Here is a 57,671-nt window from a genome sequence, read left to right as displayed (position 1 = left end):
CCGAACCGAAGCTCCCGGAGACCGACATCACCGGACAGCGCATCGGCGCCCCCGTGGCCCGGCCGTCCGCGCTGCTGTGCATCGGGCAGAACTACGCGGCCCACGCCGCCGAGTCCGGCTCCGAACCGCCGGAGCAGCCGATCCTCTTCTACAAGTCACCGAACACGGTGGTCGGTCCCTACGACGACGTCCTCATCCCGCGCGGCTCCAAGAAGACCGACTGGGAGGTGGAGCTCGCCGTCGTGATCGGCCGCCGCGCCTCCTACCTGGACTCCCCCGCCGACGCCGCGGCCCACATCGCGGGCTACGCGGTCAGCAACGACGTCTCCGAGCGCGCCTTCCAGTTGGAGGAGTCGGGCGGCCAGTGGTCCAAGGGCAAGAGCTGCGCCACCTTCAACCCGCTGGGCCCGGTGCTGGTGACGGCCGACGAGGTGGGCGATCCGCAGCAGCTGCGACTGCGCAGCTTCGTCAACGGCGAACCCCGGCAGGACTCCTCCACCGCGGACATGATCTTCAGCGTGGCGCACCTGGTGCACCACCTCTCGCAGTACCTCGTGCTGGAGCCCGGAGACATCGTCAACACCGGTACGCCGCAGGGCGTGGCCCTGTCCGGACGCTTCCCGTACCTGGCCGAGGGCGACGTGATGGAGGTCGAGATCTCGGGCCTGGGCCGGCAGCGCAGCGTCTGCCGGCCCGCGTAGCCGGAGCCTGAGGGGCCTCAGTCCTCCGGGAGTTCGACCGGGGCGATCTCGTCGAAGACGTCGCCGGGGCCGGGGTTGGTGCCGTCGGTCGCACCGCCGAACTGGGTCATCACACCCCAGACGGCGTTCAGTGCGGTCTGCACGGCCCCCTCGGCCCAGCCGGCCGTCCAGGAGATGTCGTCACCGGCGAGGAACAGTCCCCGCTTGTCGGCGGGCAGCCGGTCCTGCATGAAGTGGGTGAACAGCCGCCGCTGGTAGCGGTAGTGGCCGGGCAGGTTGGCCTTGAACGCGCCCATGAACCAGGGCTCGTTCTCCCAGGAGACGGTCACCGGGTTGCCGGTGATGTGCTTGCGGATGTCCACGTTCGGATAGATCTCGCCGAGCGACTTCAGCATGACGTCCATGCGCTCGGTGGCGGAGAGCGGCAGCCACTTCAGACTGTCGTCGCACCAGGTGTAGGAGAGGCAGATGCTGGCCGGCTTGTCCGGGCCGTCGTCGAGGAGATACGTGCCGCGCGTCATCCGGTCGGTGAGCGTCATCGACATGGTGTCGTGCCCGGTGACCTCGTCCTTGTCCAGCCAGAACGGCCGGTCGACAGGGACGAACAGCTTGGACGACTCCATGTAGTGGGTGCGCTCCATCGCCGTCCAGTGGTCGATCGGGAAGAGCGCGTCGTCGCAGGCGATCTTGGAGAGCAGCAGCCAGGACTGTCCCGTGAAGACGGCCGCCCGGAAGGTGCGGATGTCGCCCGTGGCGTCGGTGACCGTGATCCGGTTGCCGGCGGTGCGGTTGAGCCGCGTCACCGCGGGGCGCGGCTCGCCGTCGTGCAGCGAGGCCAGCGAGGTTCCGAGCGGCCAGTGGACGATCTTCTGCGGCTCGCGTTCCCACAGGCGCAGCGGGAGCTGCTGACTGCCGCCGACGATGGAGCGGTGATGGTCGTCCGCCTCGGTGTAGACGACGCGGAGGATCTCCAGGATGGAGTTGGGGAAGTCGGTGTCCCAGCCGCCGGTACCGAACCCGACCTGGCCGAAGATCTCGCGGTGGCGGAAGGACTTGAAGGCGTCGGAGTCGCAGAGGAATCCGTAGAAGGTCTGGTTGTCGAGCTTCTCGACGAGCCGGGCCCAGATCTCCCGGATCCGCGGTACGTCGCGCTCGCGCATCGCCCGGTTCATGTCCGAGAAGTCCGCGCCCTCCTCCAGGCAGGCGTTCCAGGCGTCCATCACATCGCGGTAGACCTGCGGGAGGTCGTCGATGGTCCTGGCGTAGTGCGACTCGCCCTTCAGGTCGACGACGGTCGACGGGGTGACCGGGGAGAGCGGGTTGGGGAACGGCTTCGTCTCCAGTCCCACCAGGTCGATGTAGTGCTGGAGGGCCGTCGAGGACGGCGGGAAGCGCATCGCGCCCATCTCGGCGGTGAGGGGTCCGCCGTCCGTCGTGCAGCCGTCGAACTCGACGGTGCGCAGCCGGCCGCCGATGCGGTCCGCCTCGTAGACGACGGGCTTGAGCCCCATCTTCATCAGCTCGTAGGCGGTGACGATGCCGGAGAGCCCGCCGCCGATGACGGCCACCTCGCTGCCGTGCTCGGTCGCCGGTATCTGTCCGAGTCCGGCGGGGTGCGCGAGGAAGTCGTCGTACGCGTAGGGGAAGTCCGGCCCGAACATGGTGATCGGCGGGGCGGCGTCGGTGTGCGGGACGGCCGGGGGCACCGTGGACGTCATGGGGTACGGACTCCTTGCGGGAAACGGGCGGGGTGAGGGCGGGGCGGCGGTCTCAGACGAGGGAGCCGTACAGAGCGGGGCGGCGGTCGCGCAGATACGGGTTGCCCGCCCGGGACGCGGTCAGCAGTCCGGGGTCGACGTCGCCGATGACGAGTTCCTCGCCGCGTCCGGCGCGGGTGCGGACCGTGCCGTCGGGTCCGGCGAGAGCGCTCAGCCCGACGAATTCGAAGGGGCCTTCGGTGCCGGTCCGGTTGGCGTAGGCGACGTACAGCTGGTTCTCGAAGGCGCGGACCGGGACGACGGACTCCGCGACGAACGGGAAGGGGTGCATGAGTGCGGTCGGCACCAGCAGCAGATCGGTTCCGGCCAGGGCGTGCGCCCGCACGTTCTCCGGGAACTCGACGTCGTAGCAGATCAGGAGGCCGACGCGGACGCCTTCGAGCTCGGCCTGGACGACCGGTCGCTCGCCGGGGGTGAACCACCGCTCCTCGAAGTCGCCGAAGAGGTGGGTCTTGCGGTAGTTGGCGAGCGCGGCCCCCTCGGGGCCGATGAGCTGCGCGGCGTTGTACAGGGTCTCGCCGTCACGCTCCGGGTAGCCGTAGTGGACGGCGATCCCGTGGCGTGCGGCGATCTCGGCGACGGCCCGGGCCGACGGCCCGTCGGCTGCTTCGGCCAGCCGGGGCACGTCGTCGCCGATCGCGTACCCGGTGAGGAACATCTCGGGGCAGACCAGCAGCCGGGCGCCGTCGGCGGCGGCCCGCCGCGCGGTGTCGTCGAGCAGGCCGAGGTTGCCTGCCACCGAGCCCGGGGTTCCGGAGCTCTGGAGCAGGGCGGTGCGCAACGGCGGCATGGCTGACCTCGGACGATGGGGTGGGCGGGGACGTATAGACGGTACGTTCCGCGATTCGCCCCGGACAAGGCGCGAGCGTTGCGCACCGACCGTCGATCCGTTGCGCGGGATCGACGGGGTGCGGCGATTCATTGCGCGAGGCCGCGTAAGGGCTGTCCCGCCCGTACGGCGTCCGAGGACGGACGAGCCGGCGGAACACCTGGCCGGCGCGCCACCACCGCCCGGCGAACCTGCCCCGCTGCTCGGACGGCCGCACCGCCGGGGTCTGCCGTTCGGATCAGGCCGGACCCCGCGGGCGCGTCATGATCGGAACGAGAGGCCCTCGGGGGGCGACGGGGCAGCCCTCAGCCCGGCGATCCCGACGAGTACCGCCGCAACAGCGGCGAGAGCACCAGCACGGACTTCGTCCGTTCGACGTACGGCTCCCCCGCGATCCGCTCCAGCACCTGCTCGAAGTGGCGCATGTCCGCCGCGAACACCTGGACGAGCGCGTCCGCGTCCCCCGTCACCGTGGACGCCGAGGCGACCTCCGGATACCGGGCGAGCCCCTGCTTGATGGACTCGGGTGAGGTGTTGCGGCTGCAGTAGATCTCGATGTACCCCTCGGTCTCCCAGCCGAGCGCCGCCGGATCCACCCGGACGGTGAACCCCGTGATCGCCCCCTCGGCGCGCAGCCGGTCCACCCGGCGTTTCACCGCGGGTGCGGACAGCCCGATGATCGAGCCGATATCGGCGTAGGAGCGGCGGGCATCTTCGGCGAGGGCGTGGACGATGCGTTCGTCGAGGTCGTTCAGTCGCACGTCGTACGGGTCACTTCTCTGCGATGGCGAGGGCCCTGGTCGGGGCGGGGCACGGCTGCTGCCGGGAGCGGCCGTGCCGCCCCCGGAAGTAGACCATGGGCCCGCCCCGCAGGGCGCGCTCAGCGCAGGTGGCGCCGGGTCGGACGAGGATCGGTGAGGTGTCAGAAGGGGAACTGCGAACGTCCGTGCTGCACGGAGATCCACTTCTGGGTGGTGAAGGCCTCCAGCATCGAGTCGCCGTTCAGCCGTCCCAGCCCGGAGTTCTTCTCGCCGCCGAAGGGCACGATGGGCTCGTCGTGGACCGTGCCGTCGTTGATGTGGATCATGCCGGTGCGGATGCGCTGCCCGACCCGCACGCCGCGCTCGATGTTGCCGGTGTGCACGGCCCCGCTCAGCCCGTACGGGGTGTCGTTGGCGATCCGGACCGCCTCGTCCTCGCCGTCGAACGGCACGAGGAGGGCGACCGGGCCGAAGATCTCCTGGTGCAGCACCGGGGATCCGGCCGGCAGCCCGGTGAGCACGGAGGGGCTGACCACGTTCCCGTCGGCCCGTCCGTGCAGCAGCGCCGTGGCGCCGTCCGCGACGGTCTGGTCGACGAGCGCGGCGACGGCCTCGGCCTGCGTCGAGTTGATCAGCGGGCCGATCTGGGTCGCCGGGTCGGCCGGGTCGCCGACCCGCAGCGAGGCGACCTTCGCGACGAACTTCTCGGTGAACTCCTGCTCCACCGCCCGGTCGACGAGGATCCGGTTGGCGGCCATGCAGACCTGCCCCTGGTGCACGTACCGGCTGAACACCGCCGCGTCGACGGCGTAGTCCACGTCGGCGTCGTCGAGCACGATCAGCGCGCTGTTGCCGCCGAGTTCGAGCACGGAGCGCTTGAGGTTCGCCGCGCACACCGTCGCGACGTGCCGGCCGACCTTGTCGGAGCCGGTGAAGGAGATGACCTGCGGTATGGGGTGCTCCAGCAGCGCGTCCCCGATCTCCGCGATGTCGGTGACGACGACGTTGAGCAGACCGGCCGGCAGTCCGGCGTCCTCGAACACCTTGGCCACCAGGGTGCCGCCGCAGACCGGGGTGTTCTGGTGCGGCTTGAGAACCACGGCGTTGCCCAGCGCCAGGGCCGGAGCCACGGACTTCAGGGACAGCAGGAAGGGGAAGTTGAAGGGGCTGATGACCCCGACCACACCGACCGGCACCCGGTAGACCCGGTTCTCCTTGCCCGGGGTCGGCGAGGGCAGGATCTGCCCGGTGGAACGCAGCGCGAGCTGGATCGCCTCGCGCAGGAACTCCTTGGCCAGGTGCAGTTCGAAGGCCGCCTTCAGCCGGGTGCCTCCCAGCTCGGCGACGATCGCGTCACCGATCTCCGCCTCGCGCTCCTCGACGACGCGCAGGGCCTTCTCCAGCACCGCGCGCCGGGCGTACGGGTTGGTGTCCGCCCACGCCTGCTGAGCGGTCTCGGCGGCGCGGTAGGCCTGGTCCACCTCGTCGGCCGTGGCGACCGTGATGGAGGCCAGCTGCTCCCCGTCGAACGGGTTGAAGTCGATGATGTCCCAGGCCCCCTTGCCCGGCCTCCACTCTCCGTCGATGTACTGATGGGCCAGGTCAGTGAAGAAGGACATGAGATCCCTTACCGCAGAGTGGCGGGCAGCTGAGTGGGATTCATATTACTTATTTTCCAACAGAGTTGGTATGGAGCCCGGCCCGCCCCAAGCACCGTTTCCGGCCATGCACCGGGCCCCGGATGCCCGGAAAACACCGGTGCCCCTCCCGGCGTGAACAGCCGGAAGGGGCACGGTCGATGCGAGCGGGCGGGCTCAGCCCCAGCTGGCGTGCAGCGGCTTGCCCTCCGCGTAGCCGGCGGCGCTCTGCACACCGACGACCGCCTTCTCGGCGAACTCCGCGAGGGAGCCGGCACCCGCGTAGGTGCAGGAGGAACGGACGCCCGCGATGATCGAGTCGACCAGGTCCTCGACGCCCGGGCGGGACGGGTCCAGGAACATCCGCGAGGTGGAGATGCCCTCCTCGAAGAGCGCCTTGCGGGCCCGGTCGTACGCCGACTCGTCGGACGTACGGTTCTTCACCGCGCGCGCCGACGCCATACCGAAGGACTCCTTGTAGAAGCGTCCGTCGGCGGACTGCTGGAGGTCACCGGGGGACTCGTGCGTCCCGGCGAACCAGGAACCGATCATCACGTTGGAGGCCCCGGCGGCGAGTGCCATGGCCACGTCGCGCGGGTGACGGACGCCGCCGTCGGCCCAGACGTGCTTGCCGTACTTCTTCGCCTCGGCTGCGCACTCCAGCACGGCGGAGAACTGCGGCCGGCCCACACCGGTCATCATCCGGGTGGTGCACATGGCGCCGGGTCCGACACCGACCTTGATGATGTCGGCGCCGGCCTCGATGAGGTCGCGCACGCCCTCGGCGGCGACGATGTTGCCGGCCACGATCGGCACCTGCGGGTCCAGCGCCCGGACGGCGCGCACCGCGTTGATCATGGACTCCTGGTGGCCGTGCGCGGTGTCGACGACGAGGGTGTCGGCGCCGGCGTCGAGGAGCTGCTTGGCCTTGCCCGCCACGTCGCCGTTGATCCCGACAGCGGCCGCGATCCGCAGCCGGCCCGCCCCGTCGGTGGCGGGCGTGTAGAGAGTGGCGCGCAGTGCGGCCTTACGGGTGAGGATGCCGACGAGCCGGCCGTCCGCGTCCACCGCGGGGGCGAGCTTGCGGTTGGCGCCGTCGAGCTTGTTGAAGGCGTCGCGAGGGTCGATGTCCGCGTCGAGCAGCACCAGGTCCTTCGACATGACCTCGGACAGCTGGGTGAAGCGGTCGACACCGGTCAGGTCGTGATCGGTGACCACGCCGACGGGGCGCCCCTCGCCGTCGACGACGACTCCGGCCCCGTGGGCGCGCTTGGGCAGCAGCGACAGCGCGTCGGCGACGGTCTGGCCGGGGGCCAGCACGATGGGGGTGTCAAGCACCAGGTGGCGCGTTTTCACCCAGCTGATGACCTCGGTGACGACCTCGATCGGAATGTCCTGCGGGATGACGACGAGCCCACCGCGACGGGCGATGGTTTCGGCCATCCGGCGGCCCGCGATTGCCGTCATGTTCGCGACGACGAGCGGGATGGTGGTGCCGGTGCCATCGGGCGAGGACAGGTCGACGCCCTGACGGGATCCGACCGCTGACCTGCCCGGAACCATGAAGACGTCGTCGTACGTGAGGTCGTACGGGACGGAGGGGGACTCTGTGTATCGACCGGTGCCGGGCTCAAGAAAACGCATAACACTCATTTTTTCATACGAAATGACGCAGGTCGCTTCCACGAAGACACAGCAAACGACTCCCGCCTTCGTATGTTCCTCCAAGGAACAGGATCGGGAGTCCCGGGCAAGTGGAACCTGCCTTGCCCACAGACCCTACCCGAGGGACCGGCGAGTCATTCGTGATCATCTTCCCTGGACCTGGTGACTGGGGGTCAGGTAGCTTCAAACGCGCAGGTCCCGCGGGTGACCCAACGCCCCGGAGTATCAGGCGGAGCGGTCACAACTCCCGCCACGCACACGAGCGGAGAGGATCACTACCCACCCGTGGAGAGCGAACTGCCGGACATCTACTGCCCGTTCCCCCAGCGAACGAATCCGCACGTCGCGCACGTGAGGGGGCACCTCGACAGCTGGACCCGCAACACGGGTCTGGTGCACCGGGATTCAGCCAGGGATCGCTTCGAGCAGGCAGACTTCGGGGCCTTCGTCGGCATGGTCTACCCGACCGCCGACAGCGGGAACCTGGAGCTCGTCGCCGACTGGTTCGTCTGGCTGTTTCTCGTCGACGACCAGCTGGACGACGGGCATCTGGGCCGCAGCCCGGACCGCGTACGGGACGTCGTCGCGCTGATGCAGTCCGTGGTCGAGGGCGCCGGCACCGGCACCCTGGCGAACGAGCGGCTGCCGGCCGCGGTCGTCGCCCTCACGGACCTGTGGGAACGCACCACACCGGCCGCCGCCGCGCACTGGCGGCGGCGCTTCGCCTGGCACCTGATCGCCTATCTCACGACGACCACCACCTGGGAGGCCGGGAACCGCGCGGACGGCGTGGTCCCGTCCGAGGCGACGTACATCAGGAAACGCCGCCACACGGGCGCGATACACGTGTGCATGGACCTGATAGAGATCGTGGCCGGCATCGAGGCGCCCGAATCCATCCACAACGACGCGCGCTTCATCACCGCCCTCGAAGCCTCGTGCAACGTCGTGTGCTGGGCCAACGACGTCTACTCGTACGAGAAGGAACAGGTGCTCGGCGAGATCCACAACCTCGTCCACCTCGTCCGCCACCACCGCGGTTTCGGCAAGCAGCAGGCGCTGGAACACGTCTGCGCGGAGATCGCCACGGAGACCGGGCGCTTCCTGGCCGCGGAGGCCGAGCTGCTGGCGGCCTATCCGCAGCTCGCCCCGATGCTGGAGCCGTACCTGGACGGGATGCGGAGCTGGATGCGCGGGAACCTCGACTGGTCCCGGCAGACTCCGCGCTACAACCCGGCCGACGTCAGCCAGTACAAGGAACCGGAGCAGTATCTGGAGGCGACGGTCCTGGGCGTCCGGCCGGACTGACCGGAACGCGGAGCGGACGGAAGGGGGCGGGCGGTGTGCTCACCGCCCGCCCCCTTCCGTCCGCCGTTCAGGCTCACTCCCCGTCCGGGTCGGCCCGCTCCAGTGCCGGCCGGCGCGGCGCGGCCGACTCGGTCAGCAGGTAGTCCGCCGCCGCGGTGTCCGTCACCAGGCTGGTGACGAGCCCGGACCGCAGCACCGCTCCGATCGCCGCCGCCTTGCGCTGGCCGCCTGCGATCGCCACCACCTCGGGGATCCGGCGCAGCCGGTCCGCCTCGACCGTGATGCAGCGCTCGCCGAGGTCGCGCCCCACCCGCCGGCCGTCCGCGTCGAAGAGGTGCGCCGACATCTCGGCGGCCACGCCCAGCGAGGCGTAGTGCTCGCGCTCCGAGTCCGAGAGCATGTCGTGGACCGTGGAGATCCCGGGCTCCCAGGAGCCGATGGAGACGGCCGCGACCGTCACCTTGTCGAAGTACTCGAAGGCGCGCGCGATGCCCGTCTGGTGGCGCAGCGCGGCGGCCGTCGCCGGGTCGGGCAGCAGCATCGGCGCGTAGATCGGGTGGGCCTCGCCGCCGGACACCTGGGCGGCCCGCCGGACCGCCTCGACCGAGCCGCGCTCAGCCGTTCCCGCGTCGTAGACCCCGGTGAGCTGCACGACCGTGCAGGGCGGGAGCCGGTCGAGCGCCGCCGCCATGTGGATCGTGGAGCGCCCCCAGGCGAGCCCGAGGACATCGCCCTCGTTCACCAGTTCGCCGAGCAGGTCGGCCGCCACCTCGCCCAGGTTCTCCGGGTCGGCTGCGTCGTCCTGCTCCTCCGCCGGGGATTCGACCACGACCGCGTGGCGCAGCCCGTAGCGGGCGCGGAGCGCGTCGGAGCGCTCGGCGTCCAGTTCCGCGGGGACCCGGATCTCGATGCGTACGAGGTCACGCTCCAGGGCAGTCTCCAGGACCCGGGCCACCTTGAAGCGGCTGACGCCGAACTCCTCGGCGATCTGGATCTTGGATTTGCCCTCGAGGTAGAAGCGGCGGGCCATGGCCGCCGCCTGCACCAGCTCCGCGGGCCCCATCCGCAGGGCGGACCGGCCCGCCGACATTGCAGACACCGCGTTCTCCTCACTGCTGTTCACGCTCTCGATACGCCGTTCATCCTGTCAGATGCGGCGATCCTTGATCGGTCCCGTCGGACCGCGTTCATCTGCGTTTGGCCCGGCCGTCGCGCAATCGGGGGCCGGAGCGGGTGCCCCCGCCGTGACCGGCGTCAGTGGCCGCACGCCCACCCCGCCGAGGCGATGGCGCCGTCGGCTTTGGCGCGCAGGGCCCGGACGGCTTCGGCCGGGTCCTTGGCGCCGTACACGGCGGAACCGGCGACGAAGACGTCCGCGCCCGCCTCCGCGCATCGCTCGATCGTGGACTCCGAGACGCCGCCGTCGACCTGGAGCCACAGTTCGAGTCCGTGCCGGGAAATCAGCTCACGGGTGCGGCGGATCTTCGGCAGCATGATGTCCAGGAAGGACTGGCCCCCGAAGCCCGGCTCCACGGTCATGATGAGCAGCATGTCGAGCTCGGGGAGCAGGTCCTCGTACGGCTCGATGGGCGTCGCGGGCTTCAGCGCCATGGAGGCGCGCGCACCCTTGGCCCGGATCTCCCGCGCGAGCCGGACCGGGGCCGCCGCGGCCTCCGCGTGGAAGGTGACGGAGCCCGCCCCCGCTTCGACGTACTGCGGAGCCCAGCGGTCGGCGTCCTCGATCATCAGATGGCAGTCCAGCGGCGTGCTGGTGGCCCTGCTGAGCGATTCCACGATCGGGACGCCGAGCGTCAGATTGGGCACGAAGTGATTGTCCATGACATCGACATGGAGCCAGTCGGCACCTTCGACGGCCTGCGCCTCCTCGGCGAGACGTGCGAAGTCGGCGGAGAGAATACTCGGGTTGATCTGGGCCATGGGGCCAAGCCTGCCATGTCCTGGGTCACTTCCCCGCTTCGGTGCGCTCCAAAGCCTCACGGGATCATTACAGTTCGCACATTCCGGCCCTTTTCGCCCCGGCCGGGTGGTCCGGGGCGATCAGGCGGTCCGCCGCAGCAGGGCCAGGTACATCGCGTCCGTGCCGTGCAGATGGGGCCAGAGCTGGACGTCCGGTCCGTCGCCCAGTGCGGGCACTCCGGGCATCAGCGGGCGGGCGTCCACCCACTCGGCCTCCACGGGTGCGCCGCCGCGTCCCTTGAGCACGTCCTCGACGACCACCCGGGTCTCCGCCAGATGCGGCGAGCACGTCGCGTATCCGACGACGCCACCGATCCGTACGGCCTTCAGCGCTTCGCGCAGCAGTCCGCGCTGCAGGGGCGCGAAGCTCTCCAGGTCCTCCTTGCGGCGGCGCCAGCGTGACTCCGGCCGACGGCGCAGCGCACCGAGGCCCGAGCACGGGACGTCCATCAGGATCCGGTCGAAGGTGTCGGGCTGCCACGGCGGACGGGTGCCGTCGGCGGTGATGACCTGGTACGGGCCGGGGTTGCCGGCCAGTGAGCGCTCGACGAGACGGGCCCGGTGGGGCTGCTTCTCTGCGGCCAGCAGCGCGGCGCCGCGTCCGGCGGCGAGTGCGGCCAGCAGGGCGGCCTTGCCGCCCGGCCCGGCGCAGCCGTCGAGCCACCGGGTGTCCCTGCCCTCCAGGGGGGCGTTGGCGAGGGCGGCGGCGACGAGCTGACTGCCCTCGTCCTGGACGCCTGCCGTGCCGTCCTGCACGGCGCTCAGGGCACCGGGTTCGCCGCCTTCCGCCATCCGCACGGCGTAGGGGGACCAGCGGCCCGGCAGGCCGTTCTCCTCACCGAGGGCGTCGAGCAGTTCGTCGGTGGTGGAGCGGCCGGGGCGGGCGACCAGAGTGACCTCGGGCCGCTCGTTGTCGGCTTCGAGGAGGTCCTCGATCCCCGCGCGACCGCCGCCGAGCGCGTCCCAGAGGGCCGAGACGACCCAGCGGGGATGAGAGTGCACGACCGCCAGGTGGTCCTCGGCGTCGTCCTCGTACGAGGGGGCGACCTTCGCCACCCAGCCGTCGAGGTCGTCCGCGGACACCTTGCGGAGCACGGCGTTGACGAATTTGGCGCGCCCCTCGCCGAGCACCACCCGCGCCAGCTCCACGCTCGCGGAGACCGCCGCGTGGGTGGGGATGCGGGTGCCGAGCAGCTGGTGCACACCCATGTTCAGCACGTCCAGCACCGGCGGGTCGACCTCGACCAGCGGCCGGTCGATGCAGGCGGCGACGATGGCGTCGTACGTGCCCTGGCGGCGCAGCGTCCCGTAGACCAGCTCGGTCGCCAGCGCGGCGTCCCGGTTGTCGAAGTCGCCCTTGGCCCGGGCCTTCTTCAGCAGCGGGGGAAGCACGAGGTTGGCGTACGCGTCGCGCTCGTCGACCGCCCTGAGGGCTTCGAAGGCGAGGAACCGGACCGGATCCTTCTGCGGGCGGCGGTGCGGCTTGGCGGGACGGCGACGCGGCTGGTCGTTCACGTGAAAGGTGCTCCGCTGATGGTGAGAGGGCGAACCCTCCCAGCCTACGTCCCCGGCCCGGTCCGCCCGTCCGCCGTCAGCTGCCGACCAGCTCCCCGGGGACGATGCGCACCCCGCGCGCCCAGTCGGCGGCGCGCATCGGCTTCTTGCCCTGCGGCTGGACCCAGAGCAGCTCGACTGCGTGCGACCCGGTGCCCACGTACACGTTGTTCTTGGCCACGGACAGCTCACCGGGTGCCAGATCGCCCCGGTCCACGACGGGCACGGCCTGGATCAGCTTGAGACGCTCCCCGCGGAAGAGGGTCCATGCGCCGGGCGCCGGGGTGCAACCGCGGACCACCCGGTCGACGCGCAGGGCGGGTGCCGACCACTGGATCCGGGCGTCCTCGACGGTGATCTTCGGTGCGAGGGTGACCCCCTCGGCGGGCTGCGGCACCGCGTGCAGGGTGCCGTCCTCGATGCCGTCCATCGTCGCGGCGAGCAGTCCGGCGCCGGCGAAGGCCAGCCGGGTCAGCAGGTCGCCGCTCGTGTCGGTGGGCCGCACCTCTTCGGTGAGGACGCCGTAGACCGGCCCGGAGTCGAGCCCCTCCTCGATGAGGAAGGTGGAGGCCCCCGTGACCTCGTCGCCCGCCATGACGGCGTGCTGGACGGGTGCGGCGCCGCGCCAGGAGGGCAGCAGGGAAAAGTGGAGGTTGACCCAGCCGCGGGCCGGGATGTCGAGCGCGGTCCTGGGCAGCAGCGCCCCGTAGGCGACGACGGGACAGCAGTCCGGCGCGATCTCCCTCAGCCGCGCCAGGAAGTCCTCGTCCCGTGGCCTGGCCGGCTTGAGCACCTCGATACCGGCCTCCTCCGCCCGCTCGGCGACGGGACTGGCCACCAGCCGGCGACCTCGCCCCGCGGGCGCGTCGGGCCTGGTCACGACGGCGGCCACCTCATGGCGACCGGAGGCGATCAGGGCGTCCAGTGCGGGTACGGCTACCTCGGGGGTGCCTGCGAAGACGAGCTTCATGGGTGGCTGACTGCCTCTCAGGCCGAAACGTTACGGTGACGAGCAACGCACCAGTCTATGGTCCCGGGAGCCGGGAGAGCGCTGGGGGGCGTACGCGCGGACGCGCGCCCCTTTCATATGCGTATACGCCCCCGGAGCGTGACCAGATCCCCCGGTGAGGCGTTGGTCAAGAGAGATTGACCGAAGCGAGCCGCCCTGGTGCGGCCCGATCCCTTTCAACGCCGGTTCGAGAGGCTTCTTCATGGCCGACCACGCAACCCACGACGCCCAAGCGCGGGCCAGCCTGCATCTTCTGGTGCGGGACATCGAGCGGGTCCGGCGGCAGGTGGACGCGCTGCGCACACTCACCGCCCAGCTGGGCAACGTCTACCGCCCGCGCCGCTCCGGCCCCTCCGCGGGCTTCGTCGTCTACGGCAGGGCCCCGGCCCCCACCGTCCGGCTGGCCCAGGAACTGCGGGACAGCGTCGAGACCCTGGTCACGGCGGCAGTGGACTTCGATCGTTCACTGGGCTTCTCCTGGGACGCGGTGGGCTCCGCGCTCGGAGTCACCAAGCAGGCGGTCCACCGCCGCTACGGCGCACGGCGCACCGCGCCCCAGCCGCTGCCGGCCGAGGGTACGGCCGAGGGCGTGACGCAGCGCCCGGTACCGGTGGCGCCCGGGTCCCCCGCTCCCACGCTGCCCACGGTCCCCGCCGCGCGCTCGATGCCGCCGCAGCCGTCGGCGGACCGCCCGCCGCTGCTGGAGGACCTGCGCCCGGGCGCCTTCCCGGGCCCGCGCAACGGCTGACCGCCGCGGGCCCTTGGTGCGGGGTTCCCGTCCTCAATCGCCGGACAGGCTTCTGTGCGGGTCCCCCGCGGGGGTGCGCGTCTGCCCGGAGGGCGGGGCCCCGTGCCCTTGCCCGGTCCCCGGGCGGAGGGTTCCGTCCTCAATCGCCGGACGGGCTTGAGAGGTGCGGGTGCTCCGCCGAGTGCGGGGCGCCACCGTCCGGTGGGTGGGGGTGGGGTCCCTCCGGGGCGTCTCCTCAGAAATGGCGTGTTCACCCGGAAACGCGCAGGACCCGGGTCGTACGCCATTTCCTGCGGGGACTCCCCTGCACGCCCCCACCCTGCATCAGTAGCGTGTGCACGCCGTCGAATCGACTGCCGCAGACGCAGAACGGCCGGGGCCGGGGCCGTGCAGGGGAGTCCCCGCAGGACGACGAACATCGACCCGGGTCGGCTGCGTACCGGCGGAACGTTCGTCGTTTGAGGAGACGCCCCGGAGGGGCCCCGGCCCCCCACCCACCCGGCAGGGCGCACCCCGCACCCCACGGGAACACCCGCACCACCGCGTCTGCACACCGTCGAATCGACCGCCGCAGACGCAGGACGGCCGGGGCCGGGGCCGTGCAGGGGAGTCCCCGCAGAACGACGAACACCGACCCGGGATCATCGCGTACCGGCGGAACGTTCGTCGTTTGAGGAGACGCCCCGGAGGGGCCCCGGCCCCCCACCCACCCGGCAGGGCGCACCCCGCACCGCGGAGCACCCGCACCCCACGGGAACACCCGCACCACCAAGCCCGTCCGGCGATTGAGGACGGAACCCCCCGCCAAGGGCAGGGGCAAGGCACAGGACCCGGCCCCGCAGGGCCCCCGCCCGTCCGGCGGTTAAGGGCGAGGGTCTGTACCCCGGACCGGGGCAAGGTTCGCACCGCACCCCGCGGGGGGACCGCGGCCCTCACCCGATGTCCGGCGGGTCCACCCGGATCCGTACCGCGCCCGACGCACCGCCGCCCCGGGACATCCGCGCAGCCTGTGCTTCCTTCAGCGCGGCCGCCAGCGCCGCCCCGCTGCCCGGCGGCACCCGGATCAGGGCCCGCTCCCAGGTCTCGCCCATGGGCGCGTCGGAGGGTCTGCGGGGTCGACCGGGCTCGGCGCCCGGGACCGGCACCGGGCCGAGCACCTGGGCGTCCGCAGGCAGCTGCGCCGCGGCCAGGAACGCCGCGAGTGCTTCCGGCGCCCCCGTCGCCGACGCCATCCGGGACACCGGCGGAAAGCCCAGCTCGGCCCGTTCCGCGAGTTCACGCCGGGCGTGTCCGACCGGGTCCCAGCGCACCAGGGCCTGCACGGGCCGCAGCGTCGGCTCGGCGACGATCACCACCGTGCCGCCCTCCGGCTGCCCCCGCACCAGCGCGGCGGCGGCGGTCCAGCGGCGCAGCGCCTCCTCGCCGGCCCGCAGGTCGGGGCGGCCGACCATCGCCCAGCCGTCCAGCAGCAGCGCCGCCGCGTAGCCGCCCTCGGCGACCGGCTCGGCGCCCGGGGTGCTGACCACCAGCGCGGGCTGGCCGGGCACCGAGTCCAGGATGTGATCGCGGCCGGAGGTGCGTACGGGCACGGCGGGAAAGGCCCGGCCGAGCTCCTCCGCCGTCCGGCGGGCGCCGACGATCTGCGCCCGCAGCCTGCGGGCTCCGCAGGCTGCGCAGTGCCAGGACGTCTCGGCCCGCCCGCACCAGGCGCAGTTCAGATCCTGCTGGTCGGGCGCCTCCAGCGGCCCGGCGCAGTGCCGGCACCGCGCCGGTTCCCGGCAGCGCTCGCAGGCCAGTCGGGGTGCGTAGCCCCGGCGCGGCACCTGCACCAGCACCGGGCCGGAGCGCAGCCCGTCGCGCACGGTCTGCCAGGCCAGGCTCGGCAGCCGGGCCGCCCGGGCGGCGCCGTCCCGCGCGAGTTCGCCGTCACCGACGGTGCGGACCAGGGGCGCCGCGCTCCTCAGCTGTTCCCGGTCCGCGCGCAACGGCAGCGCCCAGCCGCTCTCGACCAGTTGCGCGGCCTCCACGGTGCAGCTCGTCCCGCCGAGCAGGAAGGCGCACCGGCCGTGTGCGGCCCGCAGTTCCAGGACCTCGCGGACGTGCGGGAAGGGGGCGTTGTCATCGCTGTGGCTGGAGTCCCCGTCGTCCCAGATGGCGACCAGGCCGAGGTCGGTGACGGGGGCGAACATCGCGGCCCGGGTCCCGACGACCGCCCGGACGGATCCCCGGCTCACGGCGAGCCACTCCCGGTAGCGTTTCTCGGGCCCCGATCCGGCTGTCAGCGTCGCGTGGCGGCCCTCCCCGAGCAGTCCGGTCAGGGCCGCGTCGACGCGGCCCGCCGTCCGCCCGTCGGGGACGACGACCAGTGCGCCGCGTCCCGACGCGAGGGTCGCGGCGACGGCGGCGGCGATCTCCTGGGGCCAGTGCGGTCCCGGCAGCGCGGTCCACACCGCCCGGGGCGCTCCCCCGTCGGCCAGCGCGGACAGGAAGGCGGGGCCCTGTGCGTACCGCTGCCAGGTACCGGGCGAAGGGGGCGGGGGCGGCGGCAGCGGCTCGGGCGACGGCTTGCCCTCGGCCCGGGCGTTCCGCGGCGGCACGGCGAGCTGAAGCACGTCGGCGAGGCTGCCCGCGTAGCGGTCGGCGACGGACCGGGCGAGCGAGAGCAGCCCGGGCCCGAGGACGGGTTCGGGCGAGACGACGGAGGCGAGCGCGGCCAGCGCCCCGCTGTAGTCGGACTCGGCCAGCCGCTCGACCAGGAATCCGTCGATGAGCCCGCCGCCCTCGCGGCGCCCGCCCCGGACGTTGCGTCCTCCGGCCCCGAACCGCACCCGCACCCGCACGCCGGGCTGGGCCTCGGCGTCGAGCTCCTCGGGCACGGCGTAGTCGAAGTACTGGTCGAGGTGGAGCGCGCCCTTGTTGACCAGGACGCGGGCGACGGGAAGCTCCTTGGCGAGCGCGGCACCGCGCCAGGTCCGCGGTTTGGCGCGCGGCACCTTGGCCCGGCGCACGGTCTCCCGGATCAGCGCAAGCTGCTCCGGTGCCCCTGCGTCGGGCTCGTCGGACCGCTTGTCGTCGCTGCTCACAGCCAAATTCCTACCAGACGTCACTGACAGCCGGGGCCGCCGATCACCCCCGGCGCCACGCGCACCGGCCGGGCGGCCCTGACCGGACACGGACGCGCCGGAGCCCGGACACCGTGACGGCATCCGGGCTCCGGCGTACGTACGACGCCCCCGAAGAGGCGGCCGGCAGGCTTACAGGCCCGCGGCCTTGCGCAGCGCGTCCACGCGGTCGGTGCGCTCCCAGGTGAAGTCGGGGAGCTCGCGGCCGAAGTGGCCGTACGCGGCGGTCTGGGCGTAGATCGGGCGCAGCAGGTCGAGGTCGCGGATGATCGCGGCCGGGCGGAGGTCGAAGACCTCGCCGATGGCGTGCTCGATCTTCTCGGTCTCGATCGAGGCGGTGCCGAAGGTCTCGACGAAGAGGCCGACCGGCTCGGCCTTGCCGATCGCGTACGCGACCTGCACCTCGCACCGGGCGGCGAGGCCCGCCGCGACGACGTTCTTGGCGACCCAGCGCATCGCGTACGCGGCCGAGCGGTCCACCTTCGACGGGTCCTTGCCCGAGAAGGCACCGCCGCCGTGACGGGCCATGCCGCCGTAGGTGTCGATGATGATCTTGCGACCGGTCAGACCGGCGTCGCCCATCGGGCCGCCGATCTCGAAACGACCGGTGGGGTTGACCAGCAGGCGGTAGCCGTCGGTGTCGAGCTTGATGCCGTCCTCGATGAGCTGGTTCAGGACGTGCTCGACGACGAACTCGCGGATGTCGGGAGCGAGCAGCGAGTCGAGGTCGATGTCGCTCGCGTGCTGCGAGGAGACGACGACCGTGTCGAGACGGACGGCCTTGTCGCCGTCGTACTCGATGGTGACCTGCGTCTTGCCGTCGGGACGCAGGTACGGGATCGTCCCGTTCTTACGGACCTCGGACAGCCGGCGCGAGAGCCGGTGGGCGAGGTGGATCGGCAGCGGCATCAGCTCGGGCGTCTCGTCGCAGGCGTAGCCGAACATGAGGCCCTGGTCGCCGGCGCCCTGCTTGTCGAGCTCGTCCTCGTCGCCTTCGACCCGCTTCTCGTACGCGGTGTCGACGCCCTGTGCGATATCGGCCGACTGTGCGCCGATGGACACCGACACGCCGCAGGAGGCGCCGTCGAAGCCCTTCTTCGAGGAGTCGTAGCCGATCTCCAGGATCCGGTTGCGGACCAGTGTCGGGATGTCGGCGTAGGCCTTGGTCGTGACCTCACCCGCAACATGCACCAGACCGGTGGTGATCAAGGTCTCGACGGCGACGCGCGACGTCGGGTCCTCGCGCAGGAGTGCATCGAGAATGGTGTCGCTGATCTGGTCAGCGATCTTGTCGGGGTGACCCTCGGTAACGGACTCCGAGGTGAAGAGACGGCGGGACACATCGCTCCCTGGGGTTGCAGCGGCTGCTGGCTGATCATTTGGCGGTCGGCCCGGGAGCTGCGCCCGGTACGAACCTGGACCAGTTTATCGGTCGGCTCCGGCTGTCGGACAACGTGTCTCGCCCTTTGGTAGATCTGTGACATGCGGCACCGCCCCCCGGAGGAGCCCCGAAGGCCGCCCCGGAGCCGTTCACGCCCGTATTGCAAGGGATCGGGCCGCGGGCCCGCGACACGAGAAATTCACCCGAGACGCGCCGACACGAGGTCCCAGACCGTGTCGGCGAGCGCTTCCTTGGGCCCGTAGGGCACCGGGGTCTCGCTGCCGTCGGCCGCGAGCACCACCGCCTCGTTCTCCTCCGAGCCGAAGGTCTTGCGCTCCCCCACCTCGTTGACCACCAGCAGGTCACAGCCCTTGCGGCGCAGCTTCTCCCGGCCGTTGGCGAGGACGTCGTCGGTCTCGGCGGCGAATCCGACGACGATCTGCCCGGGCGTGGCGCGCTCGGCGGACACCTCGGCGAGGATGTCGGGATTGCGTACGAGGGCGATGGGCGCGGGCTCCTGGCCGTCCTTCTTCTTGATCTTCCCCTGGGCGTACTCGGTGGGGCGGAAGTCGGCGACCGCCGCCGCCATCACCACGACGTCGGCGTCCGCCGCCGCCTTCAGCACGGCCTCGCGCAGCTGCACCGCGGTGCCGACGCGGACGAGGTCGGCGCCGGACGGATCGGGCAGACCGGTGTTGGCTTCGACGAGCGTGACCCGGGCGCCCCGGGCGACGGCGGTGCGGGCGAGTGCGTACCCCTGCTTGCCGGAGGAGCGGTTGCCGAGGTAGCGGACGGGGTCGAGCGGCTCACGGGTGCCGCCCGCGCTGATCACCACGTGCCGTCCGACGAGGTCGGGGGCGACGGGGCCGCGGGCCAGCACGCGGCGGCAGACCTCGAAGATCTCCGCCGGATCGGGCAGCCGGCCCTTGCCGGTGTCGACACCGGTGAGACGCCCGACGGCGGGCTCGATGACGACGGCGCCCCGGCGGCGCAGGGTGGCGACGTTCTCCTGGGTGGCCGGGTGCTCCCACATCTCGGTGTGCATCGCGGGCGCGAAGACGACCGGACAGCGGGCGGTGAGCAGGGTGTTGGTGAGCAGGTCGTCGGCCAGGCCGTGGGCCGCCTTGGCGAGCATGTCGGCGGTCGCGGGGGCGACGACGACGAGGTCGGCGTGCTGTCCGATCCGCACGTGCGGGACCTCGTGGACGTCGTTCCAGACCTCGGTGGAGACCGGATGGCCCGAGAGCGCCGACCAGGTGGCGGCGCCGACGAAGTGGAGCGACGACTCGGTCGGGACGACCCGTACGTCATGTCCGGACTCGGTCAGCCTGCGCAGCAGCTCGCACGCCTTGTACGCGGCGATGCCGCCGCTGACCCCCAGAACGACCTTCGGCTTGTCCACTGCGTCTCCCCGCACTCGGATACGTACGCGCTCCGTACATCCACCATGCTGCCTCACGGCCGCGGGCGCGGGTCCGTCGCCCCGGGGCACACCACAGGCCCGGCGGTCACGACCGCCGGGCCTGTGGTGAAGGTGCGTTTCCTGCTTACTGCGCGGGGCCCTCGATGGCCTCGGAGGTGAGCAGGCCCGCGTTGATCTCGCGGAGCGCGATCGAGAGCGGCTTCTCGTGGACGTGGGTGTCGACGAGCGGACCGACGTACTCGAGGAGTCCCTCACCGAGCTGCGAGTAGTACGCGTTGATCTGGCGCGCGCGCTTGGCGGCGTAGATCACGAGGCTGTACTTCGAGTCGGTTGCTTCGAGGAGCTCATCAATCGGCGGGTTGATGATGCCCTCGGGCGTGGTGATGGAAGAGGACACTCTCTGCCTTCCGAAGGGGGTGAAGATCAAAGAAATCTTTGACGATCAGGGGCTTTGTGGCCGGTGCCCCCGCGTCGGTGCGTTCATTCGCCTCCGGCACGGTGGCCGGAAGCCTCCAGCATCAATTCTAGCAGCTCACGTGCCACGTCCTCGACGGAGGTGTTGACGAGCGTCGTATCGAACTCGGATTCGGCGGCCAGTTCGACCTTCGCGGCGCCGAGACGGCGTTCGATCACCTCGGGCGCCTCGGTGCCCCGGCCGGTGAGCCGGCGCACCAGCTCGTCCCAGCTCGGCGGCGCGAGGAAGACCAGCTGGGCGTCCGCCATGGACTGGCGGACCAGCCGGGCGCCCTGGAGGTCGATCTCCAGCAGCACCGGCTCACCGGCCTCCAGGCGCTCCTGCACGGCGCGCCGGGGCGTGCCGTAGCGGTTGCCGGCGAACTCGGCCCACTCCAGCAGTTCACCGTTGGCGATCAGCTTGTCGAACTCCTCGTTGTCCACGAAGAAGTAGTGGACGCCGTTGCGTTCGCCGGGGCGGGGCTTGCGGGTCGTCGCCGACACCGAGAGCCACACCTCGGGGTGGACCTTGCGCATATGCGCGACGACCGTGCTCTTGCCGACCCCCGAGGGGCCGGAGAGCACGGTCAGCCGCGGACGTACGTCCGGGGGTACGGGGGACGTCCCCCGGGATGTTGCAACCATGGAGCGATTATCCAGGTTCTCAGGAGTGCCTGAGAACGTCAGGCGGCGCTGCCGCCGAACTCACGCTCCAGGGATGCGATCTGGTTGGAGCCGAGACCCCGGACCCGGCGGCTCTCGGAGATGCCGAGCCGCTCCATGATCTGCTTGGCGCGGACCTTGCCCACGCCGGGCAGGGACTCCAGCAGGGCGGAGACCTTCATCTTGCCGATGACGTCGTTCTCCTGGCCCGACTTGATGACCTCATGGAGGGAGGCGCCGGAGTGCTTGAGTCGATTCTTGACCTCGGCCCGCTCCCGGCGAGCCGCGGCGGCCTTTTCGAGCGCGGCTGCGCGCTGTTCAGGGGTAAGGGGCGGAAGAGCCACGCCTACGTCACCTCGGATGTCGATCTGTCGGATACGGACCGGTGAGGCAGCGGGATCGCCCCTCACCTGGTGAGCCGCGAACAACCTGTGCTCGTTGGCTCTCGACGGAGACTAGCGGCCAAGGCCGCCGGAGTCAGCGAGAACGGACTAAAAGTCCTGGTCAGCCTTAGCCGACCGGGACATTCCCGGCATAACACCTGAGTTTTTTGGTCAGGATTCCGTCAACAGCCTGTTACGTGACAGTGTCAGCCGTCCGAGACGGCCGCACGGACCTCGTCCGCGAACCGTTCGGCGGCTTCGCGCAGCCCTGACGCGTCCGGACCGTGGCGCAGCACGCCCCGGCTGACGCTGGGCACGACGTTGCCGACCGCGTCGCCGAAGACGCCCGGAAGATCCGCGGGTGTGGCGCCCTGGGCGCCGATGCCGGGAGCGAGCAGCGGCCCGTTGATCGCGAGGTTCGCACCCGCGTCCCCGAGCGTCGCCCCGACCACCGCGCCGACCGAGCCCAGCGGGGTGACCCCCGCGTTCTCGGCCGCCATGTGGTCGAGCATCACCTGGGCCAGCGAACGGCCGTCGGCCGCGGTGGCGCGCTGCACCTCGGCGCCCTCCGGGTTGGAGGTGAGGGCCAGCACGAAGACGCCCGAGCCGGAGACCGCCGCGGCGTCGAGCGCGGGCCGCAGCGATCCGAAGCCGAGGTACGGCGAGACCGTGACCGCGTCCGAGAACAGCGGCGAGTCCTTGTCCAGGTAGGTCGCGGCATAGGCGCCCATGGTGGAGCCGATGTCGCCGCGCTTGGCGTCCATCAGGACCAGCGCGCCGGCCGCCCTGGCCTCCTCGACGGCCTTCTCCAGCACGGCGACGCCGCGCGAGCCGAACCTCTCGAAGAACGCGGACTGCGGTTTGAGCACGGCGACCCGGTCGGCCAGCGCCTCGACGACCGTACGGGTGAAGCGCTCCAGGCCCGCGACATCGTCGCCGAGCCCCCAGGAGCTCAGCAGGGACGCGTGCGGATCGATGCCCACGCAGAGCGGTCCACGGGTGTCCATGGCGTGGCGCAGACGTGCGCCGAAGGGCTCCTGGGTCATTTCGCGGCCTTCCTGGTTTCCGCGCCGACGGCGTCGGCGAGGGTGGCGTACGGGGAGGCGGCCAGGCGCGCGGCCAGGCCCTTGTGGATCGCGCGTGCGTAGAACGGGCCCTCGTAGATGAAGGCGCTGTAGCCCTGGACGAGCGTGGCACCGGCGAGGATGCGCTGCCAGGCGTCCTCGGCGTTCTCGATGCCGCCGACGCCCACCAGGGTGATCCGGTCGCCCACGCGCGCGTACAGGCGGCCCAGGACCTCCAGGGAGCGCTCCTTGAGGGGCGCTCCGGACAGTCCGCCGGTCTCCTTGACCAGGGAGGCCGGGGACTTCAGGCCCAGGCTCTCGCGGGCGATGGTGGTGTTGGTGGCGATGATGCCGTCCAGGCCCAGTTCGACGGCGAGGTCGGCGACGGCGTCGACGTCCTCGTCCGCGAGGTCGGGGGCGATCTTGACGAGCAGCGGGACCCGGCGGGCGGTGACGGTCCGGTCGGCCGCCTCGCGCACGGCGGTCAGCAGCGGGCGCAGCGACTCGGTGGCCTGGAGGTTGCGCAGTCCCGGCGTGTTGGGCGAGGAGACGTTGACGACCAGGTAGTCGGCGTGTGCGGCGAGGCGCTCGGTGGACTTCACGTAGTCGGCGGCGGCTTCGGCCTCGGGGACGACCTTCGTCTTGCCGATGTTGACGCCGACGGTCGTCCGGAAGACCGGGTTGCGGGCGGCCAGGCGCTCGGCCACGGCGGCCGAACCCTCGTTGTTGAAGCCCATGCGGTTGATCAGCGCGCGGTCCGCGACGAGGCGGAAGAGGCGCTTCTTGGGGTTTCCGGGCTGCGGTTCGCCGGTGACGGTGCCGATCTCGACGTGGTCGAAGCCGAGCATGGCCATGCCGTCGATCGCGATCGCGTTCTTGTCGAAGCCGGCGGCGAGGCCGAAGGGGCCGTGCATCCGCAGGCCGAGGGCCTCGGTGCGCAGCTCCTCGTAGCGCGGGGCGAGCGCGGCGGCGGCGAAGGTGCGCAGGACGGGGGTGCGGGCGGCGAGGCGGATCCAGCGGAAGGCCAGGTAGTGGGCCTGCTCGGGGTCCATCCGCTTGAAGACGAGCTGGAAGAAGAGCTTGTACATCGGGGTGTGTCCTCGGTGGTGTCTCGGCGCGTCGGTGTTCTGACGAAGGGGTGTTCTCGCGCGTCGCGGATCTTGCGCGTCGCCGTGCGCGAAGCTCGTGAGCCGCGGTCCTCGCGAAGAGGGGGACACCGTTTCCGGTGTCCCCCTCCTGGGCCGCTATGCGCGCGCTGCCGTCAGATGCTCCGCGTGTTCCTGGAGGGAACGTACGCCGACGTCTCCGTGGTTGAGGGCGTCGATGCCCTGGACGGCCGCGGCGAGCGCCTGGACCGTGGTCAGGCAGGGCACGGACCGGGCCACGGCCGCGGTGCGGATCTCGTAGCCGTCGAGCCGCCCGCCGGTTCCGTACGGGGTGTTGACGATGAGGTCGACCTCGCCGTCGTGGATGAGCTGGACGATCGTCTTCTCGCCGTTCGGGCCCTCGCCCTCGGACAGCTTGCGCACGACGGTGGCGTTGATGCCGTTGCGCTTGAGGACCTCGGCGGTGCCGGAGGTGGCCATCAGCTCGAAGCCGTGGGCGACCAGCTCGCGGGCCGGGAAGATCATCGTGCGCTTGTCGCGGTTGGCGACCGAGATGAAGGCGCGGCCCTTGGTGGGCAGCGGACCGTAGGCGCCCGCCTGCGACTTGGCGTACGCCGTGCCGAAGACGGAGTCGATGCCCATGACCTCGCCGGTGGAGCGCATCTCCGGGCCCAGGACCGTGTCGACGCCGCGCCCGTGGACGTCGCGGAAGCGCGACCACGGCATGACGGCCTCCTTGACGGAGATCGGCGCGTCGAGCGGCAGCGTGCCGCCGTCGCCGGTCTTCGGCAGCAGGCCCTCCGCGCGCAGCTCGGCGACGGTCGCGCCCAGCGAGATGCGGGCGGCGGCCTTCGCGAGCGGTACCGCGGTCGCCTTCGAGGTGAAGGGGACGGTGCGGGAGGCGCGCGGGTTGGCTTCGAGGACGTAGAGGATGTCGCCGGAGAGCGCGAACTGGATGTTGATCAGCCCGCGGACGCCGACGCCCTTGGCGATGCCCTCGGTGGAGGCGCGCAGCCGCTTGATGTCGTAGCCGCCGAGCGTGATCGGGGGCAGGGCGCAGGCGGAGTCGCCGGAGTGGATACCGGCCTCCTCGATGTGCTCCATGACGCCGCCGAGGTAGAGCTCGGTGCCGTCGTAGAGGGCGTCGACGTCGATCTCGATCGCGTCGTCGAGGAAGCGGTCGACCAGGACCGGCCGGGTGGGGCTGATCTCGGTGGACTCGGAGATGTACGAGGAGAGCCGGGTCTCGTCGTACACGATCTCCATGCCGCGGCCGCCGAGCACGTACGAGGGGCGGACGAGGACGGGGTAGCCGATCTCGTCGGCGATGGCCTTGGCCTCGGCGAACGTGGTGGCGGTGCCGTGCTTGGGGGCGGGCAGTCCGGCCTCGGCCAGGACGCGGCCGAAGGCGCCGCGGTCCTCGGCGGCGTGGATCGCCTCCGGGGAGGTGCCGACGACGGGCACGCCGTTGTCCTTGAGCGCCTGCGCCAGGCCCAGCGGGGTCTGGCCGCCGAGCTGGACGATGACACCCGCGATCGGGCCCGCGAGGGACTCGGCGTGCACGATCTCCAGCACGTCTTCCAGCGTCAGCGGCTCGAAGTACAGGCGGTCGGAGGTGTCGTAGTCCGTGGAGACGGTCTCCGGGTTGCAGTTGACCATCACGGTCTCGTAGCCCGCGTCGCTCAGCGCGAAGGAGGCGTGGACGCAGGAGTAGTCGAACTCGATGCCCTGACCGATGCGGTTCGGGCCGGAGCCGAGGATGATCACCGCGGGCTTGGTGCGGGACGCGACCTCGCTCTCCTCGTCGTAGGAGGAGTAGAAGTAGGGCGTCTTCGCGGCGAACTCGGCGGCGCAGGTGTCGACCGTCTTGTAGACCGGGCGGATGCCGAGCGCGTGCCGCACCTCGCGGACGACGTCCTCGCGCAGGCCGCGGATCTCGGCGATCTGGACGTCCGAGAAGCCGTGCCGCTTGGCGTCGGCCAGCAGCTCGGGGACGAGCTTGTCGGCGGCGGCCAGCTCGTCGGCGATCTCCTTGATCAGGAAGAGCTGGTCGACGAACCAGGGGTCGATCTTCGTCGCGTCGAAGACCTCTTCCTGGGTGGCGCCGGCCCGGATCGCCTGCATGACGGTGTTGATCCGGCCGTCGGTCGGGCGGACCGCCTCGGCCAGCAGCTCGGCCTTGTCGCCGGGTTCGCCGGTGAAGGCGAACTGCGAGCCCTTCTTCTCCAGGGAGCGCAGCGCCTTCTGCAGTGCCTCGGTGAAGTTCCGGCCGATCGCCATGGCCTCGCCCACCGACTTCATGGTGGTGGTGAGGGTGGAGTCGGCGGAGGGGAACTTCTCGAAGGCGAAGCGCGGGGCCTTGACCACGACGTAGTCGAGGGTCGGCTCGAAGGAGGCCGGCGTCTTCTCGGTGATGTCGTTCGGGATCTCGTCGAGCGTGTAGCCGACGGCCAGCTTGGCGGCGATCTTGGCGATCGGGAAGCCGGTGGCCTTGGAGGCCAGCGCCGAGGAGCGGGAGACGCGGGGGTTCATCTCGATCACGATGACCCGGCCGTCGGCCGGGTCGATGGCGAACTGGATGTTGCAGCCGCCGGTGTCGACGCCGACCTCGCGGATGATCGCGATGCCGATGTCGCGCAGCCGCTGGTACTCGCGGTCGGTGAGCGTCATCGCCGGGGCGACGGTGATCGAGTCACCCGTGTGGACGCCCATCGGGTCGAAGTTCTCGATGGAGCAGACGACCACGACGTTGTCGTTCTTGTCGCGCATCAGCTCCAGTTCGTACTCCTTCCAGCCGAGGATGGACTCCTCCAGGAGCACCTCGGTGGTCGGGGAGAGCGTGAGGCCCTGTCCGGCGATGCGGCGCAGCTCCTCCTCGTCGTGGGCGAAGCCGGAGCCGGCGCCGCCCATGGTGAAGGAGGGGCGGACGACGACGGGGTAGCCGCCGAGGGTGTCGACGCCCTTCATGATGTCGTCCATGGAGTGGCAGATGACGGAGCGGGCGGACTCGCCGTAGCCGATCTTCGCCTTGACGGCCTCGACGACACCCTTGAAGAGCTCGCGGTCCTCGCCCTTGTTGATGGCCTCGACGTTGGCGCCGATGAGCTCGACGCCGTACTTCTCCAGGACACCGTTCTCGTGCATGGAGATCGCGGTGTTGAGCGCGGTCTGGCCGCCCAGGGTGGGGAGCAGCGCGTCGGGGCGCTCCTTGGCGATGATCTTCTCGACGAACTCGGGGGTGATCGGCTCGACGTACGTGGCGTCGGCGATCTCCGGGTCGGTCATGATCGTCGCCGGGTTGGAGTTCACCAGGATGACGCGCAGGCCCTCGGCCTTGAGGACGCGGCAGGCCTGGGTGCCGGAGTAGTCGAACTCGGCGGCCTGGCCGATGACGATCGGACCGGAGCCGATGACCAGGACGGACTGGATATCGGAGCGCTTAGGCACGCTGGTCCTCCATCAGGGATACGAAGCGGTCGAAGAGGTACGCGGCGTCGTGCGGGCCGGCGGCTGCTTCGGGGTGGTACTGGACGCTGAAGGCCGGCCGGTCGAGGAGCTGGAGGCCCTCGACGACCTGGTCGTTCAGGCAGACGTGGGAGACCTCGGCGCGCCCGTAGGCGGTGTCCGAGACCTTGTCGAGCGGGGCGTCCACGGCGAAGCCGTGGTTGTGCGCGGTGACCTCGACCTTGCCGGTCGAGCGGTCCTGCACGGGCTGGTTGATGCCGCGGTGGCCGTACTTCAGCTTGTACGTGCCGAAGCCGAGCGCGCGGCCCAGGATCTGGTTGCCGAAGCAGATGCCGAAGAGCGGGGTCTTGCGCTCCAGGACGCCCTGCATGACGGAGACCGGGTGGTCGGCGGTGGACGGGTCGCCGGGGCCGTTGGAGAAGAAGACGCCGTCGGGCTGTACCGCGTACACCTCCTCCAGGGTGGCGGTGGCGGGCAGGACGTGCACCTCGATGCCGCGTTCGGCCATCCGGTGCGGGGTCATGCCCTTGATGCCGAGGTCGATCGCGGCGACGGTGAACTTCCTGGTGCCGATCGCGGGGACGACGTACGTCTCCTTGGTGGCGACCTCGGCGGACAGGTCGGCGCCGTTCATCTCGGGGGCCTGGCGCACCCGGGCGAGGAGCGTGCCCTCGTCGGCGATGGCGTTGCCGGAGAAGATGCCGACGCGCATCGCGCCGCGCTCGCGCAGGTGGCGGGTGAGGGCGCGGGTGTCGATGCCGCTGATGCCGACGACGCCCTGGCTCGCGAGCTCCTCGTCGAGCGAGCGCCGCGAGCGCCAGTTGGAGGGCACCCGGGCGGGGTCGCGCACGACGTAGCCGGAGACCCAGATCTGCTTCGACTCGGGGTCCTCGTCGTTCACACCGGTGTTGCCGACGTGCGGGGCGGTCATCACGACGACCTGGCGGTGGTACGAGGGGTCGGTCAGCGTCTCCTGGTAGCCGGTCATGCCGGTGGAGAACACCGCCTCGCCGAAGGTCTCCCCCACAGCCCCGTAGGCGCGGCCGCGGAAGGCGCGGCCGTCCTCCAGGACGAGTACGGCGGGAGCTTTGGCGGCTCCCCGGGTGGAGATCGTCATCGTGCGGTGCCTTCCGTAGTGCTGGTGAGTTGAGTGCGGTGAAGACCGTTGACGGCTTCGACCCAGGCGGCGTGCTCGGCCGAGTGGTCCGAGCGGAATCCGGAGTCGATCAGCTGGTCGCCGAGCGCCCAGGTGATGACGAGCAGGCCGCCCTCCGGCAGGACCTTGCCCGCGAGGGCCTTGTCGGTCCGGGCTTCGCGCAGGTCGGCGGCGGGGACGAAGAAGTCCGTCGCGCCGGGCCGGACGACGTCGAGGCCCTGCTCGGTGAGGGTGAGCTCGACGCGGCTGCGGGTCCCGAGGCCGTGGGCGACGATGCGGTCGAGCCACTGTCCGGCCGTCGTCGAGGCGTGGTACCGCCCGGTCAGGGTGAGCAGTTTCTCGCCGTCCGCGAAGCCGTCCGGGGTGGTCGCGAGGTCGGAGAGACCGGACTGGAGGCTGCCGCGCCACTTCCATCCCTGGCGCATGAGCCAGTAGACGAAGGCGATGAGGACGATCAGTCCGATCACCCAGCTGATGCGGGCGGACCAGTCGGTGACCTCCGCCGACTTCTGCTCGGCGGCCAGTCGGTACAGCTGGTGGGTGGGGCTGAGTGTTGTCACGCGAGTTTCCCGTCGACGACCGTGGCACGGCCCCGCAGGAAGGTGTGGGTCACTCGGCCCGGCAGCTCGCGCCCCTCGTAGGGGGTGTTGCGGCTGCGGGAGGCGAATCCCGCGGGGTCCACGACTCCACGGTATGCCGGATCGACCAGGGTGAGGTTGGCGGGCTCGCCCTCCGAGACGGGCCGGCCGTGTCCGTCGAGGCGGCCGATGGCGGCGGGGCGGAACGACATGCGGTCGGCGACGCCGGCCCAGTCGATCAGACCGGTGTCCACCATCGTCTGCTGGACGACGGAGAGGGCGGTCTCCAGGCCCACCATTCCCATGGCGGCCGCGGCCCACTCGCAGTCCTTGTCCTCGTGCGGGTGCGGGGCGTGGTCGGTGGCGACGCAGTCGATGGTGCCGTCGGCGAGGGCCTCGCGCAGGGCCAGGACGTCGGCCTCGGTGCGCAGCGGAGGGTTCACCTTGTAGACCGGGTTGTAGGACCGGACGAGCTCGTCGGTGAGCAGCAGGTGGTGCGGGGTGACCTCGGCGGTGACGTTCCAGCCCTTGGACTTGGCCCAGCGGACGATCTCGACGGAGCCGGCGGTCGACAGGTGGCAGATGTGCACCCGGGAGTCGACGTGGGCGGCGAGCAGGACGTCGCGGGCGATGATCGACTCCTCGGCGACGGCGGGCCAGCCGCCGAGGCCGAGCTCGGCCGAGACGATGCCCTCGTTCATCTGGGCGCCCTCGGTGAGGCGGGGCTCCTGGGCGTGCTGGGCGACGACGCCGTCGAACGCCTTCACGTACTCCAGGGCGCGGCGCATGATCACCGCGTCGTCGACGCACTTGCCGTCGTCGGAGAAGACCTTCACTCCGGCGGCCGAATCGTGCATGGCGCCGAGCTCGGCGAGCTGCTTGCCCTCCAGGCCGACGGTGACGGCGCCGATGGGCTGCACGTCGCAGTAGCCGGACTCCTTGCCGAGCCGCCAGACCTGCTCGACGACACCGGCGGTGTCGGCGACCGGGAAGGTGTTGGCCATGGCGTGCACGGCGGTGAAGCCGCCGACCGCCGCGGCCTTGGTGCCGGTCAGGACGGTCTCGGAGTCCTCGCGGCCGGGCTCGCGCAGGTGGGTGTGGAGGTCGACGAGGCCGGGCAGCAGGATCTGGCCCGCCGCCTCGATCACGGTGGCGTCGCCGGCTTCGAGCCCGGTGCCGACCGCGGCGATGGTCTCGCCGTCGATGAGGACGTCCTGGGGGTCGCCGCCGAGGACCTTCGCGCCGCGGATAAGGATCTTGCTCATGGTTACTTGTTCTCCTCGGTACGGGCGGGGGCGGCGGGCTCGGAGCCGCCGAGCAGCAGGTAGAGCACGGCCATGCGGATCGAGACGCCGTTGGCGACCTGTTCGACGACCGTGCACCGGTCGGAGTCGGCCACCTCGGCGGTGATCTCCATGCCGCGGACCATCGGGCCGGGGTGCATGACGATGGCGTGCTCGGGCATCTTCGCCATCCGCTCGCCGTCCAGGCCGTAGCGGCGGGAGTACTCGCGCTCGGTCGGGAAGTAGGCGGCGTTCATCCGCTCACGCTGCACACGAAGCATCATCACAGCGTCCGACTCCGGCAGCACCTCGTCGAGGCTGTAGCTGATGTCGCAGGGCCACTGCTCCACGCCGACGGGCACCAGGGTGGGCGGGGCCACCAGGGTGACGTGGGCGCCGAGGGTGGTCAGCAGGTGGACGTTGGAGCGGGCGACGCGGCTGTGCAGGATGTCGCCGACGATCGTGATCCGGCGGCCGTCGAGGTCCTTGCCGAGTCCGGCATCGGCCCCGACCAGTCTGCGGCGCATCGTGAAGGCGTCCAGGAGTGCCTGGGTGGGGTGCTCGTGGGTGCCGTCGCCGGCGTTCACGACCGCGCCGTCGATCCAGCCGGAGGTGGCGAGGCGGTACGGGGCGCCGGAGGCGCCGTGCCGGATGACGACGGCGTCGGCGCCCATCGCCTCCAGGGTCAGGGCCGTGTCCTTGAGCGACTCGCCCTTGGAGACGGAGGAGCCCTTGGCGGAGAAGTTGATGACGTCGGCGGACAGGCGCTTGGCGGCTGCCTCGAAGGAGATGCGGGTACGCGTCGAGTCCTCGAAGAAGAGGTTGACGACGGTACGGCCGCGCAGGGTCGGGAGCTTCTTGATCGGCCGGTCCGCGACCCTGGCCATCTCCTCGGCGGTGTCGAGGATCAGGACGGCGTCGTCGCGGGTGAGGTCGGCGGCCGAGATGAGGTGGCGCTTCATCTGGGTGTTCTCCGGGTGGCTGGAGGATTCAGGCATGCGGGCGTGCGGAAGCCGCCGTACGGCAGCGGGCCGTACGGAGAGGGCAGCTACTGCTCGACCGCCGGGGCGGCCTGCTCGACCCCGAGCAGCACGGCGTCGCGGCCGTCCTCCTCGGCGAGCTGGACCTTGACCGTCTCCCGCAGCGACGTGGGGAGGTTCTTGCCGACGTAGTCGGCACGGATCGGCAGTTCGCGGTGGCCGCGGTCGACGAGGACCGCGAGCTGCACCGCGCGGGGCCGGCCGATGTCGCCGAGCGCGTCGAGAGCGGCGCGGATCGTGCGGCCGGAGAAGAGCACGTCGTCGACGAGGACGACCAGACGGCCCTCGATGCCTTCGCCGGGGATCTCGGTGCGGGCCAGGGCGCGCGCCGGGCGCATCCGCAGGTCGTCGCGGTACATGGTGATGTCGAGCGATCCGACCGGCATTTTCCGGCCGGTGATCTCTTCGAGCTTGTCGGCGAGCCGGCGGGCGAGGAAGACGCCCCGGGTCGGGATGCCGAGGAGCACCACGTCGTCGGCGCCCTTGGCGCGTTCGACGATCTCGTGGGCGATGCGGGTCAGTACTCGGGCGATGTCGGGAGCCTCGAGAACGGGGCGTGCCGCATTGCCGGTGGCGTCGTGCTGTGCGTCCATAAGAAACGGACCTCCTTCTCCGCCTCACTGGACGGATCTTAAAGGACGTCGAAATTGCGTCATTCACGTTACCAGGGCCTGAGCAGGGCCCTTGCCCCACCCCCGGGAGGTGCCGGTCCGGACCATTCAGCTTGACGCACCCAAGTAACGCTGCGTAACCTCACAGTGAGTTACCAGCCACGCGGCGGAGCCGCACAATGTTCCAGCGTCCGGGGAGCCTTATGTCCAGCGAATACGCAAAACAGCTCGGGGCCAAGCTCCGCGCCATCCGCACCCAGCAGGGCCTCTCCCTCCACGGCGTGGAGGAGAAGTCGCAGGGCCGCTGGAAGGCCGTCGTGGTCGGCTCGTACGAGCGCGGCGACCGCGCCGTCACCGTCCAGCGCCTTGCCGAGCTGGCGGACTTCTACGGCGTTCCGGTGCAGGAGCTCCTGCCCGGCACGACGCCCGGCGGAGCCGCCGAGCCGCCGCCGAAGCTCGTGCTCCAGCTCGAGCGCCTCGCCCACGTCCCGCCGGAGAAGGCCGGACCCCTGCAGCGCTACGCGGCGACGATCCAGAGCCAGCGCGGCGACTACAACGGCAAGGTGCTCTCGATCCGCCAGGACGACCTGCGCACCCTGGCCGTGATCTACGACCAGTCGCCGTCCGTGCTCACGGAGCAGCTGATCAGCTGGGGCGTCCTCGACGCGGACGCGCGCCGCGCGGTCGCTCACGACGAGGGCTGACCACCCCAGAAGAAACGTACCGCCGGGTCGGCGGGGCCCTTTCCGGGCGCCCCGCCGGACCCGGCGTTTCCGTTTTCCGGGCCGTCCGCACGGGCGGCCCCCGGACATGCCGAAGGGCCCACGGTCTCGCGACCGTGGGCCCTTCGTCGGCAGAACGACGCCGGGGGGCTACTGCTCCCGGCGAAGGTTCGGCTTGAGGTCCTTGAAACGGGCCAGCAGGCCGTTCACGAAGGACGGGGAGTCATCGGTGGAGAACTCCTTGGCGATCTGCACCGCCTCGTCGATCACCACCGCGTCGGGTGTCGCGTCCACCCAGATCAGCTCGTACGCACCGAGCCGCAGGATGTTCCGGTCGACGACCGGCATGCGGTCGATCTCCCAGTCCACGGCGTAGGTGACGATGAGGTCGTCGATGCGGTCCGCGTACTGCGCGTACCCCTCGACGAGCTCCATCGTGTACTCGGTGACCGGCGGCTGGCGGGTGTCGGACCGCGAGTGCCGGACCCAGTCCGCGAGGACCGTCTGCACGGACTCACCGCGCTGGTCGGCCTCGAAGAGGATCTGGAAGGCTCGCTTGCGGGCCGTGTTCCGGGCAGCCACGGTTAGCTGTTCACCCGGCCGAGGTAATCGCCCGAGCGGGTGTCGACCTTGATCTTCTCACCCGTGGTGATGAAGAGCGGGACGCCGATCTCGTAGCCGGTCTCCAGCGTGGCGGGCTTGGTGCCACCGGTGGACCGGTCGCCCTGGACGCCCGGGTCCGTGTGCTGGATGACGAGCTCGACGGCGGCCGGCAGCTCGACGTAGAGCACCTCGCCCTCGTGCTGGGCGACGGAGGCGGTGAAGCCCTCGATCAGGAAGTTGGCGGCGTCGCCGACAGCCTTGCGGTCGACCATCAGCTGGTCGTAGGTGTCCATGTCCATGAAGACGAAGTACTCGCCGTCCATGTACGAGAACTGCATGTCGCGCCGGTCAATGGTGGCCGTTTCGACCTTCACGCCGGCGTTGAACGTCTTGTCGACGACCTTGCCGGACAGCACGTTCTTGAGCTTGGTGCGCACGAAGGCCGGGCCCTTGCCGGGCTTGACGTGCTGGAACTCGACGACGGACCAGAGCTGGCCTCCGTCGAGCTTGAGCACCAGGCCGTTCTTGAGGTCGTTCGTGGAAGCCACGGTTGCGGAATCTCCTGGACTGAAGCTGGTGGAACGGCCAAGGATCCGCGCTAGAGCGCGAGCAGCTCCTTGGTCGTAATGGTGAGTAGCTCGGGTCCGCCGTCCGCCTCGGGGCGCACGACGAGCGTGTCATCGATCCGGACTCCGCCCCGGCCCGGGAGGTGGACCCCCGGTTCGACGGTGACCGGCACACAAGCGTCCAGTTTACCCATGGCTGCAGGTGCCAGCTGCGGGTCCTCGTCGATTTCGAGCCCCACCCCGTGCCCGGTCCAGGGTGCGAGGCCCTCACCGTGGCCCGCGGAGTCCAGTACATGGCGGGCCGCACGGTCCACATCGCGGTAGGCGGCGCCGGGCACGAGAGCCTCGCGTCCGGCCCGCTGAGCGGCGAAAACCAGGTCGTAGAGCTCGATCTGCCAGTCGGCCGGCGCCGTGCCGATGACGAAGGTGCGGCCGATCTCGCACCGGTATCCGCGGTAGTTGGCCCCGAGGCAGACGGAGAGAAAATCTCCTTCTTCCACCCGTCGGTCCGAGGGCCGGTGGCGGCCCCTGCCGGAGTTGGGACCGGTGGCGACGGAGGTGGCGAAGGCCGGGCCGTCGGCGCCGTGGTCGACCAGCCGGCGTTCCAGTTCGAGGGCGAGATGCCGCTCCGTGCGGCCGACCAGGATCGATTCGAGGAGTTCGCCCAGCGCCTGGTCCGTGATCTCGGCGGCGATCCGCAGACAGCCGATCTCCTCCTCGTCCTTCACGATGCGCAGCTGCTCGACGTTGGCGCCGAGGTCGGCCAGCCGGAGCTTCGGGGCGACCGAGGCCATGGCCCGGTGACGGGCGACGGTCAGGTCGTGCTCCTCCACGGCCAGGGACTCCGCCCCGCCCGCGGTGGCCAGGTCCGCGGCGGCGACCACGGGATCACCGCCGGTCACCGGCAGGAGGTCGACGCGCAGCTGATCGTCGGTGCGCCCGTCGGCCGGATCACCGGTCGGAGGACGCGGGCAGAGCAGGACGTCCTCGTCGGGGCCGAGCAGCAGCACGGCACCCGGGGGCGCTCCGCCCGCCAGGTAGCGGACATTGGCGGGGCGGGAGACCAGGGCGGCCGCGGATCCGACTGCGGCGCACCGGTCGCGGAGCAGCCCGCGGCGGACGGCGTACACCTCTGACATGCATCGAGCGTACGAGCGTGAGCGCGGGCCCGCGCGGTCAGCGCACCCGACCGGGGGGCGCAGCGGCCTCAGCGGGCGGACGGCCCCGCCGGGCTCCGGCTCACCAGGCCGGAGGGCTGGCGAGCGAGCGGGCGAGTATGTCGTCCAGGACGCGGGCGGTGGTCTCCACGTCGTACGTGGAGTTGTCGATGATCGGCAGCCCGGAGCCGTACCAGCCGGCCATCCGGCCGTGGATCCGGGCGACCTCCTCGTCGGAGAGGCGGCGGTTGCCGCTGCGGGCGGCGTTGCGCTCCAGGACGATCTCCAGGCCCGGCAGCAGGACGACGGGGAGCAGCCCGGGGCCGACGTGGCGCTTCCAGCCGCCGAGGCCGACGACGGGCCGGTCCGGGAAGACCGCGTCGTCGAGGATGCAGGAGATGCCGTTGGCCAGGAAATTGCGGGCGGCGAAGCCGCAGGTGCGGCGGGCCAGGCGGTACTGGGCCTCCGACTGGTCGTTCCACCCCGCCTGCGGGTCGGCGAAACCGGAGCAGACCCATTCGCGGACGTCGTCGAGGCTGACGTGGGCGGTGGGGACCCGGCGGCGGGCGGCCCAGAGCTTCGCCACGGTGGTCTTCCCGGCGCCTGCCGGGCCGATCAGCAGGACGGCGAGGGTCGCGGTGCCGGTACCGGGCCCGGTGGGCGGTGCGGGCAGCGGTACGGGCCCGCCGGGCGGCAGCTGGATGTGCCCGGTGGTCTCCCTGGAGACCGGGACGGGGGCCTGGCGCGGCGCGGGCCCGGTCCAGCCCTGCCCCTGCGGAGCCGGCGGCACCGGGGGCGGCGGACCCGGGTGACCGGCCGGGGGCTGGGCGGGCGGGCCCTGATGGCCGGGGTGCTGGGCCTGGTGCGACCAGCCGACGGGTCCGTTTCCGGGTCCCTGGGGCGGCGGCAGCGGGGCCCCCACTGCGTGCTGCATCCGGTGGCACTCCGTCTCGTACAGGCAACTGGCGCTGGTGGAACGGCAACCGTACCTTCCCCGGCCGCCACGGAGGGAACGGCCGGGGAGGGTCCACAGTGCCCCGTCGGCCAAGTCGGCCTTCCGGTGCGGGTGTGCGTCAGTCCGTCAGTTCGTCCGCGAGCGCCCTCAGGGCGAGCCGGTACGAGCCGATACCGAATCCGGCCACGGTCCCGGTGGCGACCGGTGCGACCACGGAGTGGTGACGGAATTCCTCCCGCGCGTACGGGTTCGAGATGTGCACCTCGATCAGCGGAGCGGTGCGCTGGGCGGCCGCGTCGCGCATCCCGTACGAATAGTGCGTGAAGGCACCCGGGTTGAGAACGACCGGAATTGAACCGTCCGCGGCTTCGTGGAGCCAGCGGATCAGCTCCCCCTCGTCGTTGGTCTCCCGGACGTCGACGTCGAAGCCGAGCTCCTTGCCGAGGGTGCGGCAGGTTTCGACGAGTCCGGCGTACGAGGTGGCCCCGTAGACGTCGGGCTCGCGGGAGCCCAGCCGGCCGAGGTTGGGTCCGTTGAGGACGAACACCCGGCGGGTCACGCCGACACCTCGCCGTAGGCGGCGAGCAGCACGGCCGGGTCGGGGCCCTCCAGGACGGCGGGCTTGCCGAGGCCGTCCAGGACGATGAAGCGCAGCAGGTTGCCGCGGGACTTCTTGTCGACCTTCATGTTCTCCAGCAGCTTGGGCCACTGGTCGCCGCGGTAGGTGAGCGGCAGTCCGACGGACTCCAGGACGGCGCGGTGCCGGTCGGCGGTGGCGTCGTCCAGGCGTCCGGCGAGACGGCCCAGCTCGGCGGCGAAGACCATGCCGACCGAGACGGCCGCTCCGTGGCGCCACTTGTAGCGTTCGTTCTTCTCGATCGCGTGGGCCAGCGTGTGTCCGTAGTTGAGGATCTCGCGGAGCCCGGACTCCTTGAGGTCGCTGGAGACGACCTCGGCCTTGACCCGGATGGCCCGCTCGATGAGCTCGGAGGTGTGCGGCCCGGCCGGGGTGCGCGCGCCCTGCGGGTCCGCCTCGACGAGGTCGAGGATCACCGGGTCGGCGATGAAGCCGGCCTTGATGATCTCCGCCATGCCGGAGACGTAGTCGTTGACCGGCAGCGAGTCCAGCGCGGCCAGGTCGCAGAGCACCCCGGCCGGCGGGTGGAACGCGCCGACCAGGTTCTTACCCTCGGCGGTGTTGATGCCGGTCTTGCCGCCGACGGCCGCGTCGACCATGCCGAGCACGGTCGTGGGTACGGCGATCCAGCGCACCCCGCGCAGCCAGGAGGCGGCGACGAAGCCGGCGACGTCCGTGGTGGCACCGCCGCCGATGCCGACGATGACGTCGGTGCGGGTGAAGCCGGTCTGGCCGAGCGCCTTCCAGCAGTAAGCGGCGACCTCGACGGTCTTGGCCTCCTCGGCGTTGGGCAGCTGGATCGCGATGGCCTCGTAGCCGTGGTCCGCGAGGTCCTGGCGGACCGTCTCGCCCGTCTCGGCGAGCGCCTCGGGGTGCAGGACCGCGACGCGCTGGGCCCGGTCGCCGATGAGCGTGGGCAGCTCGCCGAGGAGTTGCCGGCCGATCAGCACCTCGTACGGGTCGGTGCCCGCACTGCCGGCGATCTGGATACGGGTGGGTTCCTGCTCGGTCATCGTTCGCTTCTCCACGCCGGACGGTGCGTCCGGCAGCTCCAGTGCGTCGAGGACCGCCTGGGCGACCTCTTCCGGTGTGCGCTCGTCGGTCGCGACGACCGCGCGGGCCACCTCCGTGTACAGGTGGCGGCGGGCCTCCATGAGTTCGCGCCACTGCCGGCGCGGATTCACGGCGAGCAGGGGGCGCGCGGTGTTCAGCCCGACCCGCTTGACCGCCTCGTCGACGTCCATCGAGAGGTAGACGACGGCGTGGTCCGCGAGCAGGGCGCGCGTCGCCTCGTCGAGGACGGCGCCGCCGCCGAGCGAGAGGACTCCCCCGTGCTCGGCGACCGCGGTCCGCACGGCGTCCCGCTCCAGGGCGCGGAAGTGCTCCTCGCCCTCGTCGTAGAAGATCTCCGCGATGGGCTTGCCCGCCGTGGCGACGACATCGGCGTCGGTGTCCCGGTAGCCGGTGCCCAGCCGGGCGGCGAGCAGCTCGCCGACGGTGGACTTGCCGACGCCCATCGGCCCGACCAGGACGATCAGGGGACCGCTCGTCGGACCGCTCATCGGATCTGGAGGTGGTCGAGGTACGACTGGACGTTGCGGTGGGTCTCCGTGACGCTGTCGCCGCCGAACTTCTCCGCGACCGCGTCGGCGAGCACCAGCGCGACCATCGCCTCGGCGACGATGCCGGCGGCCGGAACGGCACAGACATCGGAGCGCTGGTGGTGCGCCTTGGCCGGTTCGCCGGTCACGACGTCGACGGTGGCCAGCGCGCGCGGCACCGTCGCGATCGGTTTCATCGCGGCGCGGACACGCAACAGCTCACCGGTGGTGAGGCCCCCCTCGGTGCCGCCGGAGCGGCCGGAAGCGCGCTTGATGCCGTCGTCGGTCACCAGGATCTCGTCGTGCGCCTGCGATCCGGGCACCCGGGCGAGATCGAAGCCGTCGCCGACCTCGACGCCCTTGATGGCCTGGATGCCCATGAGCGCGGAGGCGAGGCGGGCGTCGAGGCGCCGGTCCCAGTGCACGTGCGAACCGAGGCCGACCGGCACTCCGTACGCCAGCACCTCGACCACGCCGCCGAGCGTGTCGCCGTCCTTGTGGGCCTGGTCGATCTCGGCGACCATCTGCTTGCTCGCGGTGGCGTCGAGGCAGCGCACCGGGTCGGCGTCGAGCTTCTCGACGTCGGCCGGGACCGGGTAGACCCCGTACGGGGCCTTGGCCGCCGCCAGTTCCACGACGTGGCTGACGATCTCGATGCCGGCCGTCTCCTTGAGGTAGGACCGGGCGACGGCGCCGAGGGCGACGCGGGCCGCGGTCTCCCGGGCGCTGGCGCGCTCCAGGATCGGCCGGGCCTCGTCGAAGCCGTACTTCTGCATACCGGCGAGGTCGGCGTGGCCGGGCCGGGGCCGGGTCAGCGGGGCGTTACGGGCCTGGGCGGCCAGCACCTCGGGGTCGACCGGGTCGGCCGACATGACCTGCTCCCACTTGGGCCACTCGGTATTGCCCACCATCACGGCGACCGGCGAGCCCATGGTCAGGCCGTGCCGGACCCCGCCGAGGAAGGTGACCTCGTCCTTCTCGAACTTCATCCGGGCGCCGCGCCCGTAACCGAGCCGTCGCCTGGCGAGCGCGTCCGCCACCATCTCCGTGGTGACGGGGATACCGGCGGGAAGACCCTCCAGCGTCGCCACCAGTGCGGGGCCGTGCGACTCTCCGGCGGTCAGCCAGCGCAACCTGCTCAACGGTGCTCCTCATGCTCGCGCCTGTAACTGCAACGGCGCGACCGGGTGCGCGGCCCTGGCCCGCCGCCCTCGATCCTCCCACGACCGGACCCCCCGGCCCGCCGCCGGTCCAGCAGACGGACGCGACGGGCGGGGCGGATGTGCGGTCAGCGGGCGGCCAGCGCCTGCTCGCCGGCCCGGCGCATGGCCGTCAGCGGCGCGGGCGCGCGGCCCGTCATCTGCTCGACCTGGAGGACTGCCTGGTGCACCAGGAGATCAAGACCTCCGATGACTGCTCCCTCGCGACTCTCCCAGGCGGACGCGAGTCCGGTGGGCCAGGGCTCGTACAGCACATCGAAGAGGGTGCCGGGACGCGCCGGGACGGCGTCCGTCAGCCCGTCCGTGGCACCGGCCGGCGTCGTCGCGATGACCAGCGGGGCATGCAGCGCCCGCTCGGCCTCGGCCCAGTCGGCGATCCGCACGTCGACGCCCAGGCGTTCACCCCAGCCCCGCATCTCGTCCCCGCGCTCGCGGCTCCGTACATAGGCGGTGACCGGCCCCGTACAGACCTGCGAGAGCGCGGCCAGGGCGGACGAGGCGGTGGCCCCGGCGCCGAGGACGGCGGCGGACTCGGCCTTCTCCACACCGCGCTCACGCAGGGCGGCGATCATGCCGGGGATATCCGTGTTGTCGCCGGTACGGCGGCCGTCCTCGGTGAGGACGACCGTGTTCACGGCCTCGACGGAGGCCGCCGTCTCGCTGACGGAATCCAGCAGCGGGATGACCGCCCGCTTCAGCGGCATCGTGAGGGAGAGCCCGGCCCAGGAGGAATCCAGGTTCTCGAAGAAGCCGGGGAGCGCCGCCTCGTCCACGTCGAACCGGTCGTACGACCAGTCGTCGAGGCCGAGTTCGGCGTACGCGGCCCGGTGCAGGACCGGGGAGAGCGAGTGGGCGATGGGCGAGCCGAGGACGGCTGCCCGGTGGCGCGGGTCAGCCGATGCCATGGATCTCGTTGAACTTCGCTGTGAGTTTCGCATGCTCCGCGGCCGTCTTGGTGAAATCGGTCTTCTTGCCGTCGAGCGAGATGAAGAACATCCACCCGCTGGCCGTGGGACTGAGCGTCGCACGCAGCGCTTCGTCCCCGGGGTTGCTGATGGGCCCGGGCGGAAGACCGGCGTGATAGTAGGTGTTGTAGGGATCCGGGTTGGTCCGGATCTCGTCCAGATTGATCTTGATCTTGCTCTGCTTGGTGAGGTAGTTGAACGCGGAGTCGAATTCGAGCTTGCGATTCGTGGCCGTGTTGTCCGGCTTCAGGCGGTTGTAGACGACTTCGGCCATCTTCCGGAAGTCGTCGTGCGTCAGGCCCTCCGCCTGCACGAGGCTGGCGACGGTGAGCACCTGCCACGGGCCGTCCAGGTTGTACTTCTTGGCCGTTCCTTCGAGGTCGAGCTTCTCGTACTCCTCGTTGGACCGCGCGACCATCTTCTCGAGGATCGCCTCCGGCTTGGTCTCCTTCGTCACCGGATACGCGGCCGGGTAGAGGAATCCTTCCAGCGGGTCCTTGATGTCCTTGTTCTTGGCCGCCCAGCCGGGCAGGCCCAGATCGGACTTCTTGGACTTGGCCACACCCTCGGTCGTGCCCGTCTTGAGATCCAGCTTCTTGTCGACCATCGCGTAGACGGCCGCGTTGCGGGAACCCTCGGGAATCACCAGAAGGTTCTGGCTCTTCGGGTCGACCATCATCTTCACGGCCTCGGACGCCGACATCTCCTCATGGAGGAGGTAGACACCGGCCTGGATCGACTTGCCCTTGGGGTTCTCGTTCTGGGCGGAGACGAACGCGTCGACGCTCTTGACGACGCCCGCCTTCTTCAGGATGTTGCCGATGTCGTACCCGTACGCGCCCTTGGGGATCTCGATCTCGACCGAGCCCGATCCGCTACCCGCGTAGTCGGGGGCCGAACCGAACTTGTCCTTGTAGAAGGAGTAGCCGAAGTAGCCCACTCCGCCGAGACCGCCGGCCAGGACGAGGGAGACGACCAGACAGGCGCAGCCGCTGCGGCCCTTCTTCTTCTTGCCCTTGCCGCGCCGCTCGCCTCCGCCGTCACCGCGGCGGGACTCGCGCGGGTCGTCGTCGTAGTCGTCGTCCTTGGCTTCGCCTTCGTCGTCCGCGCCCGTGAAGAAGGGGTGCGTCTCCTCCGGCTGGACCTCGGGGTCCCAGTCCGGGTTCTGCGCCGGGGCCGGTGCGGGTTCGGCCTCGCGGCGGCCCGGGGGCTGCGGCGGCGGGTAGGCCTCGGGGGTGCCGTAGTAGTCGTTCGTCTCGCCGTAGCCGTACGAGGCAGGGGGCTGGCCGTCGTACGGCATCGAGGCGGGCTGCTGACCGGTGTCCCAGCCGCCGTTGTAGGGAGGCTGCTGGGCGTACGGGTCGTGCTGCGTGCCGTACGGGGGCTGCTGCTGGTACTGCGGCTGCTGGGCGTACGGGTCCTGCGGGTGCTGCTGGTATGGGTCCTGCGGCTGCTGTTGCTGCTGGTAAGGGTCCTGCGGCTGCTGCATGTACGGGTCCTGCGGCTGCTGCTGGGCGTACGGGTCCTGCTGCTGGCCGCCGTACTGGCTCTGGCCGTGGGCAGGCTGCTGCCCGCCGCCCCATCCCTGGTCCCCGTACAGGGGATCCTCGGGATGCCATGGTTCGGAGCCGGGGCCCCGGCCATACTCAGTCATCGATCCCCTTGAGCCGCGAGACGACGTTCCGTCTCTTTGCTGTGCGGTGTTTGTTCGAACCCCGCCGCATCGCGCGGAACGTTACCGTATCGCGATCAGACAACCACTTCGACGCCCTCGCCGGGTGGCTTGCCCGAAGCCCGTTCGGACTCCAGAGCGTTCTGGAGGATCACCACAGCGGCAGCCTGATCGATGACGGATCGGCCTTTTCTGGACTTCACGCCCGAGGCGCGCAGCCCCTGACTCGCCGTCACTGTGGTCATCCTCTCGTCCACCAATCGCACCGGAATGGGTGCAACCGCACGGGCGAGTACGTCGGTGAAGGCACGGACCTTGGCCGCGGCCGGCCCCTCACCGCCGCCCAGGGACCGCGGCAGACCGACGATGACCTCGATCGGCTCGTACTCCGCGACGATCTGCCCGAGCCGCCGGTGGGCGGCCGGGACGTCGCGTCCCGGCACGGTCTCCACCGGGGTGGCGAGGATCCCGTCGGGGTCGCACGAGGCGACCCCGATCCGGGCGTCCCCGACGTCGATCGCCAGGCGGCGACCGCGACGCATCGTCATGTCCGGCGTCACGCCGTCTCGGTGACGAGGCGTTCGACAGCGGCGACGGCGTCACCGATGGCGTCCGGGTTCTGACCACCGCCCTGGGCGACGTCCGGCTTGCCGCCGCCACCGCCACCGAGGGTCTTGGCGGCGGTGCGGACCAGGTCGCCGGCCTTGAGACCGCGCTCACGGGCGGCCTCGTTGGTGGCGATGACGGTCAGCGGGCGGCCGTTGGCCGTGGTGAACAGGGCCACGACGGCCGGCCGGCCGCCCTGGATGCGCCCGCGGACGTCGAGGACGAGCTTGCGCAGGTCGTCGGCGGAGGTGCCGTCCGGCACCTGGCCGGTGACCAGGGCGACGCCCCGGACGTCCTTGGCGGAGTCGACGAGCCCTGCGGCGGCCGCCAGGACCTTCTCCGCGCGGAACTTCTCGATCTCCTTCTCGGCGTCCTTCAGCTTGCCGAGCATGGAGGCGATCTTCTCCGGCAGCTCCTCGGAGCGGCCCTTGACCAGCTCCTGGAGCTGGGCGACGACCGTGTGCTCCTTGGCGAGGAAGTTGTACGCGTCGACGCCGACGAGGGCCTCGATGCGGCGCACTCCGGAACCGATGGACGATTCGCCGAGCAGCTTCACCAGACCCAGCTGGGCGGTGTTGCCGACGTGCGTGCCGCCGCACAGCTCCTTGGAGAAGTCGCCGATGGTGACGACGCGGACCCGCTCGCCGTACTTCTCGCCGAACTCGGCGATGGCGCCCTGCTTCTTGGCCTCGTCGATCGACATGACCTCGGCCTGCACGTCGAGCTCCCGCGAGAGGACCTCGTTGATCTTCTGCTCGACGTCGACGAGGACCGTGCCGGGTACGGCGGCGGGCGAACCGAAGTCGAAGCGGAAGCGGCCCGGGGAGTTCTCCGAACCGGCCTGGGCGGCCGTCGGGCCGAGCGCGTCGCGCAGCGCCTGGTGCGTGAGGTGGGTGGCGCTGTGGGCGCGGGCGATCGCGCGGCGGCGGGTGTTGTCGATGGTCGCGAGCGCGGAGGCGCCGACCGTCACCTCGCCGACCTGGACCGAGCCCTTGTGGACGGAGACGCCGGGGACCGGCTGCTGGACGTCGCGCACCTGGATCACGGCACCGTTGTGGAGGCGGATCCGGCCCTGGTCGGCGAGCTGGCCGCCGCCCTCGGCGTAGAACGGGGTGCGGTCCAGGACGACCTCGACCTCGTCGCCCTCGGAGGCCGCGGGCGAGGAGACGCCGTCCACGAGGAGGCCGACGACGGTCGACTCGCCCTCCGTGGAGGTGTAGCCGGTGAACTCGGTGACGCCGGAGTGGTCGGCGACCTCGCGGTAGGCGGACAGGTCGGCGTGACCGGTCTTCTTGGCCCTGGCGTCGGCCTTGGCCTTGTCCCGCTGCTCCTGCATGAGGCGGCGGAAGCCGTCCTCGTCCACGGACAGCCCCTGTTCGGCGGCCATCTCCAGGGTGAGGTCGATCGGGAAGCCCCAGGTGTCGTGGAGCAGGAACGCCTTGTCACCGGCGATGACCCGGCCACCGGCGGCCTTGGTCTCGGTGACCGCGGTCTCCAGGATGTTGGTGCCGCCCTTGAGGGCCTTGAGGAAGGCGGCTTCCTCGGCGAGCGCGACGGTCTCGATGCGCTTGCGGTCGGTGATCAGCTCGGGGTACTGCAGCCCCATCGTGTTGATCACGACGTCGACCAGCTCGCTGACGACCGAGCCGGTGGCGCCCATCAGCCGCATGTTGCGGATGGCCCGGCGCATGATGCGGCGCAGCACGTAGCCGCGGCCCTCGTTGCCGGGGGTGACACCGTCGCCGATGAGCATGACGGAGGTACGGATGTGGTCGGCGACCACGCGGAGCGAGACGTCGGTGCCCTGGGCGGCGCCGTAGCGCACGCCGGTGAGCTCGGTGGCCCTGTCCATGACCACGCGCAGGGTGTCGGTCTCGTACATGTTCTGCACGCCCTGCAGGATCATCGCGAGGCGTTCCAGGCCGAGGCCGGTGTCGATGTTCTTGGACGGCAGGTCCCCGAGGATCGGGAAGTCGTCCTTGCCGTCGCCGGCACCGCGCTCGTACTGCATGAAGACCAGGTTCCAGATCTCCACGTAGCGCTCGTCGTTGACGGCGGGACCGCCCTCGACGCCGAACTCGGGGCCGCGGTCGTAGTTGATCTCGGAACAGGGGCCGCAGGGACCGGGGACGCCCATGGACCAGAAGTTGTCCTTCTTGCCCAGCCGCTGGATGCGCTCGGCCGGAACGCCGATCTTGTCGCGCCAGATCTGCTCGGCCTCGTCGTCGTCGAGGTAGACCGTGATCCACAGGCGCTCGGGGTCGAGGCCGAAGCCGCCGTCCGCCACGGAGCTGGTCAGCAGCTCCCAGGCGTACTCGATGGCGCCTTCCTTGAAGTAGTCGCCGAACGAGAAGTTCCCGCACATCTGGAAGAAGGTGCCGTGGCGGGTGGTCTTGCCGACCTCTTCGATGTCCGGCGTGCGGACGCACTTCTGGACGCTGGTGACGCGCGGGGCGGGGGGCTTGACCTCGCCGAGGAAGTACGGCTTGAAGGGCACCATGCCCGCCGGGACCAGCAGCAGAGTCGGGTCGTCCGCGATGAGCGACGCCGAAGGGACAACGGTGTGACCGCGCTCCTCGTAGAAGCTCAGCCAGCGGCGGCGAATTTCAGCCGACTCCATCAGTGGTCCTCATTCCGGTTGTACGAGTTGTAGGTGCGTGAGGTGGGGGGAAGCGTGCGGCGCTTCCCGGGCTCGGCCGCCTCGACGGCGAAGTGGCGCTGCACGGGGAGATCGGGGTCGACGGGCGCTTCGAGTCCGAGCGCCTCGCCCAGTTCGGCCTCGCGTCTGGCCATGCCCTCGCGGACGTCCAGGGCGAAGTCCTTGAGCTTGTGACCTGCCACGAGCGCCTTGTCGGCGGCCTGCGCCGCGAGGCTCTCGGGGGTCAGCTGCCTGATCTTGCGGTTGACCTTGGCGGTGGCCCAGACGCCGGCGGCTGCGCCGGCGGTGAACCAGAACGTACGGCGGAACATCGCTGCGTCAGTCCTTCGATCCGCGGGAGTTTCTGCCGTTGCGCTTCTTGGCACGCGCGGACGGCACGGTCCGGCCGACGATCACCGAGCGCCGGGAACGCGCTTCCGGTTCGGGAGCGGCCTTGCGGCCGATGGCCTGCCGGACGCCGTAACCGAACGCGGCGACCTTGACCAGCGGGCCGCCGAAGGTGGAGGCGACGGTGGTGGAGAGCGCCGAGGCGTTGGAGGTGACTTCCTGGACGTCCGTGGCGATCGCGTCGACCTTGTCGAGCTGGGTCTGCGCGGAGCGTACGGTCGCGGAGGCGTCGGCGAGCAGCGGGACGGCCTGTTCGGTCACGTCCGCCACGAGTCTGGTGGTCGCCCTGAGCGTCTGGGCGAGCCTCACCAGCACGACGGCGAGGAACGAAACCAGGATCGCCCAGAAGACGGCCACCAGGATCCCGGCCACCTCACCACCGGACACAGTGCACCGCTCTCTGGCTTGTCGTCTGCCTGTCTTGTTTCCTGCTCTTCGGCGACGGCCGTCGCGGCGGCCGGTCACCCGTCCCCGAGCCTATCGCGCCGGGGCTCGCGCCTTGTACCGCATTGCGGCCCGGCCCCGTGGGAGTTCCCGCAACGAGATTGTACGGAGCGCTTTCGGGCCAGTACTCTGCGTGTTTCATGCGACACCCTCAGCGCCCCTCCCCCTCGCCCGGCGATTCCGGCCCTCCGGCCGCCTCCTCCGAGGCTCCCGCGCCCTGCCGCCCGGGCAATCTCCCCGCGGAGCTGAACAGATTCGTGGGGCGCGACGCCGAGTTGGCCGATGTCGTCGGACTGCTGGAGGAGTCCCGGCTCGTCACCGTCGTCGGGGTGGGCGGAGTCGGCAAGACCCGGCTGGTCACCAGGGTGGCGGCGCTCCTGGAGAAACGGTACTGCGACGGGGTCTGGCTGGTGGAGCTGTCCGCGGTCCACGATCCCGCCCTGCTGGAGCACGCCCTGGTCGACGCACTGGGCCTCACTGATCACACGAGCAGGCCGCCCCGCACGACACTCCTCGAACACTGTGCCGAGCGCCGACTCCTCCTCGTGATCGACGGCTTCGAGCATCTGGTGGACGCCTGTGCGGAGTTGGTACGGGATCTGCTGCGCCGGGCACCGCGACTGCGGGTGCTGGCGGCCGGCCGGCTGCCGCTGGACCTCGACGGCGAGACCGGCTACCCGCTCGTGACCATGGGCGACGAGGACGCCTTGCTGCTGTTCGCCGAGCGGGCCGCCTCGGTGCAGCCAGAGTTCCGGCTGACCGAGCACACCCGGGGCACCGCCCTGGAGCTGTGCCGTCGCCTCGACGGCATTCCGCTCGCGCTGGAGCTGGCCGCCGGCCGGCTTCGCGCCCTGTCGACGGAGCAGGTGCTGCAACGCCTGGACGACCGGTTCCGGCTGCTGACCGGCAGCAGCCGCAGCGCGCTCGCCCGGCACCAGACGCTCCGTACGGCCATCGGCTGGAGCCATGAGCTCTGCGCCCCGGAACAGCGGCTGCTGTGGGCGCGGCTCTCCGTCTTCGCCGGGCAGTTCGACCTGGAGGCGGCCGAGTACATCTGCAGCGGCCCCGATCTGCCGGCCGACTCGGTGCTGGACGTACTGTCCGGACTGCTGGCGCAGTCCGTGGTCCTGCGGGAGGAGTCAGCGGTCGGGGCCCGCTACCGGATGCTGGACACGGTCCGGGAGTACGGCGCCGAGTGGCTGGCCGCGACGGGCGACACGGACCGGCTCCGGCGCCGTCACCGGGACTGGTTCCTGGGGCTCGCGACCTGGTGCGAGCTCGACTGGTTCAGCCCGCGGCAGGCCGAGGTGGCCGCCCGTGTGGAGAGCGAACTGCCGAATCTGCGGCGGGCCATGGAGTGTTCGCTGGAGAGCCCCGAGGAGGCGCACCTCGCGCAGTACCTGGCGGGCACGCTCTGGTTCCTGTGGGTCGGCTGCGGGCGGCTCTCCGAGGGCCGGCACTGGCTGGAGCACGTACGGGAGGAGGAGACGCCCTACGACACCTCGCGGCTGAAGGCCCTGTGGGTGCTCGGGTACGTCGCGGTCCTCCAGGGCGATCCGGTGGGCGCGATCTCGGCGCTCACCGAGTGCCGGGAGGAGGCGGAGCTGGCCGGTGACGCGGTGGCGTCGGCGTACGCCGTGCACCGGACCGGGTGCCTGGCCCTGGTCACGGACGACATGGCGCGCGCGGGCGAACTGCTGCAGGAGGCCCTCGTCCGCTACCGGGAGCTCGGCGAGCTGAACAGCAACGTGCTGATGGCCCAGGTCGAACTGGCCATGGCGGTCGGGTTCCAGGGCGATCTGGACCGCGCGGTGGTGATCTGCGAAGAGGTGCGGGACATCTGCGAGGACCACGGGGAGCAGTGGGCGCTCAGTTACGCGCTGTACGTGCTGGCCTTCGCCTCGCTGCAGCGCGGCCGTCCCGGCCGGGCCCGGGAGCTGCTCGGGAAGTCGCTGGCCATCAGCCACACCTTCCACGACCGCCTGGGCACCGTGCTCGCCCTGGAGCTGCTGGCGCTCGTCACGGTGGTCGAGGGCGACGCCGACGAGGCGGCGCTGCTGCAAGGGGCGGCCGACCGGATCTGGCCGTCGGTCGGGTTGCCGCTGTTCGGCTCGGCTTACTACGGCAGGCCCAGGGCCCGGTGTGCGGAGCTGGTACGCCATGAGCTGGGCGAGGTGCTGTACGCGGCGCGGCTGCGCACCGGCGGCAAGCTGGGCACGGACGCGGTGGTGGCCAGGGCGCTGTCGGGCCGGCCCGGCGAACGCCCCGGCGGACAGGAGCCGCAGGCCCCGACCGGGAAGACGCGAAAGCCCGCCGCCTCCCCGGTCGGGGAGGGGCGGGCCTGAGCGCCGGTGTGGAGCGGCTACGCCTGAATCAGCGGGCGTAGTACTCGACGACGAGCTGCTCGTCGCAGATCACGGGGATTTCCTTGCGGTTCGGGTCCCGGTCAAGGCGGAAGGCCAGGGCCTTCAGGTTCACCTGCAGGTAGCGCGGGGTCTCACCGTCGGTGTCGTAACCACCCTCGCGGGCAACCTGGAAGGGGTACTTCTCGCGGCTGCGCTCGCGGACCATCACGATGTCGTCGGGACGGACACGGAACGACGGCTTGTCGACCTTGCCACCGTTGACCTCGATGTGGCCGTGAACGACCATCTGGCGGGCCTGGTAGATCGTCTTGGCGATACCGGAACGCAGGACCAGCGCGTCGAGGCGGCGCTCGAGCTCGACGACCAGCGCCTCGCCCGTCTTGCCTTCGGCCTTCTTGGCGCGGTCGTAGGCACGCGCCATCTGGCGCTCGCTGATGTCGTACTGGGCGCGCAGACGCTGCTTCTCGAGCAGACGGACCTTGTAGTCCGAGTTCTGCTTGCGGCCACGGCCGTGCTCGCCCGGCGGGTAGGGGCGGGCCTCGAAGTACTTGACGGCCTTCGGCGTCAGCGCAATGCCGAGCGCGCGGCTCTTCTTGACCTTGGGACGCGACTGATTAGGCACGTTCTCCAGACCTCCGTTGTAGGTTAGGTTAGGCTCACCTTACTCAAGGAGATCGCATGTCTCGCCCTGGGAACACCACACACGTCACGGACAGCACAGACAGCGGCAGCACACATGAAGGTGCTGCTACGACGGAAGGCCGATCTGATCGTGGTCAGCCGCGTCCCAGCGGGCTTGAAAACACTCGGATGCCGTCAGCAGCCGAGCGCACACGAACTCTCGTACAGAGTACCTGCTCCGCGGTACTGCTCATCCCCGGGCTGGAGACCGCGGGCTCGGACCAGCTGATGCCGCTGTCCCGGAGCGTGGGTCCGGACGGCGATCTCTTCCTCGAATTCCCCGCCGATTCCCCGGCCGTGCGGGCCGCGACCCACGCCCAGGACGACGAGCTGACCGCTGTGCTGGAGATCACGGACGTCGCCCCGGTCGCCGTACCGCACCGCATCCGCGGCCGGGCCCGCGTCGCCGGATGGCTCACGTCCGTACCCGGACTGGCGGGCCCCGGCCGGATGCTGCTGCGGCTGGAGACGGGCGAGGCCCACGTCGAGGATGTCTGGGGCGCCCAGGCGGTCGAGCCGGAGGAGCTGGGGAACGCGGCCGCCGACCCCCTCGCCGCCCACGAGGCGGAGCTGCTCCAGCATCTGCACGCCGCGCACGGGGACCGGCTGGGGACGCTGTGCGAGCTGCTCGGCGAGCGGGCGGCCCGGACCGGCGCGGAGAACCCGCCGTCCGTCGTGCCGGTCGCACTGGACCGCCACGGGCTGCGGGTCCGCTTCTTCGAACGGAACGGCCCCTGCTTCGACGCGCGCTTCGAGTTCCCCGAGCCGGTGCGCGACGTGGTGGAGCTGCGTCACGCCATGCGCACCCTCTTCGATGCCGCCGCGCACTGAGACCGGCCCCTACGAGCCGTCCGGCACACTCGCGCCGCCGTCGGTGTCCGTACGGCCCAGGCGCTCGCGGACCCGGTCCGCCACGTCCGCGTACCGCGCCTCGGCCCCATAGCGGGTGGGCCGGTAGTAACGCTTGTCGCGGACGGCGTCCGGGGCGTACTGCTGGGCGGCGATGCCACCGGGGACGTCGTGCGGATAGACGTAGCCCTGGGCGTGGCCCAGCTTGGCGGCACCCTTGTAGTGGCCGTCGCGCAGATGGGCCGGGACCGCGCCCGCCAGGCCCTTGCGTACGTCTTCCTGGGCCGCGGAGATCGCCAGCGTCGCCGCGTTGGACTTCGGGGCGAGCGCCAGCGCGATGGTGGCATGGCTGAGGGTGAGGGCCGCCTCCGGGAAGCCGATCATCGCGACGGCCTGGGCCGCCGCGACCGCCGTCGGCAGCGCCGTGGGGTCGGCGAGACCGATGTCCTCGCTGGCCGAGATCATCAGCCGCCGGGCGATGAACCGCGGGTCCTCCCCCGCCTCGATCATCCGGGCCAGGTAGTGCAGCGCCGCGTCGACGTCGGAGCCGCGGATCGACTTGATCAGGGCACTCGCCACGTCGTAGTGCTGGTCGCCGTCCCGGTCGTACTTCACCGCCGCCCGGTCGACGGTCTCCTCCAGGGTGAGGAGGGTGATCTCCTCCTCCTGCTTGGACATCGCCGCGCCGGCCGCCGCCTCCAGCGCCGTCAGCGCCCGGCGCGCGTCGCCGCCGGCGATGCGCAGCAGATGCTCCTCCGCGTCCTCGGGCAGCTTCACCGCGCCACCGAGTCCGCGCTCGTCGGTCAGCGCCCGGCGCAGCAGGGCGCGCAGGTCGTCGTCGGTCAGCGACTCCAGCGTCAGCAGGAGCGAACGCGAGAGCAGCGGCGAGATGATCGAGAAGTAGGGATTCTCCGTGGTCGCGGCGATCAGCGTGACCCAGCGGTTCTCCACGGCCGGGAGCAGGGAGTCCTGCTGCGCCTTGGAGAAGCGGTGGATCTCGTCCAGGAAGAGGACGGTCTCCTTGCCGTAGCCGCCGGTGGCGCGACGGGCGCCCTCGATCACGGCCCGTACTTCCTTGACACCCGCGGTGATCGCGGACAGCTCGACGAATCGTTTGTTCGTGGCCTTGCTGACCACGTACGCCAGGGTGGTCTTCCCGATGCCGGGGGGACCCCAGAGAATCACCGAGGAGGGACCCGCCGGTCCCCCGCTCCCCTCGCCGACGAGACGGCGCAGCGGCGAGCCCGGCTTGAGCAGATGCTGCTGGCCCACGACCTCGTCGAGGGTACGGGGACGCATCCGGACAGCAAGGGGGCTGCTGGACGGGTCCTTCTCCTGGCGGTCTTCGGCAGCTGCGGTAAAGAGGTCGGGCTCCACGTTTTGAAGCCTATGTCACCGCACTGACATCCCCGCCGGGCCGGTGCGGCCCGGTGGGCAGGGCCGGGCCGGTCAGCTGGTCCAGAAGTCCCACCAGCGGGTCAGGATCAGCATGCCGATGATCCCGATCCACAGCACCGGGGGCACCCAGTGGAACTCGGTGAGTCCGTTGCGCAGCCAGCTGGGCGCGGGGATGATCCGGTGCTTGATGTTGTGCGTGGTGATGTAGCAGAACATGAGGATCGTGGCGACCCAGGCCAGGCAGCACCACAGGCACAGGGAGTTGATGTTGTACAGCGACTGGTACTGGAGCCAGGTGCAGAAGCCGACGCCGAACAGCGCGCCCGCGTTCATGCCCAGCCAGTACCAGCCGCGGAACCGCGCTCCCGCCAGCAGCGCCAGGCCGATTCCGATGATCACCGGGTAGGTGGCCATCCCGAGCCACGGGTTGGGGAACCCGAAGGCCGTCGCCTGCTCGCTCTTCATGATGTTGCCGCAGGACACCACCGGGTTGAGGCTGCAGCCCGGGACGAAGGTGGGGTCCTCCATCAGCTTGAGCTTGTCGAGCGTGATGACCCAGGCGGCGAGGAGTCCGGCAGCGCCCGTGATCACCAGCAGCAGTGCCAGCGCGCGACCGCCGCCGATGGTCCTCTTCCCCCCGTCCTCGTCCTGGTCGGAGGAGGGATGGTCAACCGCTGCAGTCGTCATATCGCCGTTCCGTCAGTGAGTGGCCTGCTGGGGCACGGTCATTGTGCCGTACGGCCGCACCGGTCTTCCGTTCGATGAACATAAAGATGCGCGCACCGGTGCGGGCGTACCTGGCCGGGCACGAGGGGGCGCCGGGCCGTCACCGCCGTGCCCCGGGGCTCTGCCCACGGTCTCGGGCGGGGAACGGCCCACCCGTTGGTGTCACGCCCGCCGCCGGACCGGAATCGCCCGGCGGTATGAACGGGAAGCCGCCAGGTTGACGGCAGGAGGAACGGGGCGCCCGCAGCCCGCTGTTGAAGGGGCCTCCCGGCGCTTCCCGCTCGTGGGCGGACCGCACGGGCCCGCCCACGACGGAGGGTTCAGGCGAGGCGCGCGCGGACCGCCCCGGCCACCTCGGCCAGCGGCACGGCCGTCTGCTCGCCGGACTCCATGTCCTTGAGCTGGACGACGCCCTCGGCCAGATCACGCTCGCCGGCCACGATCGTGAAGCGCGCGCCCGAGCGGTTGGCGCTCTTCATGGCGCCCTTCAGACCGCGGCCGCCGAAGGCGAAGTCCGCGGCCACGCCCTCGCGGCGCAGCTGAGTGACGACGCCGAACAGCACGCGCCGCGCCTCCTCGCCGAGCGGCACGGCGAAGACACTGGTCGTGGAGGGCAGTTCGAGCGCGATGCCCTCCGCCTCCAGCGCGAGCACGGTGCGGTCCACGCCGAGCGCCCAGCCGACCGACGGGAGCGCCGGTCCGCCGATCATCTCGGACAGGCCGTCGTACCGGCCACCGCCGCCGACGGCCGACTGCGAGCCCAGGCCGTCGTGGACGAACTCGAAGGTGGTGCGGGTGTAGTAGTCGAGGCCGCGGACGAGCTTCTCGTCGTCCTCGTACACGACACCTGCCGCGTTGAGCAGGTCCCGGACCTCCTCGTGGTACGCCTTGCACGCGTCGCACAGGTAGTCGCGCAGCACCGGGGCGCCGGTCAGCTGCTTCTGGACCTCGGGGCGCTTGTCGTCGAGGACCCGGAGCGGGTTGATCTCGATGCGCCGGCGGGTCTCCTCGTCGAGGTCGAGCTCGCGCAGGAAGCCCTGGAGCGCGTCGCGGTAGACGGGCCGGCACTCCTTGTCGCCCAGCGAGTTCAGCAGGATGCGGAACTCGCGCAGGCCCAGGGAGCGGTACGCCTGGTCGGCCAGGATGATCAGCTCGGCGTCCAGGACCGGGTCCTCGGCGCCGATGGCCTCGGCACCGACCTGCGAGAAGTGGCGGTAACGGCCCTTCTGCGGACGCTCGTAGCGGTAGTACGAGCCGGAGTACCAGAGCTTGACCGGCAGGTTGCCGAGCTTGTGGAGGTTGGCCTCCAGCGCGGCCCGCAGCACGGACGCGGTGCCCTCCGGGCGCAGGGCGAGCTCGGAGCCGCCCTTGGTGGTGAGGGTGTACATCTCCTTGCTGACGATGTCGGTGGACTCACCGACGCCGCGCGAGAAGAGGGCCACGTCCTCGAAGCCGGGGGTCTCGATGTAGCCGTAGCCGGAGTTCTTCAGCGGTGCGGAGATCGCCTCGCGCACGGCGAGGTACTTCGCGGAGTCGGGCGGGGTCAGGTCGTACGTGCCCTTGGGGGCCTTGAAGGTGCTCACGATGTCGCTCTCGTCACATTCCTCGTCGGGGCGCGTCCATACCGCTCAGATACGGATTGGTGGCGCGCTCGCGGCCGATGGTCGTCTGGGGGCCGTGGCCGGACAGCACCACGGTCGAGTCGTCGAGCGGCAGGCACACGCGGGCCAGCGACTCGAGGAGCTCGGCGTGGTCGCCGCCGGGCAGGTCGGTGCGTCCGACGGAGCCGGCGAAGAGCAGGTCGCCCGAGAAGAGGACCTGCGGTACCTCCGCGGCCTCGGGCATCCTGAACGTCACCGACCCCTTGGTATGGCCGGGCGCATGCGAGACGCCGAACTCCATGCCCGCCAGATGCAGCCGCGCGCCGTCGCTCAGCTCCTTGACGTCGTCCGGCTCCCCCACCGTCAGCTCACCCATGAGCGGCATCCCGATGGAGCGGCCGAGGGCCTTCTCCGGGTCACTCATCATGTAGCGGTCCTCGGGGTGGATCCAGGCGGGGACGTCGTGCGCCCCGCACACCGGGACGACCGAGGCGACGTGGTCGATGTGGCCGTGGGTGAGGACGACGGCGACGGGCTTCAGCCGATGCTTCTTCAGCGCTTCCTCGACCCCGGAGGCGGCCTGGTGGCCCGGGTCGATGATCACGCACTCCTCACCCGCGGCGGGGGCGACCAGGTAACAGTTGGTCCCCCAGGCCCCGGCGGGGAACCCGGCAATGAGCACGATCGTCCTTAATGGTCGTCCGACGAGGGAGGTCGGCTGCGAGGTCGCAGCAGTTCAGAGCCTACCGGCGCTCCTCATTCCACAGCTAACCCATATACGGTACGGGGCAACCCAGGCCCGATCACACGACGTACAAGGAGATCACCCGGTGGTCAGCAGCGATCAGCGGCGGCGGCAGCTCGCCAGGGAGAAGTTCGAGCGGCAGCAGCAGCGCCGGGAGGACGCCCGTCGAAGGACGAGGCGCCTGACCGTCGTCATCGCCTCCGCAGTGGCCGTGGTGGCGGTCATCGGCGGTGCCACGTACTTCGCCACCAGCGGTGACGACGACAAGGACACTAAGGTCGATGCGGCCGCGAGCCAGAGCCCGTCGGCCTCCCCCTCGCCCTCGGCGTCCGAGAAGACGGTTCCCGAGCCCGCGATGAAGATCGACAAGAAGTCGACGTACACGATGTCGCTCAAGACGAGCCAGGGCGACATAGCGTTCAGCATGGACGCGGCGAAGACCCCGCACACGGCGAACTCGTTCAAGTCCCTTGCCGACAAGAAGTTCTTCGACGGCACGAAGTGTCACCGCCTGACCACACAGGGCATCTTCGTCCTGCAGTGCGGCGACCCGAAGGGCGACGGCACCGGGGGTCCCGGCTACACGATTCCCGACGAGAACCTGACCGCGCTGGGCAAGGCGGGCGCCGACGGCACTGTGACGTATCCGGCAGGCACCGTCGCGATGGCCAATACCGGCCAGGCGCACACCGGCGGCAGCCAGTTCTTCCTCGTCTACAAGGACAGCAAACTGCCGCCCAGCTACACGCCGTTCGGCACGATGGACGCGGACTCGCTGAAGGCCGTCGAGGCCATCGGCAAGGCGGGAGTCACCGGCGGCGCAGCCGACGGTGCGCCGAAGAAGGCCGTGAACATCTCGAAGGCGGTCGTCGACAAGGCCTGAGCCCCGGCGGACCCGGCGGGATCCCCGTCCAGCAGTCGCTCGGTGCGGCCGGATTATTTTCGGCCGCGCTGAGTGCGGACAGCCGGGCGGCCCTTCGCCTAGATTGGCGTTGTGCAGGGCGGGCGCGGCCCGCCCCAGGAAACTGTGGACGATGCCAGGGGGGCGAACCCCCTCACGGGCATCAGGTGGAGGAGGCGCTGTGAGCAGCGACCCGTGGGGCCGTGTCGACGAGACAGGCACCGTGTACGTGCGTACAGCCGATGGCGAGCAGGTCGTCGGATCGTGGCAGGCCGGTTCTCCGGAGGAGGCCCTGGCTTACTTCGAGCGCAAGTACGAGGGCATTGTGGTCGAGATCGGCCTCCTCGAACGGCGGGTGAAGACCACCGACCTGTCGGCGAAGGACGCGACGACCGCCATCGAGCATCTGCGGGGACAGGTCGACGAGCATCACGCCGTCGGCGACCTGGACGCGTTGCGCAAGCGGCTCGACGCCCTGGTCGCGACGGTCGACTCGCGGCGCGAGGAGCGCAAGGCGCAGAAGGCCAAGCAGACCGACGAGGCGAAGCACGCCAAGGAGGCGCTGGTCGTCGAGGCCGAGGAGCTGGCGCAGAGCGAGCAGTGGCGCTCCGCGGGCGAGCGGCTGCGCGCGCTCGTCGACACGTGGAAGGGCCTGCCGCGGCTCGACCGCAAGTCGGACGACGAGCTGTGGCACCGCTTCTCGCACGCGCGCTCGGCGTTCTCCAAGCGCCGCAAGGCCCACTTCGCCTCGCTGGACGCCCAGCGCGAGGAGGCCCGCAAGGTCAAGGAGAAGCTGGTCGTCGAGGCCGAGGCGCTCTCCGGGTCCACGGACTGGGGCGCGACGGCTGCCCGCTACCGCGACCTGATGACCGACTGGAAGGCGGCGGGCCGCGCCCAGCGCGAGGCGGAGGACGCCCTGTGGGAACGCTTCCGCGGTGCCCAGGACGTCTTCTTCGCCGCACGCAACGGTGTCTTCGCCGAGCGCGACGCGGAGCAGGGCGAGAACCTCACGCTCAAGGAGGAGCTCGCCGCCGAGGCCGAGAAGCTCGTGCCGGTGAAGGACCTCAAGGCGTCAAGGGCCGCTTTCCGGGCCCTGAACGAGCGCTGGGAGGCCATCGGCCACGTGCCGCGTGACGCCCGCCCCAAGGTCGAGGGGCGGATGCAGGCGGTGGAGCGGGCGCTCCAGGAGGCCGAGGAGTCGGAGTGGCGCCGGACCAACCCGGAGGCACGGGCCCGTGCCGCGGGTCTGACCGGGCAGCTCCAGGCGGCCGTCGACAAGCTGCGTACGCAGATCGACACGGCTCGCGCCTCGGGCAACAACGCCCGCGCCGACAAGCTGGCCCGTGAGCTGGAGGGCCGGCAGGCGCTCCTGGACCAGGCGCTCAAGGGCCTGGAGGAGTTCGGCGGCTGATCTGAGCTGCGGCAGGACAGGGAGCGGGCCCGGTACGCGACGCGTACCGGGCCCGCTCCCTGTGCCGGGACATGCCCACGGGCCGGGCCCCGGGACGCACCCGCGGCCGCAGGCCGGGGACGTGGCCACGGGCCGTCAGCCGGGGCGCGACCGCGCAGTGCCCCGGGACGCGCCCGCGGGCCGGGTCCGGAGGGCGTCGCCCCAGGCCCTGAACCGGACCATGACCGAAGGCCCTGGGACGGGCCTGCGCGCTCCTGGTTACGGCCTGCGGGCCGAGGTCACCCGGTAGACGTCGTAGACGCCCTCCACGCTCCGTACGGCCTTCAGGACGTGCCCGAGGTGCTTGGGGTCGCCCATCTCGAAGGTGAAGCGCGAGGTGGCCACCCGGTCGCGGGACGTCTGGACGGCCGCGGACAGGATGTTGACGTGCTGGTCGGACAGGATCCGCGTGACGTCCGAGAGGAGCCGGGACCGGTCCAGCGCCTCGACCTGGATGGCGACCAGGAACACCGAGGACTGTGTGGGCGCCCACTCGACCTCGAGGATGCGCTCCGGCTGCTGCGAGAGCGAGTCCACGTTGACGCAGTCCGCCCGGTGCACGGAGACGCCGCTGCCCCGCGTGACGAAGCCGATGATGGGGTCGCCGGGTACGGGCGTGCAACAGCGGGCCAGCTTGACCCAGACGTCCTCGACGCCTTTGACGACCACGCCCGGGTCCGCCTTGGCGCGGCGCTTGTTGCGGCCGTGCGAGGGCGGGGAGCTCTCCGCCAGGTCCTCGTTGGCCGCGTCCTCGCCACCGAGTGCCTGGACCAGTTTCTGCACGACGCCGGCCGCCGCCACATGGCCCTCACCGATCGCGGCGTAGAGGGACGAGATGTCGGGGTAGCGCATCTCGTGGGCGAGCGTGACGAGCGAGTCGCCGGTCAGGATGCGCTGGATCGGCAGGTTCTGCTTGCGCATGGCCCGGGCGATGGAGTCCTTGCCCTGCTCGATCGCCTCGTCCCGGCGCTCCTTGGAGAACCAGGCACGGATCTTGTTGCGGGCCCGCGGCGACTTGACGAAGCCGAGCCAGTCGCGGGAGGGCCCGGCGCCGACCGCCTTGGA

At 71.0% G+C, this 57,671-nt stretch carries 49 protein-coding genes and 1 pseudogene (2 of these 50 cut by a window edge); 8 read left to right on the top strand and 42 right to left on the bottom strand.

Going from position 1 to position 57,671, the window contains the following annotated elements; translation table 11 throughout:
• Positions 1–701 carry the 3' portion of a fumarylacetoacetate hydrolase family protein gene (locus ACGFZA_RS26790; protein ID WP_393682366.1) on the top strand. The gene continues 148 nt to the left of window position 1, outside the view, so the window shows 701 of its 849 coding nt (coding positions 149–849); the start codon falls outside the window, past its left edge; its stop codon occupies positions 699–701.
• Between the two features lie 17 nt (positions 702–718).
• Here ACGFZA_RS26790 and ACGFZA_RS26785 read toward each other — a convergent pair whose 3' ends face one another.
• The 5 genes from ACGFZA_RS26785 to ACGFZA_RS26765 form a co-directional block, all read right to left on the bottom strand.
• A complete protein-coding gene (locus tag ACGFZA_RS26785; protein WP_385288202.1) occupies positions 719–2,419 on the bottom strand; it encodes a flavin monoamine oxidase family protein in 1,701 nt (566 codons plus the stop codon).
• Positions 2,420–2,471: 52 nt separating this feature from the next.
• A complete protein-coding gene (locus tag ACGFZA_RS26780) occupies positions 2,472–3,269 on the bottom strand; it encodes a carbon-nitrogen hydrolase family protein (protein ID WP_393682363.1) in 798 nt (265 codons plus the stop codon).
• 344 nt (positions 3,270–3,613) lie between these two features.
• On the bottom strand, positions 3,614–4,069 hold the full coding sequence (locus tag ACGFZA_RS26775) for an Lrp/AsnC family transcriptional regulator (RefSeq protein WP_018103925.1): 456 nt from the start codon (positions 4,067–4,069) through the stop codon (positions 3,614–3,616).
• Between the two features lie 161 nt (positions 4,070–4,230).
• Positions 4,231–5,688: an aldehyde dehydrogenase family protein gene (locus tag ACGFZA_RS26770; RefSeq protein WP_393682361.1), complete on the bottom strand. Its 1,458-nt coding sequence runs from the start codon at positions 5,686–5,688 to the stop codon at positions 4,231–4,233.
• 195 nt (positions 5,689–5,883) lie between these two features.
• Positions 5,884–7,350 carry a GuaB1 family IMP dehydrogenase-related protein gene (locus tag ACGFZA_RS26765; RefSeq protein WP_385288195.1) on the bottom strand — a complete coding sequence of 489 codons (1,467 nt, stop codon included), beginning with the start codon at positions 7,348–7,350 and terminating at the stop codon, positions 5,884–5,886.
• A 306-nt stretch (positions 7,351–7,656) separates the two neighbouring features.
• On the opposite strand from ACGFZA_RS26765, the gene ACGFZA_RS26760 reads away from it, so the two are divergent.
• The gene (locus tag ACGFZA_RS26760) at positions 7,657–8,679 is read left to right on the top strand and encodes a terpene cyclase (RefSeq protein ID WP_385288193.1); all 1,023 of its coding nucleotides are present in this window, start codon (positions 7,657–7,659) and stop codon (positions 8,677–8,679) included.
• A gap of 73 nt (positions 8,680–8,752) precedes the next feature.
• Here the strand turns inward: ACGFZA_RS26760 and ACGFZA_RS26755 are convergent, their stop codons facing one another.
• The 4 genes from ACGFZA_RS26755 to fmt form a co-directional block, all read right to left on the bottom strand.
• On the bottom strand, positions 8,753–9,769 hold the full coding sequence (locus ACGFZA_RS26755; RefSeq protein ID WP_385288223.1) for a sugar-binding transcriptional regulator: 1,017 nt from the start codon (positions 9,767–9,769) through the stop codon (positions 8,753–8,755).
• Between the two features lie 164 nt (positions 9,770–9,933).
• Positions 9,934–10,617, bottom strand: coding sequence for a ribulose-phosphate 3-epimerase (gene rpe, locus ACGFZA_RS26750; RefSeq protein ID WP_385288190.1), 684 nt, complete (start codon positions 10,615–10,617; stop codon positions 9,934–9,936).
• Positions 10,618–10,737: 120 nt separating this feature from the next.
• Positions 10,738–12,171 carry an RsmB/NOP family class I SAM-dependent RNA methyltransferase gene (locus ACGFZA_RS26745; protein WP_393682357.1) on the bottom strand — a complete coding sequence of 478 codons (1,434 nt, stop codon included), beginning with the start codon at positions 12,169–12,171 and terminating at the stop codon, positions 10,738–10,740.
• A gap of 76 nt (positions 12,172–12,247) precedes the next feature.
• On the bottom strand, positions 12,248–13,180 hold the full coding sequence (fmt, locus tag ACGFZA_RS26740; RefSeq protein WP_385288186.1) for a methionyl-tRNA formyltransferase: 933 nt from the start codon (positions 13,178–13,180) through the stop codon (positions 12,248–12,250).
• A gap of 241 nt (positions 13,181–13,421) precedes the next feature.
• Between fmt and ACGFZA_RS26735 the strand changes: the two genes are divergently transcribed.
• Positions 13,422–13,967 (top strand): hypothetical protein, encoded by a 546-nt coding sequence (locus ACGFZA_RS26735; RefSeq protein WP_393682355.1) that lies wholly within the window; start codon positions 13,422–13,424, stop codon positions 13,965–13,967.
• Between the two features lie 932 nt (positions 13,968–14,899).
• Here ACGFZA_RS26735 and ACGFZA_RS26730 read toward each other — a convergent pair.
• The 14 genes from ACGFZA_RS26730 to pyrR all read right to left on the bottom strand — a co-directional run bounded on the left by ACGFZA_RS26730 (position 14,900) and on the right by pyrR (position 31,677).
• The gene (locus tag ACGFZA_RS26730) at positions 14,900–17,050 is read right to left on the bottom strand and encodes a primosomal protein N' (RefSeq protein ID WP_393682353.1); all 2,151 of its coding nucleotides are present in this window, start codon (positions 17,048–17,050) and stop codon (positions 14,900–14,902) included.
• A 171-nt stretch (positions 17,051–17,221) separates the two neighbouring features.
• Positions 17,222–18,430 (bottom strand): methionine adenosyltransferase, encoded by a 1,209-nt coding sequence (gene metK / locus ACGFZA_RS26725; protein ID WP_326735089.1) that lies wholly within the window; start codon positions 18,428–18,430, stop codon positions 17,222–17,224.
• 239 nt (positions 18,431–18,669) lie between these two features.
• A complete protein-coding gene (coaBC, locus tag ACGFZA_RS26720) occupies positions 18,670–19,872 on the bottom strand; it encodes a bifunctional phosphopantothenoylcysteine decarboxylase/phosphopantothenate--cysteine ligase CoaBC (protein WP_393682350.1) in 1,203 nt (400 codons plus the stop codon).
• A gap of 145 nt (positions 19,873–20,017) precedes the next feature.
• Positions 20,018–20,290, bottom strand: a complete 273-nt coding sequence (gene rpoZ / locus ACGFZA_RS26715; protein ID WP_003970369.1) for a DNA-directed RNA polymerase subunit omega — start codon at positions 20,288–20,290, stop codon at positions 20,018–20,020.
• A gap of 83 nt (positions 20,291–20,373) precedes the next feature.
• Entirely contained in the window at positions 20,374–20,991 is a 618-nt protein-coding gene (gene gmk, locus ACGFZA_RS26710) for a guanylate kinase (RefSeq protein WP_326735091.1), read from the bottom strand.
• A 38-nt stretch (positions 20,992–21,029) separates the two neighbouring features.
• Positions 21,030–21,353, bottom strand: coding sequence for an integration host factor (locus ACGFZA_RS26705; RefSeq protein ID WP_018524251.1), 324 nt, complete (start codon positions 21,351–21,353; stop codon positions 21,030–21,032).
• Positions 21,354–21,598: 245 nt separating this feature from the next.
• The gene (gene pyrF / locus ACGFZA_RS26700; RefSeq protein ID WP_385281142.1) at positions 21,599–22,438 is read right to left on the bottom strand and encodes an orotidine-5'-phosphate decarboxylase; all 840 of its coding nucleotides are present in this window, start codon (positions 22,436–22,438) and stop codon (positions 21,599–21,601) included.
• Positions 22,435–23,544, bottom strand: a complete 1,110-nt coding sequence (locus ACGFZA_RS26695; protein WP_385281145.1) for a quinone-dependent dihydroorotate dehydrogenase — start codon at positions 23,542–23,544, stop codon at positions 22,435–22,437. The genes pyrF and ACGFZA_RS26695 overlap by 4 nt, the downstream gene beginning before the upstream one ends.
• A 156-nt stretch (positions 23,545–23,700) precedes the next feature.
• Positions 23,701–27,009, bottom strand: coding sequence for a carbamoyl-phosphate synthase large subunit (gene carB / locus ACGFZA_RS26690; protein WP_393682346.1), 3,309 nt, complete (start codon positions 27,007–27,009; stop codon positions 23,701–23,703).
• A complete protein-coding gene (gene carA, locus ACGFZA_RS26685; protein WP_385281151.1) occupies positions 27,002–28,144 on the bottom strand; it encodes a glutamine-hydrolyzing carbamoyl-phosphate synthase small subunit in 1,143 nt (380 codons plus the stop codon). Before carA ends, carB begins: the two co-directional genes overlap by 8 nt.
• The gene (locus ACGFZA_RS26680; protein ID WP_385281154.1) at positions 28,141–28,743 is read right to left on the bottom strand and encodes a hypothetical protein; all 603 of its coding nucleotides are present in this window, start codon (positions 28,741–28,743) and stop codon (positions 28,141–28,143) included. Before ACGFZA_RS26680 ends, carA begins: the two co-directional genes overlap by 4 nt.
• The gene (locus ACGFZA_RS26675) at positions 28,740–30,026 is read right to left on the bottom strand and encodes a dihydroorotase (protein WP_385281156.1); all 1,287 of its coding nucleotides are present in this window, start codon (positions 30,024–30,026) and stop codon (positions 28,740–28,742) included. The genes ACGFZA_RS26680 and ACGFZA_RS26675 overlap by 4 nt, the downstream gene beginning before the upstream one ends.
• Positions 30,027–30,028: 2 nt before the next feature.
• Positions 30,029–31,006, bottom strand: coding sequence for an aspartate carbamoyltransferase catalytic subunit (locus ACGFZA_RS26670; protein ID WP_385281353.1), 978 nt, complete (start codon positions 31,004–31,006; stop codon positions 30,029–30,031).
• 86 nt (positions 31,007–31,092) lie between these two features.
• Complete coding sequence (pyrR, locus tag ACGFZA_RS26665) at positions 31,093–31,677, bottom strand: bifunctional pyr operon transcriptional regulator/uracil phosphoribosyltransferase PyrR (RefSeq protein ID WP_266776531.1); 585 nt, start codon at positions 31,675–31,677, stop codon at positions 31,093–31,095.
• Between the two features lie 221 nt (positions 31,678–31,898).
• Here pyrR and bldD point away from each other — a divergent pair, with 221 nt between their 5' ends.
• Positions 31,899–32,399 carry a transcriptional regulator BldD gene (gene bldD, locus ACGFZA_RS26660; RefSeq protein WP_018103903.1) on the top strand — a complete coding sequence of 167 codons (501 nt, stop codon included), beginning with the start codon at positions 31,899–31,901 and terminating at the stop codon, positions 32,397–32,399.
• Positions 32,400–32,567: 168 nt separating this feature from the next.
• Here bldD and nusB read toward each other — a convergent pair whose 3' ends face one another.
• The 13 genes from nusB to ACGFZA_RS26595 all read right to left on the bottom strand — a co-directional run bounded on the left by nusB (position 32,568) and on the right by ACGFZA_RS26595 (position 45,817).
• Positions 32,568–32,999 (bottom strand): transcription antitermination factor NusB, encoded by a 432-nt coding sequence (nusB, locus tag ACGFZA_RS26655; RefSeq protein ID WP_024490948.1) that lies wholly within the window; start codon positions 32,997–32,999, stop codon positions 32,568–32,570.
• Positions 33,000–33,001: 2 nt separating this feature from the next.
• On the bottom strand, positions 33,002–33,568 hold the full coding sequence (efp, locus tag ACGFZA_RS26650) for an elongation factor P (protein WP_385281161.1): 567 nt from the start codon (positions 33,566–33,568) through the stop codon (positions 33,002–33,004).
• 50 nt (positions 33,569–33,618) lie between these two features.
• Positions 33,619–34,725, bottom strand: coding sequence for an aminopeptidase P family protein (locus ACGFZA_RS26645; protein WP_385281163.1), 1,107 nt, complete (start codon positions 34,723–34,725; stop codon positions 33,619–33,621).
• 100 nt (positions 34,726–34,825) lie between these two features.
• Positions 34,826–35,677 (bottom strand): Pro-rich N-terminal domain-containing protein, encoded by an 852-nt coding sequence (locus ACGFZA_RS26640; RefSeq protein ID WP_385281165.1) that lies wholly within the window; start codon positions 35,675–35,677, stop codon positions 34,826–34,828.
• A gap of 139 nt (positions 35,678–35,816) precedes the next feature.
• Positions 35,817–36,257: a type II 3-dehydroquinate dehydratase gene (gene aroQ / locus ACGFZA_RS26635; RefSeq protein ID WP_385281168.1), complete on the bottom strand. Its 441-nt coding sequence runs from the start codon at positions 36,255–36,257 to the stop codon at positions 35,817–35,819.
• The gene (aroB, locus tag ACGFZA_RS26630; RefSeq protein ID WP_385281170.1) at positions 36,254–37,897 is read right to left on the bottom strand and encodes a 3-dehydroquinate synthase; all 1,644 of its coding nucleotides are present in this window, start codon (positions 37,895–37,897) and stop codon (positions 36,254–36,256) included. The genes aroQ and aroB overlap by 4 nt, the downstream gene beginning before the upstream one ends.
• Positions 37,894–39,078 carry a chorismate synthase gene (gene aroC / locus ACGFZA_RS26625; protein WP_385281173.1) on the bottom strand — a complete coding sequence of 395 codons (1,185 nt, stop codon included), beginning with the start codon at positions 39,076–39,078 and terminating at the stop codon, positions 37,894–37,896. The genes aroB and aroC overlap by 4 nt, the downstream gene beginning before the upstream one ends.
• A gap of 146 nt (positions 39,079–39,224) precedes the next feature.
• Positions 39,225–40,061 carry a shikimate dehydrogenase gene (locus ACGFZA_RS26620; protein ID WP_393682339.1) on the bottom strand — a complete coding sequence of 279 codons (837 nt, stop codon included), beginning with the start codon at positions 40,059–40,061 and terminating at the stop codon, positions 39,225–39,227.
• The gene (gene mltG, locus ACGFZA_RS26615; RefSeq protein WP_393682337.1) at positions 40,048–41,775 is read right to left on the bottom strand and encodes an endolytic transglycosylase MltG; all 1,728 of its coding nucleotides are present in this window, start codon (positions 41,773–41,775) and stop codon (positions 40,048–40,050) included. The genes ACGFZA_RS26620 and mltG overlap by 14 nt, the downstream gene beginning before the upstream one ends.
• A gap of 95 nt (positions 41,776–41,870) precedes the next feature.
• Entirely contained in the window at positions 41,871–42,335 is a 465-nt protein-coding gene (gene ruvX, locus ACGFZA_RS26610; protein ID WP_385281356.1) for a Holliday junction resolvase RuvX, read from the bottom strand.
• Between the two features lie 14 nt (positions 42,336–42,349).
• Positions 42,350–45,019: an alanine--tRNA ligase gene (gene alaS / locus ACGFZA_RS26605; protein WP_385281180.1), complete on the bottom strand. Its 2,670-nt coding sequence runs from the start codon at positions 45,017–45,019 to the stop codon at positions 42,350–42,352.
• Positions 45,019–45,369 carry a DUF6167 family protein gene (locus ACGFZA_RS26600; protein WP_385281183.1) on the bottom strand — a complete coding sequence of 117 codons (351 nt, stop codon included), beginning with the start codon at positions 45,367–45,369 and terminating at the stop codon, positions 45,019–45,021. The genes alaS and ACGFZA_RS26600 overlap by 1 nt, the downstream gene beginning before the upstream one ends.
• Positions 45,370–45,376: 7 nt before the next feature.
• Positions 45,377–45,817: a DUF948 domain-containing protein gene (locus tag ACGFZA_RS26595; RefSeq protein WP_385281359.1), complete on the bottom strand. Its 441-nt coding sequence runs from the start codon at positions 45,815–45,817 to the stop codon at positions 45,377–45,379.
• A gap of 212 nt (positions 45,818–46,029) precedes the next feature.
• On the opposite strand from ACGFZA_RS26595, the pseudogene ACGFZA_RS26590 reads away from it, so the two are divergent.
• Positions 46,030–48,238, top strand: a pseudogene (locus ACGFZA_RS26590) (ATP-binding protein); the annotation flags it as partial.
• A gap of 24 nt (positions 48,239–48,262) precedes the next feature.
• On the opposite strand, the gene rpsD reads toward ACGFZA_RS26590, so the two are convergent.
• A complete protein-coding gene (gene rpsD, locus ACGFZA_RS26585; RefSeq protein ID WP_136327444.1) occupies positions 48,263–48,877 on the bottom strand; it encodes a 30S ribosomal protein S4 in 615 nt (204 codons plus the stop codon).
• A 188-nt stretch (positions 48,878–49,065) separates the two neighbouring features.
• On the opposite strand from rpsD, the gene ACGFZA_RS26580 reads away from it, so the two are divergent.
• The gene (locus tag ACGFZA_RS26580) at positions 49,066–49,767 is read left to right on the top strand and encodes a DUF2470 domain-containing protein (RefSeq protein ID WP_393682334.1); all 702 of its coding nucleotides are present in this window, start codon (positions 49,066–49,068) and stop codon (positions 49,765–49,767) included.
• A 9-nt stretch (positions 49,768–49,776) separates the two neighbouring features.
• On the opposite strand, the gene ACGFZA_RS26575 is transcribed toward ACGFZA_RS26580, so the two are convergent.
• From ACGFZA_RS26575 to ACGFZA_RS26560, 4 genes are all read right to left on the bottom strand, one after another.
• The gene (locus ACGFZA_RS26575; RefSeq protein WP_385281188.1) at positions 49,777–51,162 is read right to left on the bottom strand and encodes a replication-associated recombination protein A; all 1,386 of its coding nucleotides are present in this window, start codon (positions 51,160–51,162) and stop codon (positions 49,777–49,779) included.
• Positions 51,163–51,234: 72 nt separating this feature from the next.
• Positions 51,235–51,870, bottom strand: coding sequence for a vitamin K epoxide reductase family protein (locus ACGFZA_RS26570; RefSeq protein WP_393682331.1), 636 nt, complete (start codon positions 51,868–51,870; stop codon positions 51,235–51,237).
• 359 nt (positions 51,871–52,229) lie between these two features.
• Positions 52,230–53,492 (bottom strand): histidine--tRNA ligase, encoded by a 1,263-nt coding sequence (hisS, locus tag ACGFZA_RS26565; protein WP_385281194.1) that lies wholly within the window; start codon positions 53,490–53,492, stop codon positions 52,230–52,232.
• 13 nt (positions 53,493–53,505) lie between these two features.
• Positions 53,506–54,192 carry an MBL fold metallo-hydrolase gene (locus tag ACGFZA_RS26560; protein ID WP_393682329.1) on the bottom strand — a complete coding sequence of 229 codons (687 nt, stop codon included), beginning with the start codon at positions 54,190–54,192 and terminating at the stop codon, positions 53,506–53,508.
• A 148-nt stretch (positions 54,193–54,340) separates the two neighbouring features.
• On the opposite strand from ACGFZA_RS26560, the gene ACGFZA_RS26555 reads away from it, so the two are divergent.
• Positions 54,341–55,138, top strand: coding sequence for a peptidylprolyl isomerase (locus ACGFZA_RS26555; RefSeq protein ID WP_385281200.1), 798 nt, complete (start codon positions 54,341–54,343; stop codon positions 55,136–55,138).
• Positions 55,139–55,337: 199 nt separating this feature from the next.
• Positions 55,338–56,567, top strand: a complete 1,230-nt coding sequence (locus ACGFZA_RS26550) for a DUF349 domain-containing protein (protein WP_385281203.1) — start codon at positions 55,338–55,340, stop codon at positions 56,565–56,567.
• Between the two features lie 258 nt (positions 56,568–56,825).
• Here ACGFZA_RS26550 and ACGFZA_RS26545 read toward each other — a convergent pair whose 3' ends face one another.
• On the bottom strand, positions 56,826–57,671 hold the 3' portion of the coding sequence (locus tag ACGFZA_RS26545; RefSeq protein ID WP_385281206.1) for a RelA/SpoT family protein. Its footprint extends 1,716 nt past the window's final position; the window shows 846 of its 2,562 coding nt (coding positions 1,717–2,562); the start codon falls outside the window, past its right edge — the gene reads right to left on this strand; the stop codon is at positions 56,826–56,828.

It is taken from the genome of Streptomyces sp. NPDC048211 (assembly GCF_043202315.1).
Lineage (GTDB): Bacteria > Actinomycetota > Actinomycetes > Streptomycetales > Streptomycetaceae > Streptomyces.
The sequence above is the reverse complement of the archived record's forward strand: the minus strand, read 5'-3'. Positions and strand labels throughout refer to the sequence as shown.

Bases quoted from the DNA above. Each gene is read 5' to 3' on its own strand.
- ACGFZA_RS26570 (WP_393682331.1), bottom strand. From the start codon at position 51,870: ATGACGACTGCAGCGGTTGACCATCCCTCCTCCGACCAGGACGAGGAC.
- ACGFZA_RS26600 (WP_385281183.1), bottom strand. From the start codon at position 45,369: ATGTTCCGCCGTACGTTCTGGTTCACCGCCGGCGCAGCCGCCGGCGTC.
- alaS (WP_385281180.1), bottom strand. From the start codon at position 45,019: ATGGAGTCGGCTGAAATTCGCCGCCGCTGGCTGAGCTTCTACGAGGAG.
- carA (WP_385281151.1), bottom strand. From the start codon at position 28,144: ATGACGATCTCCACCCGGGGAGCCGCCAAAGCTCCCGCCGTACTCGTC.
- aroB (WP_385281170.1), bottom strand. From the start codon at position 37,897: ATGAGCGGTCCGACGAGCGGTCCCCTGATCGTCCTGGTCGGGCCGATG.
- ACGFZA_RS26765 (WP_385288195.1), bottom strand. From the start codon at position 7,350: ATGCGTTTTCTTGAGCCCGGCACCGGTCGATACACAGAGTCCCCCTCC.
- bldD (WP_018103903.1), top strand. From the start codon at position 31,899: ATGTCCAGCGAATACGCAAAACAGCTCGGGGCCAAGCTCCGCGCCATC.
- gmk (WP_326735091.1), bottom strand. From the start codon at position 20,991: ATGGTTGCAACATCCCGGGGGACGTCCCCCGTACCCCCGGACGTACGT.
- mltG (WP_393682337.1), bottom strand. From the start codon at position 41,775: ATGACTGAGTATGGCCGGGGCCCCGGCTCCGAACCATGGCATCCCGAG.
- pyrF (WP_385281142.1), bottom strand. From the start codon at position 22,438: ATGACCCAGGAGCCCTTCGGCGCACGTCTGCGCCACGCCATGGACACC.
- ACGFZA_RS26670 (WP_385281353.1), bottom strand. From the start codon at position 31,006: ATGAAGCGCCACCTCATCTCGGCCGCCGACCTCACCCGCGACGACGCC.
- ruvX (WP_385281356.1), bottom strand. From the start codon at position 42,335: ATGCGTCGCGGTCGCCGCCTGGCGATCGACGTCGGGGACGCCCGGATC.
- ACGFZA_RS26645 (WP_385281163.1), bottom strand. From the start codon at position 34,725: ATGTCAGAGGTGTACGCCGTCCGCCGCGGGCTGCTCCGCGACCGGTGC.
- ACGFZA_RS26695 (WP_385281145.1), bottom strand. From the start codon at position 23,544: ATGTACAAGCTCTTCTTCCAGCTCGTCTTCAAGCGGATGGACCCCGAG.
- rpe (WP_385288190.1), bottom strand. From the start codon at position 10,617: ATGGCCCAGATCAACCCGAGTATTCTCTCCGCCGACTTCGCACGTCTC.
- ACGFZA_RS26620 (WP_393682339.1), bottom strand. From the start codon at position 40,061: ATGGCATCGGCTGACCCGCGCCACCGGGCAGCCGTCCTCGGCTCGCCC.
- fmt (WP_385288186.1), bottom strand. From the start codon at position 13,180: ATGAAGCTCGTCTTCGCAGGCACCCCCGAGGTAGCCGTACCCGCACTG.
- ACGFZA_RS26785 (WP_385288202.1), bottom strand. From the start codon at position 2,419: ATGACGTCCACGGTGCCCCCGGCCGTCCCGCACACCGACGCCGCCCCG.
- ACGFZA_RS26770 (WP_393682361.1), bottom strand. From the start codon at position 5,688: ATGTCCTTCTTCACTGACCTGGCCCATCAGTACATCGACGGAGAGTGG.
- ACGFZA_RS26580 (WP_393682334.1), top strand. From the start codon at position 49,066: ATGCCGTCAGCAGCCGAGCGCACACGAACTCTCGTACAGAGTACCTGC.
- ACGFZA_RS26755 (WP_385288223.1), bottom strand. From the start codon at position 9,769: ATGTCGGCGGGCCGGTCCGCCCTGCGGATGGGGCCCGCGGAGCTGGTG.
- ACGFZA_RS26735 (WP_393682355.1), top strand. From the start codon at position 13,422: ATGGCCGACCACGCAACCCACGACGCCCAAGCGCGGGCCAGCCTGCAT.
- ACGFZA_RS26675 (WP_385281156.1), bottom strand. From the start codon at position 30,026: ATGAGCAAGATCCTTATCCGCGGCGCGAAGGTCCTCGGCGGCGACCCC.
- ACGFZA_RS26780 (WP_393682363.1), bottom strand. From the start codon at position 3,269: ATGCCGCCGTTGCGCACCGCCCTGCTCCAGAGCTCCGGAACCCCGGGC.
- ACGFZA_RS26640 (WP_385281165.1), bottom strand. From the start codon at position 35,677: ATGCAGCACGCAGTGGGGGCCCCGCTGCCGCCGCCCCAGGGACCCGGA.
- pyrR (WP_266776531.1), bottom strand. From the start codon at position 31,677: ATGGACGCACAGCACGACGCCACCGGCAATGCGGCACGCCCCGTTCTC.